This window comes from Oceanobacillus jeddahensis, from assembly GCF_000750635.1.
In the GTDB taxonomy this organism is placed as follows: domain Bacteria; phylum Bacillota; class Bacilli; order Bacillales; family Amphibacillaceae; genus Oceanobacillus; species Oceanobacillus jeddahense.
In genome coordinates this window covers 115,343-173,013 of the sequence record NZ_CCDM010000007.1, presented here as the reverse complement: position 1 = coordinate 173,013, position 57,671 = coordinate 115,343, and the positions used below count along the sequence as shown (strand labels likewise).

Annotated in this window: 51 protein-coding genes and 1 riboswitch (1 of these 52 cut by a window edge); of the genes, 46 read left to right on the top strand and 5 right to left on the bottom strand. The window is 38.7% G+C overall.

Annotation, left to right across the window (positions count from 1 at the left end; all coding sequences use genetic code 11):
- Positions 1-430 precede the first annotated feature (430 nt).
- From BN986_RS23490 to purD, 13 genes are all read left to right on the top strand, one after another.
- Entirely contained in the window at positions 431-1,033 is a 603-nt protein-coding gene (locus tag BN986_RS23490; protein ID WP_040984822.1) for a DUF2179 domain-containing protein, read from the top strand.
- 80 nt (positions 1,034-1,113) lie between these two features.
- Positions 1,114-1,215: riboswitch (purine riboswitch) on the top strand.
- 332 nt (positions 1,216-1,547) lie between these two features.
- Entirely contained in the window at positions 1,548-2,039 is a 492-nt protein-coding gene (gene purE / locus BN986_RS23480) for a 5-(carboxyamino)imidazole ribonucleotide mutase (RefSeq protein WP_040984818.1), read from the top strand.
- Positions 2,026-3,159: a 5-(carboxyamino)imidazole ribonucleotide synthase gene (purK, locus tag BN986_RS23475; protein ID WP_040984816.1), complete on the top strand. Its 1,134-nt coding sequence runs from the start codon at positions 2,026-2,028 to the stop codon at positions 3,157-3,159. The genes purE and purK overlap by 14 nt, the downstream gene beginning before the upstream one ends.
- A complete protein-coding gene (gene purB / locus BN986_RS23470; RefSeq protein WP_040984813.1) occupies positions 3,156-4,451 on the top strand; it encodes an adenylosuccinate lyase in 1,296 nt (431 codons plus the stop codon). Before purK ends, purB begins: the two co-directional genes overlap by 4 nt.
- Positions 4,452-4,464: 13 nt before the next feature.
- Complete coding sequence (gene purC / locus BN986_RS23465) at positions 4,465-5,178, top strand: phosphoribosylaminoimidazolesuccinocarboxamide synthase (RefSeq protein WP_040984812.1); 714 nt, start codon at positions 4,465-4,467, stop codon at positions 5,176-5,178.
- Positions 5,175-5,420 (top strand): phosphoribosylformylglycinamidine synthase subunit PurS, encoded by a 246-nt coding sequence (gene purS / locus BN986_RS23460; RefSeq protein WP_040984807.1) that lies wholly within the window; start codon positions 5,175-5,177, stop codon positions 5,418-5,420. Before purC ends, purS begins: the two co-directional genes overlap by 4 nt.
- 2 nt (positions 5,421-5,422) lie before the next feature.
- Positions 5,423-6,109: a phosphoribosylformylglycinamidine synthase subunit PurQ gene (gene purQ / locus BN986_RS23455; RefSeq protein ID WP_040984805.1), complete on the top strand. Its 687-nt coding sequence runs from the start codon at positions 5,423-5,425 to the stop codon at positions 6,107-6,109.
- Positions 6,093-8,321, top strand: a complete 2,229-nt coding sequence (purL, locus tag BN986_RS23450; RefSeq protein ID WP_040984803.1) for a phosphoribosylformylglycinamidine synthase subunit PurL — start codon at positions 6,093-6,095, stop codon at positions 8,319-8,321. Before purQ ends, purL begins: the two co-directional genes overlap by 17 nt.
- On the top strand, positions 8,297-9,703 hold the full coding sequence (gene purF, locus BN986_RS23445) for an amidophosphoribosyltransferase (RefSeq protein WP_040984801.1): 1,407 nt from the start codon (positions 8,297-8,299) through the stop codon (positions 9,701-9,703). The genes purL and purF overlap by 25 nt, the downstream gene beginning before the upstream one ends.
- A 58-nt stretch (positions 9,704-9,761) precedes the next feature.
- Positions 9,762-10,781 carry a phosphoribosylformylglycinamidine cyclo-ligase gene (gene purM, locus BN986_RS23440; protein ID WP_040984799.1) on the top strand — a complete coding sequence of 340 codons (1,020 nt, stop codon included), beginning with the start codon at positions 9,762-9,764 and terminating at the stop codon, positions 10,779-10,781.
- Positions 10,778-11,356, top strand: a complete 579-nt coding sequence (gene purN / locus BN986_RS23435; protein ID WP_040984798.1) for a phosphoribosylglycinamide formyltransferase — start codon at positions 10,778-10,780, stop codon at positions 11,354-11,356. Before purM ends, purN begins: the two co-directional genes overlap by 4 nt.
- Complete coding sequence (gene purH / locus BN986_RS23430; RefSeq protein ID WP_040984796.1) at positions 11,353-12,885, top strand: bifunctional phosphoribosylaminoimidazolecarboxamide formyltransferase/IMP cyclohydrolase; 1,533 nt, start codon at positions 11,353-11,355, stop codon at positions 12,883-12,885. The genes purN and purH overlap by 4 nt, the downstream gene beginning before the upstream one ends.
- A 211-nt stretch (positions 12,886-13,096) precedes the next feature.
- Positions 13,097-14,341 (top strand): phosphoribosylamine--glycine ligase, encoded by a 1,245-nt coding sequence (gene purD / locus BN986_RS23425; RefSeq protein ID WP_040984869.1) that lies wholly within the window; start codon positions 13,097-13,099, stop codon positions 14,339-14,341.
- Between the two features lie 58 nt (positions 14,342-14,399).
- On the opposite strand, the gene BN986_RS23420 is transcribed toward purD, so the two are convergent.
- Together BN986_RS23420 and BN986_RS23415 are read right to left on the bottom strand one after the other, a co-directional pair.
- On the bottom strand, positions 14,400-14,897 hold the full coding sequence (locus BN986_RS23420; protein ID WP_040984794.1) for a DUF3278 domain-containing protein: 498 nt from the start codon (positions 14,895-14,897) through the stop codon (positions 14,400-14,402).
- A complete protein-coding gene (locus tag BN986_RS23415) occupies positions 14,887-15,090 on the bottom strand; it encodes a helix-turn-helix transcriptional regulator (RefSeq protein WP_040984792.1) in 204 nt (67 codons plus the stop codon). Before BN986_RS23415 ends, BN986_RS23420 begins: the two co-directional genes overlap by 11 nt.
- 349 nt (positions 15,091-15,439) lie before the next feature.
- Between BN986_RS23415 and BN986_RS23410 the strand changes: the two genes are divergently transcribed.
- From BN986_RS23410 to BN986_RS23280, 28 genes are all read left to right on the top strand, one after another.
- Entirely contained in the window at positions 15,440-16,534 is a 1,095-nt protein-coding gene (locus BN986_RS23410; protein WP_040984790.1) for a glycerol dehydrogenase, read from the top strand.
- A 371-nt stretch (positions 16,535-16,905) separates the two neighbouring features.
- On the top strand, positions 16,906-18,633 hold the full coding sequence (locus BN986_RS23405; protein ID WP_040984788.1) for an adenine deaminase C-terminal domain-containing protein: 1,728 nt from the start codon (positions 16,906-16,908) through the stop codon (positions 18,631-18,633).
- 92 nt (positions 18,634-18,725) lie between these two features.
- Complete coding sequence (locus BN986_RS23400) at positions 18,726-19,019, top strand: YerC/YecD family TrpR-related protein (RefSeq protein WP_040984786.1); 294 nt, start codon at positions 18,726-18,728, stop codon at positions 19,017-19,019.
- A gap of 549 nt (positions 19,020-19,568) precedes the next feature.
- Positions 19,569-20,258 carry a heptaprenylglyceryl phosphate synthase gene (gene pcrB / locus BN986_RS23395; protein ID WP_040984784.1) on the top strand — a complete coding sequence of 230 codons (690 nt, stop codon included), beginning with the start codon at positions 19,569-19,571 and terminating at the stop codon, positions 20,256-20,258.
- 25 nt (positions 20,259-20,283) lie between these two features.
- Positions 20,284-22,527, top strand: coding sequence for a DNA helicase PcrA (pcrA, locus tag BN986_RS23390; RefSeq protein WP_040984783.1), 2,244 nt, complete (start codon positions 20,284-20,286; stop codon positions 22,525-22,527).
- Positions 22,528-22,533: 6 nt separating this feature from the next.
- Entirely contained in the window at positions 22,534-24,543 is a 2,010-nt protein-coding gene (ligA, locus tag BN986_RS23385; protein ID WP_040984781.1) for an NAD-dependent DNA ligase LigA, read from the top strand.
- A 6-nt stretch (positions 24,544-24,549) separates the two neighbouring features.
- On the top strand, positions 24,550-25,662 hold the full coding sequence (locus tag BN986_RS23380) for a CamS family sex pheromone protein (protein WP_040984779.1): 1,113 nt from the start codon (positions 24,550-24,552) through the stop codon (positions 25,660-25,662).
- 344 nt (positions 25,663-26,006) lie between these two features.
- Complete coding sequence (locus BN986_RS23375) at positions 26,007-27,287, top strand: helix-turn-helix transcriptional regulator (protein WP_244445080.1); 1,281 nt, start codon at positions 26,007-26,009, stop codon at positions 27,285-27,287.
- Between the two features lie 499 nt (positions 27,288-27,786).
- Positions 27,787-28,023 carry a hypothetical protein gene (locus BN986_RS27505; RefSeq protein ID WP_211198907.1) on the top strand — a complete coding sequence of 79 codons (237 nt, stop codon included), beginning with the start codon at positions 27,787-27,789 and terminating at the stop codon, positions 28,021-28,023.
- A gap of 259 nt (positions 28,024-28,282) precedes the next feature.
- Complete coding sequence (gene gatC, locus BN986_RS23370; RefSeq protein ID WP_040984776.1) at positions 28,283-28,573, top strand: Asp-tRNA(Asn)/Glu-tRNA(Gln) amidotransferase subunit GatC; 291 nt, start codon at positions 28,283-28,285, stop codon at positions 28,571-28,573.
- A gap of 17 nt (positions 28,574-28,590) precedes the next feature.
- Positions 28,591-30,057 carry an Asp-tRNA(Asn)/Glu-tRNA(Gln) amidotransferase subunit GatA gene (gene gatA / locus BN986_RS23365; RefSeq protein WP_040984774.1) on the top strand — a complete coding sequence of 489 codons (1,467 nt, stop codon included), beginning with the start codon at positions 28,591-28,593 and terminating at the stop codon, positions 30,055-30,057.
- Positions 30,057-31,487 (top strand): Asp-tRNA(Asn)/Glu-tRNA(Gln) amidotransferase subunit GatB, encoded by a 1,431-nt coding sequence (gene gatB, locus BN986_RS23360; protein ID WP_040984772.1) that lies wholly within the window; start codon positions 30,057-30,059, stop codon positions 31,485-31,487. Before gatA ends, gatB begins: the two co-directional genes overlap by 1 nt.
- Before the next feature lie 409 nt (positions 31,488-31,896).
- A complete protein-coding gene (locus BN986_RS23355; RefSeq protein WP_040984770.1) occupies positions 31,897-32,811 on the top strand; it encodes a diacylglycerol kinase in 915 nt (304 codons plus the stop codon).
- A gap of 222 nt (positions 32,812-33,033) precedes the next feature.
- Positions 33,034-34,413 (top strand): 23S rRNA (uracil(1939)-C(5))-methyltransferase RlmD, encoded by a 1,380-nt coding sequence (gene rlmD / locus BN986_RS23350; protein ID WP_040984768.1) that lies wholly within the window; start codon positions 33,034-33,036, stop codon positions 34,411-34,413.
- Positions 34,414-34,861: 448 nt separating this feature from the next.
- A complete protein-coding gene (locus BN986_RS23345) occupies positions 34,862-35,296 on the top strand; it encodes a VOC family protein (protein ID WP_040984766.1) in 435 nt (144 codons plus the stop codon).
- 10 nt (positions 35,297-35,306) lie between these two features.
- A complete protein-coding gene (locus BN986_RS23340) occupies positions 35,307-35,813 on the top strand; it encodes an O-acetyl-ADP-ribose deacetylase (protein ID WP_052401123.1) in 507 nt (168 codons plus the stop codon).
- A 330-nt stretch (positions 35,814-36,143) separates the two neighbouring features.
- Positions 36,144-37,367, top strand: a complete 1,224-nt coding sequence (locus BN986_RS23335; protein WP_040984764.1) for an MFS transporter — start codon at positions 36,144-36,146, stop codon at positions 37,365-37,367.
- Positions 37,368-37,401: 34 nt separating this feature from the next.
- Entirely contained in the window at positions 37,402-38,088 is a 687-nt protein-coding gene (locus BN986_RS23330) for a PadR family transcriptional regulator (RefSeq protein ID WP_040984762.1), read from the top strand.
- A 603-nt stretch (positions 38,089-38,691) separates the two neighbouring features.
- Complete coding sequence (locus tag BN986_RS23325) at positions 38,692-39,027, top strand: metal-sensing transcriptional repressor (RefSeq protein WP_040984760.1); 336 nt, start codon at positions 38,692-38,694, stop codon at positions 39,025-39,027.
- Between the two features lie 71 nt (positions 39,028-39,098).
- Positions 39,099-39,305 carry a copper chaperone CopZ gene (gene copZ, locus BN986_RS23320; RefSeq protein WP_040984758.1) on the top strand — a complete coding sequence of 69 codons (207 nt, stop codon included), beginning with the start codon at positions 39,099-39,101 and terminating at the stop codon, positions 39,303-39,305.
- 81 nt (positions 39,306-39,386) lie between these two features.
- Positions 39,387-41,813, top strand: a complete 2,427-nt coding sequence (locus BN986_RS23315; protein ID WP_040984756.1) for a heavy metal translocating P-type ATPase — start codon at positions 39,387-39,389, stop codon at positions 41,811-41,813.
- 7 nt (positions 41,814-41,820) lie between these two features.
- Positions 41,821-42,408, top strand: coding sequence for a YdhK family protein (locus BN986_RS23310; protein WP_081922319.1), 588 nt, complete (start codon positions 41,821-41,823; stop codon positions 42,406-42,408).
- Between the two features lie 99 nt (positions 42,409-42,507).
- Positions 42,508-43,182, top strand: coding sequence for a hypothetical protein (locus BN986_RS23305; RefSeq protein ID WP_040984752.1), 675 nt, complete (start codon positions 42,508-42,510; stop codon positions 43,180-43,182).
- Positions 43,183-43,218: 36 nt separating this feature from the next.
- Positions 43,219-43,497 carry a glutaredoxin family protein gene (locus tag BN986_RS23300; RefSeq protein ID WP_040984750.1) on the top strand — a complete coding sequence of 93 codons (279 nt, stop codon included), beginning with the start codon at positions 43,219-43,221 and terminating at the stop codon, positions 43,495-43,497.
- 293 nt (positions 43,498-43,790) lie between these two features.
- Entirely contained in the window at positions 43,791-44,411 is a 621-nt protein-coding gene (locus BN986_RS23295) for a nitrite reductase (protein WP_040984748.1), read from the top strand.
- Positions 44,412-44,511: 100 nt separating this feature from the next.
- A complete protein-coding gene (locus tag BN986_RS23290; protein ID WP_040984747.1) occupies positions 44,512-45,930 on the top strand; it encodes an MFS transporter in 1,419 nt (472 codons plus the stop codon).
- A 369-nt stretch (positions 45,931-46,299) separates the two neighbouring features.
- Entirely contained in the window at positions 46,300-47,946 is a 1,647-nt protein-coding gene (locus tag BN986_RS23285; protein WP_040984745.1) for an SWIM zinc finger family protein, read from the top strand.
- 104 nt (positions 47,947-48,050) lie between these two features.
- Positions 48,051-48,437: a hypothetical protein gene (locus BN986_RS23280; protein ID WP_040984743.1), complete on the top strand. Its 387-nt coding sequence runs from the start codon at positions 48,051-48,053 to the stop codon at positions 48,435-48,437.
- A gap of 55 nt (positions 48,438-48,492) precedes the next feature.
- Here the strand turns inward: BN986_RS23280 and ucpA are convergent, their stop codons facing one another.
- Positions 48,493-49,290: an SDR family oxidoreductase UcpA gene (gene ucpA, locus BN986_RS23275; RefSeq protein ID WP_040984742.1), complete on the bottom strand. Its 798-nt coding sequence runs from the start codon at positions 49,288-49,290 to the stop codon at positions 48,493-48,495.
- A 409-nt stretch (positions 49,291-49,699) separates the two neighbouring features.
- On the opposite strand from ucpA, the gene BN986_RS23270 reads away from it, so the two are divergent.
- Positions 49,700-50,269: a GNAT family N-acetyltransferase gene (locus tag BN986_RS23270; protein WP_040984739.1), complete on the top strand. Its 570-nt coding sequence runs from the start codon at positions 49,700-49,702 to the stop codon at positions 50,267-50,269.
- Between the two features lie 90 nt (positions 50,270-50,359).
- On the top strand, positions 50,360-51,697 hold the full coding sequence (locus BN986_RS23265) for a D-serine ammonia-lyase (RefSeq protein WP_040984738.1): 1,338 nt from the start codon (positions 50,360-50,362) through the stop codon (positions 51,695-51,697).
- 210 nt (positions 51,698-51,907) lie between these two features.
- Here BN986_RS23265 and BN986_RS23260 read toward each other — a convergent pair whose 3' ends face one another.
- Positions 51,908-53,917, bottom strand: a complete 2,010-nt coding sequence (locus tag BN986_RS23260) for a copper-translocating P-type ATPase (RefSeq protein WP_040984735.1) — start codon at positions 53,915-53,917, stop codon at positions 51,908-51,910.
- Positions 53,918-54,246: 329 nt separating this feature from the next.
- Between BN986_RS23260 and BN986_RS23255 the strand changes: the two genes are divergently transcribed.
- Positions 54,247-54,744: a class I SAM-dependent methyltransferase gene (locus BN986_RS23255; protein WP_052401121.1), complete on the top strand. Its 498-nt coding sequence runs from the start codon at positions 54,247-54,249 to the stop codon at positions 54,742-54,744.
- Between the two features lie 179 nt (positions 54,745-54,923).
- Positions 54,924-55,157 carry a hypothetical protein gene (locus BN986_RS23250; RefSeq protein ID WP_040984733.1) on the top strand — a complete coding sequence of 78 codons (234 nt, stop codon included), beginning with the start codon at positions 54,924-54,926 and terminating at the stop codon, positions 55,155-55,157.
- A gap of 216 nt (positions 55,158-55,373) precedes the next feature.
- On the opposite strand, the gene BN986_RS26820 is transcribed toward BN986_RS23250, so the two are convergent.
- Positions 55,374-55,496 (bottom strand): helix-turn-helix transcriptional regulator, encoded by a 123-nt coding sequence (locus BN986_RS26820; RefSeq protein ID WP_262362494.1) that lies wholly within the window; start codon positions 55,494-55,496, stop codon positions 55,374-55,376.
- A 506-nt stretch (positions 55,497-56,002) separates the two neighbouring features.
- On the opposite strand from BN986_RS26820, the gene BN986_RS23245 reads away from it, so the two are divergent.
- A protein-coding gene (locus BN986_RS23245; protein ID WP_040984731.1) for an endonuclease MutS2 crosses the window boundary here: on the top strand, positions 56,003-57,671 show its 5' portion. Its footprint extends 233 nt past the window's final position; 1,669 of the gene's 1,902 nt are visible here — the first part of the coding sequence; its start codon is at positions 56,003-56,005; its stop codon lies beyond the right edge, outside the window.

The following is a 57,671-nucleotide window of genomic DNA, read 5'->3' as shown; positions in this document are numbered from 1 at the left end:
ATTTCCTCACTTCCCTTGCTTGGAGATTGCGGAATGAACTATATCTAAATATACAGAAAGAAACTTTTGAAATAAAGAATGAACCTGGTCTACGTACTTATGAAAAATCATAATATGAGTAGAAGCTTCTACAAAAAATTATATAGCGTTGTTTATTATAAATATGGTAAATTAAAGGAACCTTGTTTCACTTAAAATCAACGTGTTTTATTTTAGGAAATAAAGGGAAATATTCACATGGTCTGTTATTTGTTTTGATGCGTTTTCTTCTGTTTGTGATGATATTTTACCACAATGTAACTTGCTATAGGTCACAAAGAGATTACGAGAAGGAAGCCGAGGACATAATCATTTTTCCTTATTTAGCAAGGGATATACACGACTTTCACTGAATAAATTTTCACTTAATAGAGGTAAAGGGGGAATCAATATGTTAGAGAATGCACTCATTATGGTAGCCATTATATTTATAGTGAATGTGTTATACGTATCCATTATGACGGTTCGTATGATTTTAACACTAAAGGGCAGAACCTATATTGCCGCATTTGTAAGTGTATTTGAAATGGTGATGTATGTTGTTGGGCTGATGCTCGTACTAGATAACCTCAACCAATTTCAAAATGTGATTGCTTATGCGGTAGGTTTCGCAACAGGTTTGATCATTGGTTCCAAAATTGAAGAAAAGCTTGCCCTCGGTTACATTACCGTAAATGTCGTATCTGCTAATCCGGATTTAAATTTTACACAACGTCTTCGTGAAAAGGGATATGGTGTAACAAGCTGGTCTTCCTATGGAATGGATGGAGACAGACTTTCTGTTCAAATTTTAACACCAAGAAAATATGAATTGAGATTATACGAAACTATTCACGAAATTGACCCCAAAGCATTTATTATCTCCTATGAACCAAAACGAATTCACGGCGGGTTCTGGGTAAAACAGGTTCGTAAAGGAAAATTAATGCGTAAAGAGAACAATAATAATAAAGAACAGAAACAAAATGAAAGTCAGGAAAAAGAACAATCCTAAAAAACCGAACATTAATTTCATGTAAAGCTAAAATTGTTCGACATTATCTTGCATTTTTCTATTTTATTTGGTATGCTAAACTCAACAATTGAAAAATGCCTCATATATACTTGAGAATAAGGCTCAGGAAGTTTCTACCCGGCACCGTAAATGACCGGACTATGAGGGAGGATGAGCCGTTGTTTGAAGAACAGCGGATGTTGAATGATGCTTATATTAAGGATGTTCAAAAGTCCCGATCACTACGCTTTGAACAACTTTTACCAAGTCTATTCATCTTCCCTTATGGAAGGTGAATGGACTTTTTTAATGTTTTCAATTTTATTTTTTGATGTAGTAAGAGTTTGGGGATGTAAAGGCATAGCTGTCGACGGTTTCTGGTGGAACGAATAATCGTGCAATGTTGTCAGCTGTAACCCGATATTTCATTTATTCAATCAAAAACCGAACATTATCTTAAAAACTATCTTTTAAAATTCGTAAAAAAAACAACAAAAAAAGAAAGAGGGATTCGATGGCTCAAGTTGGTGTCATTATGGGAAGTATCTCCGATTGGGAAACCATGCAGCATACCTGTAAAGAACTTGAAACGCTAGATATCAGCTATGAAAAAGAAGTTATTTCCGCTCACCGTACGCCAGATGATATGTTTACTTATGCTCAGGAAGCACGGGAAAAAGGACTGAAAGTTATTATTGCTGGAGCTGGTGGAGCAGCACATCTGCCTGGAATGGTTGCTTCACAGACAACGTTGCCGGTTATTGGCGTGCCTGTTGAAAGCAAAGCACTTCAAGGAGTCGATTCACTCTTATCGATTGTTCAAATGCCTGGCGGTGTACCGACTGCAACAGTTGCTATTGGTAAAGCGGGCGCAAAGAATGCTGCTATTTTAGCAACACAGATCATCAGCACATTTGATGAAAAGGCAGAAAAGGCGTTAAATGAATACCGTACAGCAATGAAAGACGCTGTTCAGGAAATGAGGGATCAGCTTGCAACCTATTAAACAAATCTTGCCTCCTCAGACGATTGGAATTATTGGCGGCGGTCAGCTTGGCAGAATGATGGCGATTGCTGCCAGATACATGGGATACCGCATTGTTGTTTTAGATCCAACACCGAATTGCCCGACTGCACAGGTTGCTGATGAACAGATTGTTGCAGACTATAAAGAAATGACGGCTGTAAAAGAATTAATTGAAAAAGCCGATGTCATTACATATGAATTTGAAAATGTGGATCTGGATGCTGCAGAGCTTATCCAGAATGCAGGAAAGCTTCCACAAGGTGCATTGGCTTTAGAGGTTACCCAGAACCGTGAAAAAGAAAAGCTGCTGATGGATGAGTTGGAGCTTTCCGTACCAGCATTTCGCATCGTAAAAACAAAGGAAGCCTGTCAAGAAGCATTATCCGTTATTCCGCTGCCGGCAGTCATTAAAACCTGTCGGGGAGGGTATGATGGAAAAGGACAGCTAAAACTCACAACAGAAGAAGATAAAAAGGAAGCTTTAGCATTTTTCCGAGAGCATGGCTATTGTATAATAGAGCGATGGGTTCCTTTTGATAAAGAAATTTCGGTTGTCTTTACAAGATCGCAGCAAGGAGATATTACCTTCTTTCCCATCGCGGAGAATGAACACCGTGACCATATTCTTTACAAAACAACGTCTCCAGCAGATATAGACGCGGTGCTTGAAGAAAAAGCGTATGCGATGACGGCGAAAATCGCGGAACGTATGGAGATTGTTGGTACTTTTGCGATCGAAATGTTTGTTGGCGAGGGTACGATTTATATGAATGAAATGGCGCCGAGACCGCATAATTCCGGGCATTATACGATAGAAGGGTGTACTGTATCGCAATTCACGCAGCATATCCGGGCAATTTGCGGACTGCCGCTAATTCCTATCGATTTGCATCAGCCAACCGCGATGATCAATATCTTAGGAGAATCCCTTCTGGAAGCAATCGAATTTACTGCGAAGCATGATTTCGGTTTTCTTCATCTGTATGGAAAAGAAGAACCGAAAGAAAAACGTAAAATGGGTCATATTACATTTACAGCAGAAACGTCAGAGGCTTTACGGAAACAATTGCATACTTTTGAGGAGGCAACAAACCAATGATTGAACGTTATACAAGAGAAGAAATGGGCAATATCTGGACGGAGGAAAATAAATTCAAAGCTTGGCTGGAAGTGGAAATTTTAGCTTGTGAAGCATGGAGCGAGCTTGGATTTATTCCGGAAGAAGACGTTAAAAAACTGCGTAAGAATGCTTCCTTTGATATCAACCGTATCTATGAAATCGAGCAGGAAACGCGTCATGATGTAGTTGCATTCACCCGCGCTGTATCGGAAACATTAGGCGAGGAAAAAAAATGGGTCCATTATGGTTTGACTTCTACCGATGTGGTGGATACAGCTCTTTCTTATATATTGAAACAAGCAAATGACATTTTAAGAAATGGATTGAATCGCTTTGTTCGTATTTTAGAAGAAAAAGCGAAAGAACATAAGCATACTGTCATGATGGGACGCACCCATGGCGTGCATGCAGAGCCGACGACTTTTGGCTTGAAAATGGCCTTATGGTATGAAGAAATGAAGCGTAATGTAGAGCGTTTTGAGCTTGCTGCAAAGAATGTAGAGTTTGGAAAGATGTCTGGAGCGGTTGGAACCTATGCCAATATCGACCCGTTTGTAGAACAATATGTCTGCGAAAAGCTGGGAACATCGCCGGCACCGGTATCCACACAAACCTTACAGCGTGACCGTCATGCAGCTTATTTATCAACGTTAGCATTGATTGCTACATCGATTGAAAAGTTTGCAACGGAGATACGCGGCCTGCAAAAAACTGAAACAAGAGAAGTAGAAGAGCGTTTTGCAAAAGGTCAAAAAGGATCTTCTGCGATGCCGCATAAACGTAACCCGATTGGCTCCGAAAATATGACAGGGATGGCACGGGTGATCCGTGGTTATATGGTAACGGCTTATGAAAATGTTGCTTTGTGGCATGAACGTGATATCTCGCATTCCTCTGCAGAGCGTGTCATTTTACCGGATGCGACGATTGCACTCGACTATATGCTGCACCGCTTCGGCAATATTGTAGAGAACTTAACAGTATTTCCTGAAAATATGAAACGTAACATTGATCGTACCCACGGGGTTATTTTCTCACAACGTGTATTGTTAACGCTGATCGATAACGGAATGGCGCGGGAGGAAGCTTATGATATTGTGCAACCTAAAGCCATGGAAGCCTGGGAAACAGCAACTTCCTTTAAGGAATTGGTAGAGCAGGATGAGCGGATTACCAGTAAATTAACACAGGAAGAAATCGATGACTGCTTTGATTATACCTATCATTTGAAGAATGTTGATCAAATCTTTACAAAAATTGGACTTGCCTAGGAGGTATTCCTATATGGAACTTGAGCTTTTGTATGAAGGAAAAGCAAAGAAAGTTTATCAATCAGACACGAATGAAAATCACTTGATTCTCTCGTATAAGAATGATGCAACAGCTTTTAATGGAGAGAAGAAAGCTCAATTTACCGGGAAGGGGAGACTCAATAATGAGATCTCTTCCCTCCTGTTCCAAGCATTAGAAAATAAAGGAATCCCGTCGCATTTTATCGAGCGGCTGGATCCTACTACCCAAATAGTTCAGAAAACAGATATTATTCCGTTAGAAGTGGTAATTCGGAATATTGCGACAGGCAGCATTACCAAGCGTCTCGGGATCGAGGAGAAAACGCCTTTTGAGCCTGCGCTGGCAGAACTATTTTATAAGGATGATAGTTTAGGAGACCCGTTGATTAATGATGAGCATGCGCTTTTTCTGACGGATGTCACAGCAGAAGAACTAGCAGATATTAAAGAGAAGGCAAGAAAAGTGAACAAGGCATTAACAGAAATTTTTGCAGCTATTGGTGTCCGTTTGGTCGATTTTAAATTGGAATTTGGTAGAAACAAAGATGGTGAGATTCTGCTCTCTGATGAGGTGTCTCCCGATACGTGCAGATTATGGGATATCGAAACGAATGAAAGATTAGATAAAGATGTTTTTCGTCAAGGCACAGGAGATTTAATTACCGTATATGAAGAAATACTAAATCGCTTGGAGGCGCAGCTATGAAAAAAGTGCAGGTATACATTACATTAAAACAAGGTGTATTAGATCCACAGGGAAAGGCAATTCAAACGTCGCTTCATTCTTTGGATTATCCAGAGGTGGAAGATGTTCGTGTCGGAAAATATATTGAACTTCAAGTAGAGGAAGGGCCTGAATTAGAGAAAAGAGTAACTCAGATGTGTGAGCAATTATTGGCGAATCCGGTTATTGAAGATTATCGGATCGAGCTAGAGGAGGCACGATAATTGTGAAGGTAGCTGTGATTGTTTTTCCAGGTTCTAATTGTGACAGGGACATGTACCATGCAGCTGGAGAGGTTGCAGGTGCTGAAGCAAGCCTTGTCTGGTATACAGATACGCATTTGTTAGATGAAGTGGATGGCATTCTTATTCCAGGCGGTTTTTCTTATGGAGATTATTTACGGTCTGGTTCGATGGCATCTACATCGGATATTATGAACAAGATTCGAGAGCATGCGGAAAAAGGCAAGCCTGTACTGGGGATTTGCAATGGATTTCAGATATTGACGGAAGCAGGACTCCTGCCAGGAGCATTAATGCGCAATAAAAACCTTTCGTTTATGTGTCATCAGGAGGAATTGGTTACCAAGGATAATGAGACGGTTTTTACAACGTTGTATGATAAAGACGAGGTTGTCCGTTTTCCAATCGCCCATGGGGAAGGCAACTATTTCTGTGATGAGGAAACGTTACGGGAATTAAAGGACAATAATCAAATCGTATTCACCTATAAAAACAATCCAAATGGTTCCGTAGAGGATATTGCCGGTATCCGTAATAAAGCCGGTAATGTGTTGGGGATGATGCCGCATCCGGAACGGGCAGTGGAAGCTTTATTAGGAAGTGAAGACGGCTTAAGGCTATTTCAATCTATGATCGCGAATTGGAGGAGCAGCAATGCAGTTAACGCATAATATGGATCCAGAGAAAATTGAACAAGATCGAATGTATCAGGATATGGGTTTAAATGATGAGGAGTTTGAGAAAATCAAAACAATTCTTGGCCGTCGTCCGAATTTTACGGAGACAGGCATCTTTTCTGTTATGTGGTCAGAGCATTGCAGCTATAAAACATCCAAGCCTCTTCTGAAAAAGTTCCCGACAGAAGGCCCAAATGTTTTGCAGGGACCTGGAGAAGGTGCAGGAGTCATTGATATTGGCGACGAGCAGGCAGTTGTTTTCAAGGTGGAAAGTCATAATCATCCCTCCGCTGTTGAGCCGTATCAGGGAGCAGCAACAGGCGTCGGCGGTATTATCCGTGATGTGTTCTCCATGGGAGCACGTCCGATTGCGTTAATGAACTCTTTGCGCTTTGGTCCGTTAACCACGAACCGTACCAAGTATCTATTTTCCGAGGTTGTTGCCGGGATTGCCGGTTATGGCAACTGTGTCGGTGTTCCAACTGTCGGCGGAGAGGTGCAATTTGATGACAGCTATGAGGATAATCCGCTTGTCAATGCTATGTGTGTGGGACTGATCAATCATGATGACGTACAAAAAGGAATTGCTGCGGGAATCGGCAATACGATTTTGTATGCAGGACCGCCAACAGGGAGAGACGGCATTCATGGCGCGACCTTTGCCTCGGATGATTTAGCAGAAGATTCCAACAAAGACCGCCCTGCTGTACAAGTTGGAGATCCGTTTATGGAAAAATTGCTGATTGAAGCCTGTATGGAGGTCATTCATTCTGACGCCCTTGTCGGCATGCAGGATATGGGAGCTGCCGGCTTAACCTCTTCTGCCAGCGAAATGGCGAGTAAAGCAGGTACCGGGCTGGAAATGAACTTAGATCTTGTGCCGCAGCGTGAGCAAAATATGACTGCTTATGAAATGATGCTGTCTGAATCACAGGAACGAATGCTGCTTTGCGTGAAAGCTGGCCGTGAACAAGAAATCATCGCTATTTTTGAAAAGTACGGTTTGAAATCTGTTCCAGTCGGAAAGGTTATCGAGGAAAAAGTCTTCCGTATCAAGCATCACGATGAGGTCGTGGCAGATATTCCGGTCGATTCTTTAGCGGATGACGCTCCGGTATATCATATGCCATCGAAGGAAGCAGCTTACTATCAAGCTTTTCAGAAAATCGATGTTCAAACACCAGCGGTAGATCATCATGGAGAAACGTTAAAGCAATTACTGCAGCGCCCGACGATTGCCAGTAAAGAGTGGGTCTATGACCAATATGATTCTATGGTGCAGACCAATACGGTTGTGACACCTGGTTCTGACGCAGCAGTCGTTCGTATCAAGGGTACGGATAAAGCATTGGCAATTACAACCGACTGTAATTCCCGCTACATTTATTTAGACCCGGAAGAAGGCGGAAAGATTGCTGTTGCAGAAGCAGCCCGCAATATTGTCTGCTCCGGAGCAAAGCCATTAGGTCTTACAGATGGATTGAATTTCGGTAATCCGACAAACCCGGAAATTTTCTGGCAAATGGAAAAAAGCGTGGAAGGGATGAGTGCTGCCTGTAAAGCATTGCAAACGCCGGTTATCAGCGGAAATGTTTCCTTATATAATCAGTCTAAAGGGAAATCGATTTATCCGACACCGGTTGTCGGAATGGTTGGACTGCATGAATCTACGGCACATATTACGCCAAGCTTTTTCCAAAAAGCCGGCGACAGTATTTATCTTATCGGGGAAACGAAAAATGAATTTGGCGGCAGTGAATTGCAATTTATCCAGGATGGAAAATATGAAGGAAAAGCACCGCATCTGGATTTAACTGTCGAAGCGGAACGTCAAGAAAAACTGCTCTCTTTAATCAGACAGGGTAAAATCCAATCTGCGCATGACCTTGCAGAGGGCGGATTAGGAGTTGCTTTAGCGGAATCGTTATTCTCCAGTGAAGCGCTGGGTGCAGAAGTAACACTTGCAGGAGATGCAACGATTGCGTTATTCAGTGAAACCCAATCACGTTTTCTTATTACTGTGAAGCCGGAGCATCAGGCCGCTTTGGAAGATGTATTTGCGGATGCAGTTAAACTCGGTGAGGTAACAGCAGATAATCAGCTAACTATCATGGCAAATAACGAGAAGATGGTACAGGAAGATGCAGCAGCGTTAAAAGCACTTTGGAAAGGAGCTATTCCATGCTTGCTGAAATCAAAGGCATAAACGAGGAATGCGGCGTATTCGGAATTTGGGGACATGAGAAAGCAGCAGAATTAACCTATTATGGATTACATTCGATGCAGCACCGCGGGCAGGAAGGTGCCGGGGTTGTTGTCAGCAAAGATAAGGAGTTAACCGGCTATAAACAGCTTGGACTGGTTAATGACGTTTTTAAACAAGTGAAATTTGATGATTTAAGCGGGAAAATTGCTTTAGGGCATGTAAGGTATGCCACACAGGGCGGAAAAGGGCTGGAAAATGTACAGCCCCTTCTTTTTCAGTCGCTTACGAGCGGCATGGCGTTAGCACATAATGGGAATTTAATGAACGCTACCGCATTACGGGAAGAGCTTGAAAAAGAGGGAAGTATTTTTCAGACGACTTCAGATACAGAAGTGCTGGCTCATTTGATGAAACGGAGCGGAGAGATAAATGAAACAACCATCTCAGAAGCGCTCAACCGTGTTAAGGGTGCTTATGCCTATCTTATTTTAGAGGATGACACCCTATATGCTGCACTGGACCCAACCGGAATCAGACCACTTTCTATTGGCAGAATAGGAGAAGCGTATGTCGTTGCATCGGAAACATGTGCTTTTGATCAAATCGGTGCAACCTTTGAAAGAGAAATATTGCCGGGGGAGTTAATTAAAATCAATCAAGATGGTCTTACTTCCTTCCGCTTTGCTCCGCGTGGCAAGAGACAAATGTGTGCGATGGAATATGTCTATCTTTCCAGACCGGATAGTGATTTAAATTATGTCAATGTCCATGCATCACGAAAGCGGATGGGAAAAGAACTGGCTAAGGAAGCCCCGGTTGATGCAGATTTAGTGATAGGTGTGCCCGATTCCAGTATTTCAGCTGCCATTGGCTATGCAGAGGAAAGTAAGCTGCCTTATGAAATGGGAATTATCAAAAATCGTTACGTTGGAAGAACATTTATCCAGCCCTCCCAGGAGCTGAGAGAGCTTGGTGTTAAGATGAAGCTATCTCCAGTCCGCGGAATCGTAGAAGGAAAACGTGTTATTATGATCGACGATTCGATTGTTCGCGGAACAACCAGCAGAAGAATTGTAAAGATGTTAAAAGAAGCTGGTGCAAGTGAGGTCCATGTACGCATAGCTTCCCCGCCGATCACAGATCCTTGTTATTATGGAATCGATATGTCTACGAAGGAAGAGCTGATCGGGGCAAACAATAGTATTGAGGAAATTGGGGAAATCATTGGGGCAGACAGTATTGCTTACCTATCTGAACAAGGCTTGGAAAATGCCATCGTCAAAGATAAAACGATCAATCAAGGTGTCTGCATGGCTTGCATGACAGGGTTGTATCCAGTTGCTCCTGCTGATGAGAAGGAAATGGACATATCAAACTGCTAGAAGAGGATGTTCTATTTGAATACACACTAGAATCAAAACCATGTTGGAGGGCGAAAAGATGTCAGATGTTTATAAAAAAGCTGGTGTAGATGTTGAAAAGGGCTACGAAGCTGTAGAACGAATGAAAAAACATATTCAAAAAACACATCGTAAAGAGGTGCTGGGCTCTTTAGGTTCCTTTGCAGGAGCATTTGATTTATCCTCCTTTTCTTATCAAGAACCTGTTCTGCTTTCTGGGACAGATGGCGTCGGTACCAAATTAAAGCTTGCAATCGAATTGGACAAGCATGATACAGTAGGAATTGATTTAGTAGCGATGTGTGTGAATGATATTGTTGCCCAAGGGGGAGACCCGCTTTTCTTTTTAGATTATATTGCATGCGGAGAAAATGACCCGGCGCGAATCGAAGCAATTGTATCCGGTGTTGCTGCAGGGTGTCAGGAAGCTGGTGCTGCATTAATCGGCGGTGAGACAGCAGAGATGCCGGGGATGTATGATGCAGATGAATATGATTTAGCTGGTTTTGTGGTAGGTATCGTCGAGAAAGCAGAGATTATTACAGGAAATACAATTGCAGAGGGAGATACGCTGATTGGCTTAGCTTCGAGCGGAATTCATTCCAATGGCTACTCGCTTGTCCGCAAGCTGATTGAAGGCCTGGATTTTGAAGAAACTCCTGATGGATTATCAAAACCTCTAAGTGAAGCCGTGATGGAACCGACGAAGATTTATGCAAAAGCGGTTCAAGCTATAAAAGAAGAGGTACATATTAAAGGAATTGCACATATTACCGGCGGTGGGTTTGATGAAAACATCCCGCGTATGCTGCCAGAAAGTCTTGGAGCAGTAGTACAAGAGGGGGCATGGAATGTTCCTGAGATTTTTTCATTCTTGCAAAAACGAGGAGAAATCGATGCACGTGAGATGTACTGTGTTTTCAATATGGGCATCGGCATGGTCGTCGCTGTATCCAATGAAGAAGCGCAGAAAGTCTGTGATATTTTGCAGGAGAACAAGGTCGAAGCAGCAGTTATTGGAGAGGTCATTGCAGGTGAAGGGGTGCAGATTTCTTCATGAAACAGCGGGCTAGTGTGTTTGCATCAGGCACAGGAAGTAATTTTGATGCCATGATGCAGGATGAAAAAATTGCAAGTTCCATCGTGCTGCTTGTCTGTGATAAGCCGGGAGCAGTGGTTATCAAAAAGGCTCAAGATATTGGTGTCGAGACGCTTGTATTAGAACCAAAAAAGTACGCTTCCAAGCAGGAATATGAAAAAGTGATTGCTGAAAAATTGCAAGCTTTAGAAGTCGAATGGATTTTCTTAGCCGGTTATATGCGGCTTATCGGGGAGACCTTACTTTCGCAATATGAGGGCAGGATTGTTAATATACATCCCTCTCTTTTACCGGACTTCCCTGGGAAAGACGCGATTGGCCAAGCCTATAGAGCCGGCGTTTCCAAGACAGGAGTAACGATTCACTATGTAGATGAAGGGATGGATACCGGTCCAATCATTGCACAAGAAGAAATAGAAAGGCTGCCTGAGGAAACGGAAGAGCAGCTCAAAACGAGAATCCAAGCGGTGGAGCATCGCTTATATCCGAATATAATCAATCAACTTATGCAGAATGTAACGGAGGAATTATCATGAAAAAACGTGCGCTTATTAGTGTATCTGATAAAACAGGAGTCGTAGAATTTGCAAAAGGGCTCGAAGAAAAAGGATTTGAAATCTTATCAACAGGAGGAACGATCCGTTTACTAAAAGAGTCTGGTGTACAGGCTATTCCTGTAGAAGAAGTAACAAATTTTCCGGAAATGCTTGATGGACGTGTGAAAACATTGCATCCAATGATTCATGGCGGTCTTTTAGGAAAACGTACCAATGAAGATCATCGTGCGCAAATGGAGGAGCATCATATTGCTCCAATCGATCTTGTTGCAGTTAATCTTTATCCGTTTAAAGAAACAGTCCAAAAATCAGGAGTAAGCCATGAGGAAATTATAGAGAACATTGATATTGGCGGACCTTCTATGCTTCGTTCGGCAGCGAAAAACTTTGCAGATGTATTTGTTGTAGCCGACCCGTCTGATTATCCATCTGTTCTGGCAGCTCTGGAAACGGAAGAGGACAGCTATGCTTTTCGGCAGCAATTAGCAGCGAAAGTATTCCGTCATACAGCACATTATGACGCGATGATTGCTGCTTATTTCCAAACACAGACAGAAGAAGTATTTCCAGAAACATATACCGTGACTTATGAAAAAGTGCAGGATTTACGTTATGGAGAGAATCCGCATCAGCAGGCAGCTTTTTACAAAGCACCTGTTCAACATACAGCAACCTTGGCAACTGCCAACCAACTGCATGGCAAGGAGCTTTCTTATAATAATATCCAGGATACCAATGCAGCATTAGAAATTTTGCGGGACTATAGTGAACCTGCTGCAGTTGCGGTCAAGCATATGAATCCATGCGGCATCGGAATTGGGGAAACATTGGCAGAAGCGTTTGGACGTACGTATGAAGCGGATCCTGTTTCTATTTTTGGGGGTATTGTAGCCTGTAACCGTCCGGTGGATAGACAGACAGCGGAACAGCTTTCTTCTATCTTCCTAGAAATCGTCGTTGCGCCTTCTTTTGAGGCAGATGCACTTGCTTTATTAACGGAGAAGAAAAATATCCGTCTCTTGGAATTAGATGTTTCGACTCAGCAGGGAGACCAAAAACGAATGACTACCGTTGATGGTGGAGTGCTTATTCAAGATTTAGATGTTAAAGAAGTAACAGCAGAGGACTTAGAAGTGGTAACAGAAAAACAGCCGACCGAAGCAGAAATAGCTGATTTACTATTCGCTTGGAAAGCTGTAAAACATGTGAAATCAAATGCAATCGTACTTGCAAAGGATGCGCAGACCATTGGAGTAGGTGCTGGGCAGATGAACCGGATCGGAGCAGCAGAAATTGCCATCAAGCAGGCAGGAGACAAAGCAAAAGGAGCTGTGCTTGCATCAGATGCCTTCTTCCCAATGCCGGATACTGTAGAAGCAGCAGCTAAAGCCGGTGTTACAGCGATTATTCAGCCGGGCGGTTCCAAACGCGATCAAGATTCGATTGATGTATGTAATCACTACGGGATTGCGATGGTGACTACAGCTGTTCGTCATTTTAAACATTAATTATTTGTGGAAGCTCCTGTATTTTTTCATTTGTTTATACAGGAGCTTCTTGATTAAAGCACTTAGTTGAGTTGATTCAGGGAGTTAGCGTCCGTTATCTCCCGCCTAAATAAATTTATTTTTACGCTTTATTTGGAGGCAGGAGTTTTACGGACATTCTTCGTGATAAAAAATCATTTTGTCTGAAAAACCTGAAAACGGAGGGGAAGCTATGAAAATATTAGTTGTAGGACGCGGCGGCAGAGAGCATAGTATCATCAAAAAGTTAAAGGAAAACCCGCAGTTAGACAAGATTTATGTCGCCCCGGGAAATGCCGGCATGGAAGAAGAAGCAGAGTGTGTTCCCATTGATGAAATGAACATAGAAGAACTGGCAGCTTTTGCGAAAGAAACAGCAATTGATTTAACGGTTGTTGGCCCTGAGAATCCGTTAAATGCCGGAATCACCAATCGGTTTCAACAGGAAAATCTCGCTGTTTTTGCACCCACACAAGAAGCGGCATGGCTTGAAGGAAGTAAAAGTTTTGCAAAGGATTTTATGAAAAAATATGAGATTCCTACTGCTTCTTACGGTGTTTTTCAGGATGCAGAGGAAGCTAAAAAAAGAATTGCTGAAACAGGAGCTCCTATTGTCATTAAAGCAGATGGTTTAGCAGCCGGAAAAGGTGTTATTGTTGCGATGACAGAGAAGGAAGCTATTCAGGCAATTGATGATATGCTTGTGGATAAAACATTTGATCAGGCCGGCTCCACCGTTGTTATTGAAGAGTATTTAGAGGGGCCAGAATTCTCTTTAATGGCGTTTGTCCATGAGGATAAAGTCTATCCAATGATGGCAGCAAGGGATCATAAACGGGCTTTTGATAATGATGAAGGTCCCAATACAGGAGGCATGGGAGCATTTGCGCCGATTCCGGATTTAACAGCAGCAGATTATCAGTTCTCTGTAGAACAAATTTTGGAGAAAACAGCAGCGGGCATGATGGAAGAAGGCAGAGCCTTTACCGGAATTCTTTATGCAGGATTAATGATGACAAAGAATGGACCCAAAGTCATTGAGTTTAATACCCGCTTTGGTGATCCGGAAACGCAGGTTGTACTTCCTTTACTAAAGAATGATTTAGTCCAGGTCCTGCAGGATGTATTGGCGATAAAGGATCCGCATTTAGAATGGCATAAGGAAGCTTGCGTCGGTGTCGTGCTTGCATCGGAAGGATATCCAGGAGCGTATAAGAAGGGAAATGAGCTTCCACGATTTGAAGATACAGAAGACACCTATATTATCCATGCCGGAACAAAAAAGACAGATGGAAAACTTGTCAATGACGGGGGCAGAGTACTTCTGGTCGGCGCACGTGCCGAAACGCTGCCTCAGGCTGCTGAAAAAGTGTATCAGCAGCTGGATAAAGCAGAACTGAATGGCAATTTCTTTTACCGGAGTGATATAGCTAAATAAAGATTTAAAAATGCAAAGGGTGATATAAAATGGACCCTTTGCATTTTTATTACATCTTTTAAGAATGAATCTGTAGCTTTGATTTGGAAAAACGGTATACAATCGTACCAAATAATATTCCTGCAGCTCCCCATATCAATAGATGTTGCCAGCCAGCATCTATTTCGCCGGTGGATAGATAAGGAAATACATATTGCATCAAAATCAGCATAAAAAATCCCCAGAAAACGCCAGCAAATGCCGATGATTTTTTCAACTGTTGCTTCTTTTTTTGATATTCTTCCAACGAAGCGCAATCTGTGCTATCCAGCTGTTTTTTTCTAAGCCTGGAAGTTAGCATAACTGCATAAATCATATTAAGTATAAGAAGTGCAGATGTAGAAAAGGAAAATGTATTATGTATTGTATCAATGATAAGACTTACGAGCATTATGAGCATCGACAAATACCATAAAAGTATTCCGGAAAAAGCTAATTCTTTATAGATTTCTTGCTGCTGGTATTCATCCCGATCATCTATTGCACCAATAAATGACGTCAGTAATTTATTTTTCATTAATGGATTCCTCCCAAAATAAACTATTCAGATCTGTTCCGAGTTCCTTTGCTAAAGAGATACATAAGGATAGAGATGGATTATATTTATTGTTTTCAATTAAGTTGATAGTTTGTCTTGCTACACCGACTTTTCTGGCTAAATCCATCTGTGTTAAATTCATTTTTAACCTGTATGCTTTAATTTTGTTCAAGACAATGCTCCCTTTAAAATATGATAAGTATATTATAAATGACATTTTCATGCAGTGTCAAATATATATGACATTTTAAATCTCTTTTTAGCAGGTATGATTTATTATTACAAAGAAGAACGTATAAAAACCCGTTATTTTTTAGTATGTATAAAGCACTTCATGGAGAAGATAATATCATCTATATTGATTTTACATCTGAGCAAAATAGCATGGAAAAATGGATAAAATTATAGCATAATCCAGCAAGTGAGAACGTTTTAAGATGAAAGTGTTTATTTGTGAAATATTTCACAATACCTAAATTTTATGTTATAATAAAGACAAATCTTAGAAATGGAGTGATTAGATGTCAACTATTATTTTTACTTCACCGGGAAAATATATCCAAGGAAAAAATGCTTTAAATGACCTTGGTAAACACATTAAGAGTATTGGCAAGAAATCGTTAGTTCTATCTGATGATGTTGTGTGGGACATCACTGGAGAAATCATTGAAAATAGTCTAAGCTCCGAGGAATTGCTTTTCCATTATGTTCCTTTTAATGGTGAGGCTTCATTAAATGAAGTGAAGCGTATTGCGGATGAAGGAAAACAAGAAGAGGTTGACTTTGTCATAGGTGTCGGAGGAGGAAAAACACTCGATACCGCCAAAGCTGTTGCAGACGAATTAGAAAGAAGTATTGTGATTGTTCCTTCTACTGCATCAACAGATGCGCCGACAAGTGCTTTATCTGTTATTTATAGTGATGAAGGTGTGTTTGAATCTTATAAATTCTATAATAAAAATCCAGAATTAGTTCTCGTAGATACTAAAATAATTGCCGGTGCGCCGCCTCGTTTATTTGCTTCAGGAATTGCTGATGCGATGGCTACATGGGTGGAGGCAAGAGCAACAATTAAAAGTAATGGAGATGCAATGGCTGGGGGAAAAACAAGTATTGCTGCACAGGCTATTGCAAAAGTGTGTGAAGAAACCTTATTTGCTTATGCGAAACCAGCTTATCAAGCAGTAGAAAAAGGTCTGGTGACTAAGCAGGTAGAAGCAGTAGTGGAAGCAAATACGCTTTTATCCGGACTTGGTTTCGAGAGTGGCGGGCTGGCCGCTGCTCATGCTATTCATAATGGATTTACAGTACTTGATGGAGATATTCATCATTTGACTCACGGGGAAAAGGTGGCATATGGAACATTAACACAACTTGTGCTGGAATTGCATCCAGAAGAAGAAATTCAAAAATATATTTCATTCTATCGTTCTCTTGGCTTACCAACAACCTTAAAAGAAATGCATTTAGATGAAGTATCCTATGAAGATTTACGAAAAGTAGGAGAAGCAGCCACCCAAGAAGGGGAAACAATGGACAACCTTTCCAGTGAAATTACAGCAGATGATGTTGCTAACGCAATTCTAGCAGTGGATCAGTTAAGTAAAAATAAATAAATCGGCATTCGTTAAAGGGATTCTAAGAAAGCATGTTTTGCTTTTTTAGAATCCCTTTATACTCTCAAATGTAACCTTTTTAAAAATACCTTAGTGGGGAATCGGATTATCATTGATGTCAGATTAAAGGAGTATCCCCTTGCAATTTCCATGATAGGAAAGCATAAGAAAAAAGATAAAGCTAAAGAAACTTCGGTCAGACTCCCCACTTCCCCATAGGAACTTTAACCACAGCAGATTTTTATACAAGTAAAGAGCAAGCTGATGCAATTTTTCTACTTGCATTCCCATTAAAATAATCAACTTTACTATTTTAAAGTATTACATTGTGATAAAATAAAAATAAATGACAAATAGTGGAGAGTTGCTTAATGACATTATGGAGAAATCGGGAATTACGACAACATATTAATGTAATTGATGGGACGGTTGCCCCTAGTATTGTCTTAACCAATGCAACCTATTTAAATGTATATACAAATCAATGGCTGGAAGCAAACATTTGGATTTATGAGAACCGAATTGTATATGTTGGTGAAAATTTGCCTGACGAGACAACAGGAACAAATTTTTATGATTGTCAGGGGAAATTTGTTGTGCCGGGATATATTGAACCACATTCTCATCCTTTTCAAGCTGCTAATCCGGAAGAAACAATGATGTATGCTGCAAAAACAGGAACAACGACCTTTGTAAATGATAATTTAACTTGGCATTTGTTGTTAAATAAAAAGAAAACGTTCTCTATGATAAACGCTTTTTCTAAATTACCTGTAAATATATTTTGGTGGAATCGGTTTGATAGTCAAACCATGTTGAAGGATAATCGTATTTTTAATACAAGAGATATATTAGATTGGGCGGAGCATCCCATGGTCATTCAAGGCGGGGAACTTACGAGCTGGCCAAGTTTGTTAACCGGAGGAGATCGTCTGTTATACTGGATTCAGGAGATGAAAAAGCTGGGCAAACCGATTGAAGGCCACCTGCCTGGAGCTTCCTCCCGGACATTAACGAAAATGAAGCTTTTCGGTATTTCGAGTGACCACGAATCGATGTCTGCAGAAGATGTCTTAAAAAGGCTGGAGCTAGGTTATCGTGTCAGCCTTCGTTATTCACCAATCCGTCCAGATTTACCGGAAATTATCAAAGGGCTTCTTGATAAAGGGGTCTCACAATTTGATAATATGAGTTTTACTATGGACGGCCCTACGCCTGCTTTTATGGAAGATGGCATCATTAATATTTGTATCGAAAAAGCAATTGAAAATGGACTGCCTTTAGAAACTGCTTATCGCATGGCAAGCTATCACCCTGCCAGACATTTTAATATGGAAGAGGAGTATGGCAGTATTGCCCCAGGACGAGTGGCGAATCTAAACATCCTTAGTGATAAACAAAATCCCCACCCTGAGAGCGTGATAAGTAAAGGAGAATGGATTAAGAAAAATAGCAAAGATATTGCTTATCCTGCCTATATTAATTGGGAAGAATATGATATTTCTCCGTTAGAGCTTGACTGGGACTTAACAAGTGAAGATTTACAGTTTTCCAGCCCAATAGGGATGGACGTAGTAAACGATGTTATTATTCAGCCTTATACAATTGTGTCAGATGTTAGTGCGGATAAAATTCCATCGAGTAAAAAAGAACAATTTATCGCATTAATTGACAAGCATGGAGGATGGCGAGTGAATACAATTATTCGAGGTTTTGCCCCAGAGCTAGGTGCGATCGTCAGCAGTTTTTCGGCTACGGGAGATATTATTCATATCGGTAACTCTAAAAAAGATTTACGTATTGCCTTTGAGCGTATGAAAGAGCTTGGAGGAGCTATTGTATTAGTAAATCAAGGGGAGATTTTAGCTGAAATGCCTCTTCCGCTTGGGGGAGTTATGCCAAAGAACCCAATGAAAGAACAGATTCGAATGAATAAAGAAATAAAGCAGGTATTAAAAGAGCATGGATATGCTTATGAGGATCCCATCTACAGCTTATTATTTCTATCTGCTATCCATCTGCCTTTCTTCCGCATTACCCAACAAGGTTTAATTGATGTAAAACAGCGGGAAATTGTTATTCCGGCAACGATGCGGTAATATCTTGGCATAGCTTTATTATGATCAAATACAAACCCTATTCCTTTTAGACGCTGGTTGAAAGAGGATAGGAAGAATAAGGGGGAAATGAAGTGCAAATTGATAAATTACGAGGAGAGCAGCTTGATCAGTTATTTGATGCCATATTATCATTAGAGACTCGTGAAGAGTGTTATCAATTTTTTGATGATATTGCAACGATGTCGGAGATTCAATCCTTATCACAACGGTTACAAGTTGCAAAAATGCTGACAGAAGGAAAAACATACAGCGCGATCGAACAGGAAACCAAAGCATCTACCGCCACTATCTCCCGTGTAAGACGCTGTATTAACTATGGAAGTGATGGGTATAACCTTGTATTAGAAAGACTGAATGTAAAATAGAAATTTGTAAAATGGATATATAACCACCTCAACTTTCGCATCTAAGAATAAGCATATAAATCTTGTTATTTCAATTTCAGGATGAACATGATCTTTATTATTGTGCTTTCTTTTGGTTAAATCAGCTTTTTTTGAACGAATGATAGTGTATAAATCCCGCTCCGTCCAACCACTCCACTTGTGCGTCCTAGGACTGCGGTTACTCGCCCCATCAAAAACCGTTGTACGTTGGAAAGCAAAACGGTCCGCCGCAGCGGTATTTTACACTACACCTCCTATTCTTTTTATTGAAGGAGCAACCCACTCCTGTTTCTATGGAAATGAAGTTACTTTTTAAGATGCGAAAGTTGAGTAACCGCTTAAAGAATAAGTATTCACATAATATAACAGTGAATGCTTATTTTTATGCATTTTAGGAAGTATAAAGTTACCTTTTGTGGTCTATAGAATTTAAAAAGGAGCATAAAAATCTTTGCCTTATTCGTTCTAAACTTATGCCGATTTTTGTTATAATAAAGGAATGAATGTAATAATGGAGGATCAGTACTAATTATGAATATAAATGAATGGAAACATATGTTTAAGTTAGATCCGGCAAAGGAAATTTCGGATGAGGATTTAGATAAAGTTTGTGAGTCAGGAACCGACGCAATCATTGTAGGTGGTACAGACAATATTACATTAGACAATGTTTTAGATTTATTATCACGAATTCGCAGAGCACATATGGTACCAGTTGTTTTGGAAATTTCTAATGAGGAAGCATTAACTCCGGGGTTTGATACTTATTTCGTTCCGATGGTGTTGAATTCCAAAGAGAAAAAGTATGTCATGGATATTCAGCAAAAAGCGATTAAGGAATATATCGACATGATGGAGTATAGTGAGGTATACTTTGAAGGTTATTGCATTTTAAATCCAGAAGCAAAAGCTTTCCAGTATACAAATTGTAAGCTTCCAGAAACAGAAGATGTGAAAGCATATGCTTATATGGCAGAGCACGTTTTTCATCTGCCCATTTTTTATGTGGAATACAGCGGCACTTATGGTGATCCGGAGGTTGTTCGTGAGATAAAGGAAGAGCTTCATGAGACAAAGCTTTTCTACGGCGGTGGCATTGAGACATCGGAGCAGGCCAAAGAGATGAAAAAGCATGCGGATGCAATTATTGTTGGAAACAGCATCTATACGAATTTAAAACAAGCGCTCAACACAGTAGCAGCTGTTAAAGGAGAATAAGCTCATTTAGGAAGGAAGATGTAAGATGGAGCAAACGCTTGAAGCAATGATAAATACATTAAACCCGGAGCAGCAAAAAGCTGTACGACATACAGAAGGCCCGCTTTTAATTATGGCAGGGGCAGGCAGCGGGAAAACGCGTGTATTAACACATCGGATTGCTTATCTGATGGGAGAGAAGGAAGTATCTCCACGTAATATTTTAGCGATTACCTTTACGAATAAAGCAGCAAGAGAAATGAAAGAGCGTGTAGCAAAATTAGTTGGCCCTCAAGGTCAGTATATGTGGGTTTCTACATTCCACTCCATGTGTGTCCGGATTTTACGTCGAGATATTGACCGGATTGGATATTCCTCGAACTTTTCCATTTTAGACAGTGGTGATCAGTTATCGGTTGTAAAGCAAGTACTTAAAAATTTAAATATTGATCCAAAGAAATTTGATCCCCGTGCGATGCTGGGACAAATCAGTGCGGCAAAAAATGAATTGATTACCGAGGAAGAATTTGCGAAAAATGCTGGTAACTTTTATGACCGTCAAGTAGCACAGGTTTATGAAGGATATCAGAAGGTCCTGCGAAAAAATCAATCCTTAGATTTCGATGATTTGATTATGCAAACTATCCATTTATTTGATCGTGTACCGGAAGTATTGGAATATTATCAAAGACGATTTCAATATATTCACGTCGATGAGTACCAGGATACGAACCATGCACAATACTTTTTGGTGAAGCAGCTTGCCAAAAGATACCAAAACTTATGTGTAGTCGGCGATTCAGACCAGTCTATTTACCGTTGGCGAGGGGCTGATATTACGAATATCTTGTCTTTTGAAAAAGATTATCCTTCGACAAAGACGGTGTTATTAGAACAAAATTATCGTTCTTCCAAGTCTATTCTACAGGCAGCGAACAAAGTGATTGGAAATAACTCAGGACGGAAGCCGAAAAATCTTTGGACGGATAATGATGATGGTAAAAAGATATCCTATTATAAAGGAGCAACAGAGCAAGAAGAGGCATTGTATATTGCTGATACCATTCAGCAATTAACCCGGGGCGGCAAATATCAGCCTGGTGACATTGCGATTTTATATCGTACCAATGCGCAATCGCGTGCCATTGAGGATACATTTGTGAAGTCCGCTATCAGCTATCAAATGATTGGCGGTACCCGTTTCTACGACCGCAAAGAAATCAAAGATATGATTGCTTATTTACGATTAATCACGAACCCGGATGATGATATCAGCTTTCAGCGTGTAGTGAATGAACCGAAAAGAGGAATAGGAAAAACATCGATTGAACGTTTACAGGCATACGCTGCAGAGCATGATATTTCCCTCTATGAAGCTGTGAAGGAAGTTGATTTCACAGGTGTTTCCAAAAAAGCCGCAAATGCACTGGCTGGGTTCCAAAATCTTATTCGTACACTTACGCAGCAGCAGGAATTTTTAACTGCGACAGATATGGTGGAAGCTGTATTGGAACGGACAGGTTATGAAGAAATGCTGAATAATGAACGCTCGATTGAAGCACAGTCGCGATTGGAGAACTTAGAAGAGTTTAAAACAGTTACCCAGGAATTTGAAAAAGCAAATGAAGATAAAACATTAATTGCCTTTTTAACGGATTTGGCACTGATTGCGGGTATTGACCGTGTTGATGAAGAAGATCCTGACCAAACCCAAAAAATCACTTTAATGACACTGCATGCAGCAAAAGGATTGGAGTTTCCTGTTGTTTTCCTGATTGGAATGGAAGAGAATGTCTTTCCGCACAGCCGTTCCATGTTTGACGAGGAAGAGATGGAAGAAGAACGGCGTCTTGCCTATGTAGGCATCACAAGAGCAGAGCAGGAACTTTATTTGACTCATGCACAAATGCGTACATTATATGGGCGTACCAATATGAATCCAATCAGCCGCTTTATCAATGAAATTCCTGAAGAATTAATGGATGGCATGGAAACGACTCAAAAAATTCCATTTGGCAAAGCTGATAATATGCGAAATAGTTTTGGGGCACGTCAGAAGCAGGAAACACCTCCGAAAAGACGTGCTGAAAAGATGCAAGGACCTGCATCTAGTGGTGCAGAATCAGAAGGATGGTCCGTCGGTGATAAAGCAGCCCATAAAAAATGGGGAACGGGTACGGTTGTAAGAGTGCAGGGAGAAGGAGATAAGCTGGAATTAGATGTTGCATTTCCTGCTCCAACCGGTATCAAACGTCTTCTTGCAAAATTTGCCCCAATAACAAAGGAGTAAAGTGGCATGAACAAACAAGAAATCAAAGAACGTATGGACTCTTTAGTAGAAGTCCTGAATCAATATGGTTATTCCTATTATGTATTGGACAACCCGGTTGTGCCTGATTCCGAATATGATCAGAAGTTACGGGAGCTGGAAAATTTAGAAGAGGAAAATCCTGAATTCGCCAGAGAGGATTCTCCTACACAGCGTATTGGCGGTGAACCACTTGATGCTTTCCGCAAGGTTGCTCATGAAACGCCAATGATGAGTCTTGGGAATGCGTTTAATGAACAAGATTTAAGAGACTTTGCCAGACGGGCATCAGAGGGTGTTTCCGGCGAAGTTACGTTTGTATGTGAACTGAAAATAGATGGGTTAGCAATTTCCCTAAAATATCAGGACGGTAAATTTGTTCTGGGCTCAACGCGTGGTGACGGAAGAATTGGTGAAGATATTACATCTAATTTACGCACCATACGCAGTATCCCGTTAAGCATCAAAGAAGCCGGTACTTTAGAAGTGCGTGGGGAAGCCTTTATGCCGCATAAGTCCTTTTTAGCCCTAAATGAAGAGCGGGAAGAAAAAGAAGAAGAACCTTTTGCCAATCCAAGAAATGCAGCCGCTGGTTCATTACGACAGCTTGATCCAAGAATAGCAGCAAAACGTAATTTAGATATTTTTCTATATGGCGTCGGGGAATGGGATAATCGTGAGATAACCAGCCATAGTGAGCGTTTAGAAGCTTTGCATCATCTGGGTTTTAAAACAAATAAAGAATGGAAAAAGTGTCAAAGCATTGAAGAAGTGCTGGACTTTGTTGCCTACTGGACCGAACATCGCAAGGATTTAAATTATGAAATAGATGGTATTGTAGTCAAAGTAGATAGCCTTGATCACCAGGATGAGCTAGGTTTTACGGCGAAAAGTCCACGTTGGGCAATTGCTTATAAATTTCCGGCAGAAGAAGTGGTAACGACATTAACGGACATTGAATTAAGCATTGGTAGAACAGGGGTAGTAACACCTACAGCCATGCTTGAACCCGTTCGAATAGCTGGATCTACCGTGAAGCGGGCCTCTCTGCATAATGAAGATTTAATTCGGGAGCAGGATATACGGATTGGTGATCAGGTAGTTATTAAGAAAGCTGGAGATATTATTCCAAAGGTTGTTCGCTCACTGATTGAACAGCGGACTGGAGAAGAGAAAGAATTCCATATGCCTAAGGAGTGTCCGGACTGTGGCAATGAATTAGTCCGTTTAGAGGGAGAGGTAGCTTTACGCTGTATTAACCCAAGTTGTCCAGCCCAATTGATGGAGGGTTTAATTCATTTTGTGTCCAGGAATGCGATGAATATTGACGGTTTAGGAGAAAAAGTCATTATTCAGCTTTTCCGTGAAGACTTGGTTCATACGATTGCTGATTTATATCGATTACAAAAAGAAGACCTCTTGAATTTAGAACGGATGGGTGAGAAGTCTGTTACTAACCTTTTAAATGCAATAGAAACTTCTAAAGAAAATTCATTGGAACGATTGTTATTTGGACTTGGCATCCGTTTTATTGGATCAAAAGCAGCACAAACGTTAGCAATGGAATTTGAAACAATGGAACAGCTTCAAAATGCCAACTTCGATGAAATCGTCGCTATTGAAGAAATTGGGGAGAAAATGGCAGATTCCATTGTCCGATACTTTGAAGAAGAGAAAGTGACACAGCTATTAAAGGAATTAAAAGCGTTAGGTGTCAATATGAGCTACACTGGTCAGAAGAAATCAGAAATGACAACAGATAGCTTATTCTCTGGAAAAACAATTGTACTGACTGGTAAAATGGAGCAGTATACGAGAAAAGAAGCGAAAGAACTAATTGAATCGTTAGGTGGAACAGTGACTGGCAGTGTAAGTAAAAAAACTGATATCGTTATTGCCGGGGCAGATGCTGGTTCAAAGCTGGAAAAAGCAGAAAAACTGGATATAGAAGTATGGAGCGAAACAGAGTTGAAAGAAGCGACCGAGAGAGAGGAGTGATTCGCTTTGAAAAAATGGATAGTATCCATTACTGTAATAGCACTGTTTTTAAGTGGATGTGTACAACAGTCATCTAATGAAGACGAAGTTGTTCAGGATGAAACCGGTCAGGCGGAGACATCCATTGTGCCAAGCAATAAACTTTCTGAGGAAAATTATCGGATGATTTTACCGTATCAGCCAAGTGAAGCAAGAGGCGTTATTACAAATCAGGTAGCTAACCGTGTTGATATTGACGAAATGGAAGAAGGACTACGTCGCTTGTCAAAGGATGTATACGACCCGGAAGATTATTATTTCCAAGAAGGACAATATTTCGATAGTGATCGTATCTATAATTGGATTAGTGAATTAAATCCAGAAGTAGATATGGGCGCAGATGAAGAAACATTCCGTGAGAATCCACGCTATTTAACACATGTACTGGAACAAAATTATTTAACACAGACGGAAGATGGAAATGTTCATTTAGAAGGTATATCTATAGGTTTGGCAATGAAATCTGTATATCAATTCCAAACGGATGTTGGGGAGCCTTATCTATATGAAGAAATTTCAGAAAGCGATATGATGGAACAAGCAACAGAGATTGCGGAGGATATTGTCAGTGATATTCGTGAAAATGATGAAGAATTAAGTGATGTTCCTATTATGATTGGTATTTATCGGGAAGAAGAGCAATCTTCACCAGTACCAGGGAATTTTGTGGCCCAAACGAATGTAGCTGGCGGAAGCAGTTCTATTGATGGCTGGGAAGATGTAGAGGAAGAAAATATCCTTTTCCCTTCTGATGAAGGACAGGAAAAATATTATGATGATCAAGAGCTTGTAACAAACTTCGCAAACGAAATAAGTGACTTTTTCCCTAACTATGTTGGGATGGTAGGAGAAGGCTTCTATATTGATGAGGAACTTCAAAAATTACGTATTGATATTCCGATAGAATTTTACGGCAAAGGAGAAGTTATCGGTTTTACCCAGTACGTTTACGGGCTAATTGAGGATATGTTTCCTAACTATTACGATATAGAGGTTAATATTACTTCTAGTCAAAAAAATGAAAGCCTGCTTTACCGAAATGCAGGGGAAGATGAAATTCAAGTTCATATCTATGATTAAAAAATTAGAAAATTTACTGTTACTAGCTGTATTATCAGTTATTGGCAGTGGGTTTTCTTTTTTTGAGAAAATTTTTCGGAAGTAAGAGCGATCATCAGCATTTTTTCTAATTATTTTCCCAAATTGGAGTAAAGTAGAGTATGGTACAATGAGGATATAGAATTTATACTAGCAGGGGAAGTAAAAAAACAAGTAATTTGGAAATACTTTTCAAGAACTTTCGAACCAATTTTCTTTCTATATGAAAAGTTTATAAGTAAGACAAGCTAAAAAGAAAATTCTTTATTTTTGGATAGAAGGTTTGTGGAAAGGTATTCCATGATAAAAGTTTAAAAAAGTGCGGGGTGAAAGATAATATGATAGCGATTGGGACATATATTAAAATTCAACGAACGAAGCAAAAAATGACTCTAGGGGAGCTATCGGAGGGTATTGTTTCTTTATCCTATCTATCTAAGATTGAGAACCAAAAAACAGAGCCGAATGAAGATATTATTAAAAAGTTGTGTGACAGACTCTGTATTACGACGGACCAGAGCCAGGATGAAAAAATTGGTGAGCTGTGCAGGAACTGGTATGAAATATTAGATGAGAGCAGTAATGAGCAAGAAATGGAAGCCGCATATAGAGACATCCAGGTAATGATGGATAAAAACTATTCGAATCATCTTATTATGTTTGAAATTCATAAGATTAAATATTTTTTATTAATTGATAGAAAAGATTTAGCCTCCAATAAAATTAAGCAGTTAAAAGAAGCAGTGAATACATTCAGCATAGAAGAGCAGTATTACTGGTATCTATATAATGGGCGATATAGCTTTTTGGTAAAGAATTATTATCATTCCATGTATCTATATAAGAGGGCAGAAAAAATTACAGAAAGCTACCGCTTAAATGAAAAAATAGAGGCAGATTTAAAATACTTTATTTCTATGACGTATTCTAAATTAAGAAATTCCCTGGAGGCAATCGAATATGCAAGTGAAGCTCTGGAGATGTATATGAAACAGTACAGTTTCTTACGCTGTGCACGTGCTCATAATGTTTTAGGAATTTGTTATTGCCATATTAAACTTTATGACAAAGCAATTAAGAATTTCAAACTGGGCTTGCAGCTTGCAGAAACAATCAATAATAAGATTGTGATTCAAACAATTCATCAAAACCTTGGTTATCTGTATGCCTCCAAAGGAGATTCAACAAAAGCTATTGAATACTATAAAAAGGTTTTAAACAATTCAGACGTGACTGCTCATATTAAGGTAGAAGTAGCGGCATTACTTGTACGCGAATATTACCATTCGAATTATTATGATGAGGCAGAAGAGTATATTGATTATGGGTTAAGTAAATTTTATGATTTGAAAGATAAGCAGCCCTATATTGTATATAAATATATTTTACGAAGCTATAGTTATTTGTTAGAGGAACGGTTCAATTATTTTGAACAACTATTAATTAATGATTTGTTACCACTATTAAAACAACAAAAAGATTACGGAAATTATATTCTCTATTCGGAATTATTGGCAAAGCATTATGAAAGCAATAGCAATTACAAAGATGCTACTCAATATTATAGAGAAGCAAGTCAGATGTATAAACATATCGCTCAGCTTTAAAATTTTTTCGTGTCTAAAACCAAGTTATTCTATAATGTTAATTGAAAATTATAGAATAACTTGGTTTTTTTGTATGTAAAATGTTATAAATTCAACTTACGCGTATTAAAAAGAAACTTTATTTCTATAGAAATAAGAGTTGGTAGTTCCTTTAAAAAAGAAGAGAAGGAGAAGTGTAAGGCACCGCTGCGGCGGCCCGTTTTGCTTTCCTAGGGGCACGCTCTTCAGCTAACTTTTGCCAAGAAGAGCACTTGGCAAAAGTGGATCTTCAGATGGTGCTGATCCCACAGGAGTCAAAACGTTCCGCCTCCGCTAGTTAAGGTATTCTATACGTGAAATAGCTGAACAAATAAAAGGTAAATCAGACAGAAGAGAATTTTGTAGTGGATGGTAAAAATGTTCAGCAATGATTTCATTTTGTGCATGAAAGTTATTCCTGATGTTAACTATCCATGCTGTTTTGATTCGAACTGCTAAACTAATCATTTGAAATAAAGGAATGATCGTGTTATCAAGCGGTAGAGATACTATTTCATCCAAATCAACAGGATGTTATTTCTTTCATTTGCTTGAGAATCCTATCAGAGCGGAGTGGTTGGCTGGAGTGGGAGCTATACGCTGTCATTCGTTCAAAAAAGCTGATTTAATTAAAAGCAAGGATGGTAATGAAGAACATGCTCATCCTGGAATGACAAGATATATATGCTTATTATTAAGTGCGAAAATGGAGTTATAAACTTGCCTTGTGTAAGTTTATTTTGCTATTATCATAAGTGCAGCGATATTAATAGGTCGAGTAATCGGAGCCACAGCCCAGACCAATCTCCAATTGCTAGCAAAAATGCTAGCAATAATAATATCAAACATATCTCAAAAATGGTATAATATTATTTTGATGAATGTAAAAAATGAAAGATAAACTTATGCTGGAATATATGTGCTATCGCGGTAGCATATTATAAAATATAAATGCTGAAATTTTGGAGGTTAAACGAATGGCAGAGATTTCAAAAGAGCAAGTAAAACATGTAGCTAATCTTGCACGCTTAGAATTTGATGATGAATCTGTTGAACAAATGGCAACGGAGCTGAGTGCAATCATTGAATATGCTGAGCAGCTGAATGAATTAGATACAGAGAACGTAAAGCCAACAACACATGTGTTAGACTTAAAAAATGTGATGCGTAAAGATGAGCCTAAAAAATGGATTACGCAAGAGGAAGCATTAAAGAATGCTCCAGATCAAAAAGATGGACAAATTCGCGTGCCATCCATTTTAGAATAAAGGAGGGAATAAGATTCATGTCTTTATTTGACTATACAATAAAAGAATTAGAAGCAAAATTACATAATCAAGAGATTACTGTAGAAGATTTAGTAAAAGAATCTTATGAGCAAATTAAAAAAGTGGATGGGGATGTACATGCATTCTTAACACTCGATGAAGAAAAAGCATTAGAAAAAGCAAGAGAACTGGATAAGCAGGAAGATAAATCCGGGATCTTGTTTGGTATTCCTGCAGGCATTAAAGATAATATCGTCACAAAAGGACTTCGTACAACATGTGCAAGTCAGCTTCTGGATAACTTTAATGATCCTTTATATGATGCAACGGTTGTTGAAAAGTTGAACGCTGAAAAACCGGTAGCTGTTGGTAAATTAAATATGGATGAATTTGCAATGGGCTCTTCCAATGAAAATTCCGGCTATGAGCCTACGCGTAATCCTTGGAATACAACGCACGTTCCCGGTGGTTCCAGCGGCGGCTCTGCAGCAGCAGTAGCAGCCGGTGAAGTATTATTCTCACTTGGTTCGGATACAGGCGGGTCGATTCGTCAGCCTGCAGCGTTTTGTGGCGTTGTTGGTATGAAGCCAACTTATGGCCGTGTATCTCGTTTTGGTCTGGTTGCCTTCGCATCTTCCTTAGACCAAATTGGTCCAATAACGCGTACAGTAGAGGATAATGCACGGGTACTGGAAGTAATTGCCGGGCATGATAAAATGGATTCTACAAGTGCTGACGTAGAAGTTCCTGCATATACCGAGGCATTAACAGGCGATGTGAAAGGTTTAAAAATCGCTGTTCCTAAAGAATACTTGGCAGAAGGCGTTTCGGAAGAAGTAAAAAACGCTGTTTTAGAAGCACTAAAAGTCTATGAAACGCTTGGTGCAACGTGGGAAGAAGTATCCTTGCCACATTCTAAATATGCTCTTTCAACCTATTACTTATTATCATCCTCTGAAGCTTCAGCGAACTTAGCACGTTTTGACGGAGTTCGCTATGGTGTCCGTTCAGAGAATGCAGAAAATATGTTGGATATGTTCGTGAAATCTCGTAGTGAAGGTTTCGGTGATGAAGTAAAACGTCGTATTATGCTTGGAACTTTTGCATTAAGTTCTGGCTACTATGATGCTTATTATAAGAAAGCACAAAAAGTGCGTACACTTATTAAAAATGATTTTGATAAAATTCTAAAAGAATATGACGTGATTGTTGGACCGACAACGCCAACACCTGCATTTAAAATTGGAGAAAAAACAAGTGATCCTTTAACAATGTATGTGAATGATATTTTAACCATTCCAGTTAACTTAGCAGGCGTCCCTGGCATTTCTATTCCTTGCGGCTTCTCGGAAGAAGGGCTGCCAATCGGTTTGCAGGTTATCGGAAATTACTTTGATGAGAGCACAGTTTATCGTGCAGCTCATGCATTTGAACAAGCAACAGAACATCATACAAAACGACCTCAACTGGGAGGTGCCAAGTAATGAATTTTGAAACAATTATTGGACTTGAGGTACACGTAGAGTTAAAAACACAATCAAAAATCTTTAGCCCGAGTACAAATGAATTTGGTTCTGCGCCAAATTCCAATGTCAATCCTATTGATCTGGGCTATCCGGGAACATTACCTGTCTTAAACGAAGACGCAGTAAACTTTGCAATGAAAGCGGCAATGGCATTGAATTGCGAAATTGCAACAGATACTAAATTTGACCGTAAAAACTATTTCTATCCAGATAATCCGAAAGCTTACCAAATCTCACAATTTGATCAGCCGATCGGGGAGCATGGCTGGATTGAAATTGAAGTGAACGGCAAGAAGAAAAAAATCGGTATTACCCGTTTGCATCTGGAAGAAGATGCTGGAAAACTGACACATGGGGAAGATGGCTATTCCTATGTCGATTACAATCGTCAAGGAACACCATTAATTGAAATTGTGTCTGAACCAGATATGCGCTCTCCTGAAGAAGCTTATGCATACTTAGAGAAGTTGAAAAATATTATTCAATATACAGGTGTATCGGATGTGAAAATGCAGGAAGGGTCCCTGCGTTGTGATGCTAATATTTCGCTTCGTCCAATCGGTCAAGAAGAATTTGGAACAAAAGCGGAATTGAAAAATTTAAACTCTTTCTCCTTTGTGCAAAAAGGATTAGAATTTGAGGAAAAACGACAAGAAAAAGTATTATTAACCGGTGGAGAGATTCTACAGGAAACACGCCGCTATGATGAAAAAACAAAAGAAACGATTCTAATGCGTGTTAAAGAAGGTTCGGATGACTATCGTTATTTCCCAGAACCTGATCTTGTACCGCTATATATTGACGAGGCTTGGAAGGAACGTATCCGTAGTGAAATTCCTGAGCTTCCAGATGCAAGAAGAGCACGTTACGTGAGCGAATTAGGTTTATCTGAATATGACGCGAATGTTTTAACAGCATCCAAGCAGATGTCTGATTTCTTTGAAGAAGCAGTAGGCCATGGAGCAGATATTAAACAAGTATCTAACTGGTTAATGGGAGAAGTCTCTGCCTACATGAATAAGCATTATAAAGAAATTGAAGAGCTGGCAATCACACCAGATGCACTGGCGAAGATGGTTAAATTGATTGAAGATGGAACGATTTCATCTAAAATTGCGAAAAAGGTATTTGCGGAGCTGGTTGAAAATGGTGGTAACCCAGAAAAAATTGTAGAAGAAAAAGGTTTAGTTCAAATTTCTGATCCGGAGCAATTGAAGTCGATTGTGAATGAAATTCTTGATCAAAATGAACAATCTATTATTGACTTCAAAGATGGCAAGAAAAAGGCAAAAGGTTTCCTTGTCGGGCAAATTATGAAAGCAACAAAAGGTCAGGCTAATCCGCCGCTTGTGAATGAAATTCTTGCAGCAGAGCTTGAAAAGAGATAAGCGCAAAAAATAAAGAACAAAAGAATAGGTAGAGTTTAATAGAAAGGCTGTCGCAGAAACAATTGTGGCAGCCTATCCAATGTAAAATAGCTCAAAAAAATTTTGATGATCCTTGTCGAAAAAGGTAACATTTAATGGAAGCCTGTTATTTTTTGTTCATTTTGCTTTTCAAACATATCAAAAAAGTCTATGATATGGATTAGACGAGTTTATTTCGTAGGAAAAGTTTCACTTGATATTTATAAGTGAGGATTTCCGATATAAATGTTTTTATAAAATGTATTTTATTTGAGTTTCAATGTATGCGGTAAAGCAAAAACCTCTCAATAATCGAGGTTCATTTTAATTTATACGTGTCTTATAAAGAATAGTTTGCAATATGGACTGGACCGTATGGGGAGGAAAGAACATGAAAAAGGCCCGAATTATTTATAACCCAACTTCGGGACGTGAAGCAGTCAAAAAGGAATTACCAAATATTTTAGAAAAGCTGGAAACAGCCGGTTATGAAACATCAGCACATGCGACCACATGTGAAGGTGATGCGATCGAAGCAACAAGAACTGCTGTAGAAAGAGGCTATGACTTAATTGTTGCGGCTGGCGGCGATGGTACGATTAATGAAGTCGTTCATGGCGTGGCCGAAAAGGAATATCGGCCCAAATTAGCTATATTACCTGCTGGAACAACAAATGATTTTGCCAGAGCACTTCAAATTCCACGAGATATTAGTAAAGCTGTAGATGTTATCTTAGAAGGTAACTCAATGAAATTAGATATTGGAAAAGCTAATGAGCATTACTTTATTAATATTGCTGGCGGAGGAAAACTGACAGAATTAACATATGATGTCCCAAGCAAATTAAAAACAATGTTAGGTCAGTTAGCATACTATATGAAAGGCATTGAAATGCTTCCATCTTTAAAACCGGCTCATGTTAAAATCGAGTATGATGAACATGTTCTGGAAGAAGATATTATGCTTTTTCTAATCTCTAATACGAATTCCGTCGGCGGTTTTGAAAAACTTGCTCCCGATGCACGTTTAAATGATGGGTACTTTGATGTTCTCATTTTAAAGAAAACAAATCTTGCAGAATTTATTCAAATTGCGTCCCTTGCCCTTCGAGGGGAGCATTTAAAAAGTAAAAATATTATCTATACACAGGCAAAACGTATTAAAGTGACTAATGAAGATAAAATGCAGCTGAATATTGATGGGGAATATGGCGGGATGTTGCCGGGTGAATTTCTCAATCTTCAGGAACATATTGAATTTATGGTTCCAGCTGATTTTATCGATCACCAAGAAGACTTAGAATAATTATAAAAGCCTCCAAACATTATATGGTTTGGAGGCTTTTATGATGGGGATAAAATATCCTTGACTGTCTTATAAAAGATCCCGCTGTTCCGGAATAAACGATATAAACCTTGACCGAATAGGCGTGAAAATATCCACCAACCAAGAACAGTTGTTGTTTTTCAAACCCCTATGATAAAATAAGGGAAATAAAAGCGATTATGAAAATAGAGGAAGATGACAATGGCAAAATCAACAGGTAGTACCCCTGTTCAGAAAAATGAACAATTAACCATCATGATTGAAGATATCACTCATGAAGGAAGTGGTGTAGGGAAAGTAGATGGCTATCCCTTATTTATCTCTAAGACATTACCAGGAGAAGAAGCGGTTATAAAAGTAGTCAAAGTAAATAAAAACTATGGCTTCGGAAAGCTGTTAGAATTAACGAAAACCAGTCCTGAACGTGTAGATCCAACCTGTCATGTCTATTGCGGAGGATGTCAGCTGCAGCATATGAGCTATGCTCTTCAATTACAGATGAAACAAAACCAAGTCCATAATGTGATGAAAAAAATAGCTCATCTGGAGCATGTTCCTGTACATCCAATCATCGGTATGGAAGACCCATCTCATTATCGAAATAAGATTCAAATTCCGGTTGATGAAAAAAATGGCGAATTAATAACAGGCTACTACCAAAAAAGAAGTCACCGTATTTTACAGAATCAAGATACGTGTTACGTCCACAATCATGCTATGAATGAAGTGCTTCCATTTATTCGTCATTTAATGAACAAACATGGCGTTCAAGCTTATGATGAAAAAACACATCGAGGTGAGCTGCGTCATATTATGATTCGAACTGGTCATTTTACAGGAGAGATGATGGTTGTATTGGTAACCCGTACAGCTAAGCTTCCGGGCAAAGAACGAATGATAGAGGAGCTGAGGGAGAAGTTTCCATTTATCAAGTCCATTGTGCAGAATATCAATGATCAGCGTACAAATGTGATCTTAGGGAAGAAGACAAAAGTTTTATGGGGAGCATCTTATATCCACGATACCATCGGCGACCTTACCTTTGCGATTTCACCAAAGTCATTTTATCAAGTAAATCCTGTTCAGACAAAAGTGCTTTATGATAAAGCTTTGGAGTATGCTGCTATTGATGAAAATGATGTAGTAGTTGATGCATACTGTGGTATCGGTACAATTTCTCTGTTCCTTGCTCAAAAAGCGAAAAAAGTGTATGGGATCGAAGTCGTTCCAGAAGCCATTGAAGATGCGAAGAAAAACGCAGAGCGTAATGGAATAAATAATGTGACGTTTACAGTAGGACAGGCTGAGAAAGTGATGCCGACATGGAAAAAAGAAGGCTTAGATCCAGATGTCATAGTTGTCGATCCTCCAAGAAAAGGCTGTGACCAGGAATTCCTGGATGCAATGATGGCCATGAAACCGAAGCGGATTGTTTATGTTTCTTGTAATCCTTCGACGCTGGCACGGGATTTGCGTATTTTGGAAGATGGCGGTTATGAGGCGAAGGAAGTACAGCCGGTGGATTTATTTCCAAATACTGGACATTGTGAAGTGGTTACAGTGCTTGAGAGAAAAATGTAATCTGTCTGTTTTACATCGAAGTCGAGGGAGTTATAGAAATGAACGAAAATGCGTTCAAATTCTAATTTCATAAAATGCATCTCGCAAATTGGTATTTTTGGTAGTTGTCGCATTTCTATTTTACTTTATTTTGTTTTAGGTGCATTTTTATTATAATAGCATCATGATTATGGAGATGATACTTATAAGGAATTTAATGGGGAATCCAGCAGGACTATTAATATTATTATTTATGATAATGATAGCGTATATCATCACTTGGTGGATAGAAAATCAATAATGTCGGCAGCTCTCCAAAATGTGATAATCTTTGATTTTTTGGATAAATTATAATTGGAATAAATGCCCTCAAATGAATAAAGGGATATAGTAAACCCTAAGATTGATTGGTTTCAACTAAGTGACATAATATAGGGAATGATAAATATATGGAAAGGGAGTTTATTGAATGTTACAAGGAGTAGAATTTGATTTTGTAGTAAAAGACAGTAAAGCAGCGCTGGAGCAGTACAAGTCTATTTTTGATGTAGAAGTAGTAGAAGCAACAAATTTTAAAACCGGGAATAACGAAGCGGTATTCACTATTTATGATACACGTTTTCACATGCTTGATGAGAATCCGGAATATCAATTATTTGCACCGAAAGAAGGCCAACCGCAATCCTTTTGGTTTAATGTAACGGTTCCAGATATCCAAGAAACATATGATAAAGCAATGGCTGCTAATGCAACAGAGATTCAGCCTGTCACAAAAATAGAAGAGATGGGCATTTCCAATGCGATGTTTTTAGATAGTTTTGGATATGTGTGGATGTTACATGAAGTACACCGCGAGGTATCTTTTGAAGAGCGTGTAGATATTTTGAGTAAAGACTTTGAATAGAGGTGCTCTTATGCCATTTCAAATCACTCATAATGATATAACAAAAGTCCATACAGATGCTATTGTGAACCCTGCCAACTCCACATTGCTTGGAGGAGGCGGGGCCGATGGAGCCATTCACCGTGCAGCAGGACCTAAATTATATGAAGAATGCCGTACTCTCGACGGTTGTGAAACAGGGCAGGCGAAAATAACAAAAGGTTATCAATTACCAGCTAAATATGTTATTCACACCGTTGGACCAGTTTGGCATGGCGGAAAAGAGAATGAAGAGAAATTGTTAGCAGATTGCTATAAAAATTCGCTTTATTTAGCGAAGGAATATCAATTGGAGAGTATTGCTTTTCCGCTTATCTCTACGGGTGTTTATGGGTATCCAAAAGAACAGGCGTTTAAAATTGCAGTTTCGGTAATTCGTGATTTTTTGTTACGAAATGAGATGATGGTCTATCTTGTTGCATATGATCAGGAAACAGTTGCCTTGTTGAAAAATCTGGATACGTCCATTAAGGAATAGAACGATAAGAATATAAAAGAAAGCATTTCTAACTAGATCAAAAATGATTTATCAAAGGAAAAAATACTTTGAATGAATGGTTTTTTGCATGTATATAAAAAATCAAAAAATGGAATCAAAGGACAAGATATAGTGCTCTTCACTGCCTTATTTCTGTCTCTCAAATATATTGAACATGAACTGATAAAAATTCTGAGAACCCTTAAAAAATATAGGGTTCTTTTTTAGTTTAGTTTTATTATATATAAATATTTATATATAATACTTTACATATAAATATTTTCGTATTAGACTTTATCTAACAAATAAAAGTTAGAAAGGTCGGAGTAAATGCTGCTGAGAAAAAATCATGCTTTCCGTCATTTATTTATCGTCAGGATCCTTAGTATTTTTGCTAATTCCGTTATGTTTTTTTCTTTATTAAAATGGTTGGAAATACAAACAGGATCCAGTGATGTCTTTACCTTTTTTTATGTTGCTTTTTATCTGCCGGTCACCTTGTTTGCGTTGCCAATAGGTACGTGGATTAATGATAAAACATTACAAAAAGTGATGACATATGCAAATTTATTGCAAGTCGTCATGCTGCTGGTTTTCTTGTGCTTCAGTCCTTATTTGGCATATCAGTGGATATATCCTCTATTAGTCATTATCAGTGTCTTAGGGCTATTCTTTGTCCCTGCCAATCAATCATTGCTCCCCCATATTGTTGAAGTAGAGGCACGTCCAAAAGCAAACAGTCTGCTGCAATTAGGTTATACTGGCGTGAAAGTATCAGGACAAATTTTTACTGCATTTATGATTAAATTATCCTTTGCCCCGCTTGCATTATTAGCTGTGTCAGCGATTCTCCTGTTGCTATCCATTCTTTTTATAAGAAAAATTAAACCTGTTATTAAAAATGAGCAAATTGTGAAACAAAATCAATGGAAAATGATGAAGGATGGAATAAGTTATATTATCACTAATGCTGTGTTAAAAACTTTATTTTTATTCTTGGCTTTAGCAATGTTTTTTGTATCATCCGTTGAGCTTATATTAATTTCTTTTTTAAATGATATACTGAATGCAGGTGTTGAAAACTTAAGTTTTATTGGAACGGCTTCTCTTTGCGGGATCGCAGTGGGCGCAGCCATTGCTCCGTACGTATATCACCGTATGGAGAGGAAGGGATTGATTGTATCTCCCTTATTTGCTTTAAGTATCAGTATCGGGACGCTCTTTTTTGTTACTAATTGGCTGCTGATTTTGCCTGTTTTCTTTCTGCAGGGAATTGCGTTAGGCTGTTTTAATATTACTTTTGTCACGTATTTACAGAATGTCATTTCCAGTGAAAACTATACGAGAACATTTAGCCTATATAATATGATCATGAGTTCGATGGCATTGCCGGGGATTATAGTGACTGGGTTATTTTTAGAGGTGATTGGTGTTTTATACACGGTTCTTGTTCAAGGAGGGATTTTATTCTGCATCGGGATTTTAGGAATATTCATTATTCCAAAGCTGGGAAGGCATGAGGATAATAATAAAAAGCGTACAAATGCTGTTTGATGCGAAACGAGATAAGAGAAAAGGGTGAGGAGATATGTCTTTACGATTTGGAATATTGGGGTTACTCAGTAAATGGGAAGCGAGTGGTTATGATATAAAAAAGGAATTTGATGATGTGTTGAGTGTTGTCTGGCATTCTCACTTATCACAAATTTATCCAGAGTTAAACAAGCTTGAGAAAGAAGGCATGATAAAAAGCAAAGTTATTCCGCAAGCAGGAAAGCCGGATAAAAAAGTCTATGCGATCACGGACAATGGAGTAGAAGCTTTGCAGAACTGGCTGCTTACACCACCGGAACCTCCAAAAATAAAGGATACATTTCTGATGCAGACTTTTTTTATGGATAATATTCCTGCAGATGAGGTACTTCTGCAGCTTCGTATCTATAAAAAAGAACGCGAACAAAGATTAAGCAGAATGAAAAAAAACGTTCTTGAAAGATTAAAAAGTATTCAGGAAAGAAATGTAATGAAATCAAGAATATTAATGGCTTTTGCAGTTTTAAGACGTGGGTTGGAACAAGAAAAACAATACATCAAATGGTGTGAGGATACGATTAAATTTGTGGAGTCCTGTAAATATCTTTGGGATAAACAAGAGGAGGAAGAAATTGATCCTGCAAGTAATGTTCTCCAGAATGATAACAGCGAAATAGCTTCTTTTAAGGAAGTAGAGGACATCTTTCTTGATTATTTTGCCGGCTTGATAGAGGAAGAATGAAAAAACTGAAATACGAAGAAACAGGAAATCTGTATATGCCATTTGTAAACTGCTTCCATACTCGATTATCATCCGTACAGAAGCAGTTTTACTTGAATTAACTATTAAGAAAAGAAGTGTAAAATAACAACGAAACATCCTGTATATGCTAATATAAATCATGGAGACTGCTGTGTTAACTAAATAAACTTGAATGACAGTGTCTGTATTTTCTCTTTCGAAAGATAAATGATCCAATGGAATGTAAAAATACAGTGCGCTTTTTTATATCAGAGAAAAGATAATTAAACCACGAGGGCCAACATGGAACAGAATAAACATTCTTTAGTTCCTCTGACTAGTCGCTTCAAAATAATTCTTCATTCCTGTATTAGATTTTAAGGAAGCCGAGCTTTGGATCGCTTCCGTTTGGGACCTGACACTTTAGATGAAAGCTTTCTTCGAACCGAAGAAGCAAAACAACTTATAGATTTTGCAAGAGCTCTCTTGTATGAAAGTAATAAAGTGTTTTAAATTCCGTAATTTGACATACCTTAATGGGGTATAGTATGATGTGGGTAAGAACAAATTAGCCTTAATCCTTAATACGGGGGAGGAATATATATGCAAAAAATAGATGAGCAACCTATTGAGCAGAAGAAAATGTGTTGTGTGGAAGAAGAAGTCAGTACACATATGACAGATGATCTTCAAAAGCAGCTAATGAACCGAATGAACCGCATTGAAGGTCAAGTGAAAGGCGTCAAGCGAATGATTGGAAAAAATGAATATTGTGATGATATATTAACTCAAATGTCTGCTGTTCAATCTGCATTACATTCGGTGTCGCGCTTGCTCTTAGAAAGTCATATTAATACGTGTGTGATAGATAAATTGGAGAAAAAAGATCCAGAAATCATTTCAGAATTTATGACGACGATATCAAAAATAATGAAATAATTTTTTACTTGACAATACCTATCCAGGGTATGGTAATATAAAAGTGTAATCAAAATTAGGAGGTAATGAAAATGACAAATAAAACATTAAATGTACAGGGTATGTCTTGCAATCACTGTGTAAATTCTATCGAGAGAAGTGTTGGAGAGCTAAACGGTGTAAAATCCGTAAAGGTTCATTTGCAAGAAGCTAAGGTAGATATTGCTTTTGATGAGGAAAAGGTAGATTTAAAAGAAATTACAGAAGTGATTGAGGAACAGGGCTACGATGTTGCTTAAGATGGATAATCGTGCTTTCAGCAGCACGATTTCCTTTTTGAAATTTTAATACCCATACAGGGTATGTGAGAGGTGGAAAAGATGGGAGCACAAAAAGAAGTCAGTTTACAAATTCAAGGTATGACTTGTGCAGCATGTGCCAATAAAATTGAAAAAGGACTTAATAAGATAGACGGTGTGGAAGAGGCAAATGTCAACTTTGCAATTGAAAAGACTAAGGTTGTTTATGACCCGGAAAAGACAGGTATACAGGATTTTGAAGAGAAAGTCGAAAAACTTGGTTACCAAGTCGTACATGATAAACAAACCTTTGATATATCTGGTATGACCTGTGCGGCATGTGCCAATAGAGTTGAAAAAGGACTTCAAAAAATGGATGGCGTGTCCCAAGCAACCGTTAATTTTGCTATGGAAAATGCGACGGTAGAATATGACCAAGGTCAGGTAACGGTTAACGATATGATAGAAAAAGTGAAGAAGTTAGGGTACACGTTGCAAGTCCAAGCATCCAAAGAAGAAGCAGCAAATAATAAAGATGAAGAAATTCGGCATCAGACAGGGAAATTTATTTTCTCAGCCATTCTTACCCTTCCGTTATTATGGACGATGGTAACACACTTTGAATTTACGTCGTTTATCTATTCACCGGATATGTTAATGAATCCGTGGGTACAGCTAGCATTAGCGGCACCCGTACAATTTATTGTTGGTGCACAATTTTATAAATCTGCGTATAACGCATTGAAAAATGGCAGTGCGAATATGGATGTTCTTGTTGCATTGGGAACAACGGTTGCTTTCGTTTATAGTATTTTCCTCGGCTACGAATGGCAAGTACAAGGTCAGGTGGGTATGCCAGAGCTTTATTTTGAAGCCGCAGCAGTTATTATTACATTAATCCTGCTTGGTAAACTATTCGAAGTTCGTGCCAAGGGGAGAACTGGTCAAGCGATACAAAAATTGCTTGGCATGCAGGCGAAAACTGCCCGCGTTATCAGAAATGGAGAAGAACAAGAAATTGCAATTGAAGAAGTAATCGTTGGTGATATGGTTATGGTACGTCCTGGTGAAAAAATCCCAGTGGATGGTCAAATCGTAAAAGGTGAATCAGCAGTTGATGAATCGATGATTACTGGAGAAAGTATTCCTGTTGATAAGAAGACAGGAGATGTAGCTATTGGTTCAACCATTAATAAAAATGGGTTGTTAACGATGGAAGCTACCAAGGTTGGTAAGGATACAGCTCTATCTCAAATTGTTAAGGTTGTGGAAGAAGCACAAGGAAGCAAAGCCGACATTCAGCGTGTTGCTGACAAAGTGTCTGGCGTATTTGTTCCCATTGTTGTAGGGATAGCGCTTGTAACAGGACTTGTATGGTATTTCTTTGTCGCACCTGGAGATTTACGTTCTGCTTTAGTTCCTGCAATTACAGTATTGGTCATTGCCTGCCCTTGTGCACTTGGTTTGGCTACTCCAACATCTGTGATGGCTGGATCAGGAAGAGCAGCAGAGTTAGGCGTATTATTTAAGGGCGGAGAATATTTAGAGAACACACGTAATCTAAACACGATTGTTTTAGATAAAACAGGAACAGTAACCAAAGGAGAACCTGAATTAACAGATGTTCTGCCTGAGCAAGGATTTACAGAAGAAGAAGTGCTCGCTTTTGTGGCTTCCGCTGAAAATAATTCTGAACACCCACTTGCAGAAGCAATTGTAAAAGGTGCAAAAGCAGAAGGCGTTCAGATTCAAGAAACCGATTCTTTTGAAGCAATACCGGGCTATGGTATTCAAGCTTCTGTAGATGGGAAAATGATTTTTGTAGGTACAAGAAAGCTAATGAAACGAGAGAATATTGATGTCTCTTCTGTAGAAGATAATATGGCGAACCTTGAATCAGATGGAAAAACAGCGATGTTAATTGGTCTGAAAAATCAATTAGCGGGTGTTATTGCGGTGGCAGATACCGTAAAAGAGACTTCTAAAACGGCTATCCAAAGAATGCACGAGCAAGGATTAGAAGTCATCATGCTGACTGGAGATAATCAGCGGACTGCTGATGCAATCGGAAAACAGGTAGGAATTGACCGTGTGATCGCAGAAGTCATTCCCGAGCAAAAAGCAGATGAAGTTAGAAAACTTCAGCAGGAAGGCAAAAAAGTAGCCATGGTTGGTGACGGTGTCAATGACGCACCAGCGTTAGCCGTAGCAGATATTGGCATGGCAATTGGTACTGGTACAGATGTAGCGATTGAAGCAGCAGATATTACACTGATGCGCGGCGATTTAAATAGCGTGGCAGACAGTGTACAAATTAGTGCAAAAACAATGCGTAATATCAAACAGAACCTGTTCTTTGCATTTTTCTATAACTCAGCTTCCATTCCAGTCGCAGCAATTGGACTGCTCGCTCCATGGGTTGCTGGAGCAGCGATGGCGTTCAGTTCAGTATCCGTTGTACTAAATGCTTTACGATTACAACGCTTGAAGTTAAAAGGAGGCCAATAATATGTCCATTAAGAAGTGGGTTTCCTTAGGGATTATCTATGTAGTAGCTGTTTTCGCAGCGTTTGCCATTATTACCGGGCAAAATCCAATGGCTAGCGGAGAAATGGAACATGCTGAACACGCAGATGAACATGAGCATGAAGGGATGGATCATTCAGCTGAAGAAATGTCTAGTTCTGGAGACATCCCTGCAGGTCTTCAAGAAGCAACGGCCCCGACATTTGAAATCGGCAGTGAGGCAATAATCCGTGCTGATCATATGCCAGGAATGGATGGTGCTGTTGCGGAAATCTCCGGTGCATTTGATACGACTGTTTATACCGTATCTTATACGACAGATGATGGACAGGAAATTGAAAATCATAAGTGGGTCATCCATGAAGAATTGGAAAATCCTGATGCTGCCCCACTAGAGCCTGGTACGGAGGTTGTATTGAATGCGGACCATATGGAAGGAATGGACGGTGCTCATGCGGAAATCGATTCGGCAGACAAAACCACTGTCTACATGGTTGATTTTGAAACCACAGATACTGGAGAAGAAGTTCAATACCATAAATGGGTAACAGAGGGAGAGTTAGCACCGGCAGATTAAGAGTTATCCTCTTGTAAAAAAGTTCTTCTCATAGAATCTGTCGAAGTAAACGGGAATGCAGTGAATTATCATATGAAGAAATCAAAGGAGGAAGTAAAAATGGATCATAGTCATCACCATCACCACCATCATCATTCAGGTGAATCAGAGGTAAAAGTAAATGTAACGTATAAGGACGGAAAAATATCTATCGCCTTAGAGGATAATACCGGAAAAGCGCCGGAACTGGCTTTAGCACATGAAAAAGAAATGCATTTTATAATGGTATCGAATGATTTGGAGCAGTATTATCATTTGCATCCGGAAAAAGAGCAGGAAGGACTTTATACGATTAACCAGCCTTTAAAGGATGGTACCTACAAAGCCTTTGTTGATATTACACCAAAGGAAAAAGCATATCAGGCAACTCCCAATCCTGTTCAGGTCGGAACGAAGGAAACAGGTGAAGCTGTCTTAAAGCCTGACGATGATTGGACCAAAAAAGTAGATGGTAAAACTGTTACGTTGGAGGACGTCAAAGCAGAGACCGGAAAAGCAGTACCTTTAGACTTTAAAATGCATGGAGAAACTCCTGAACCGCATTTAGGTGCTTTAGGGCATGTAGTCATTGTAGATGAAGCAGCAGAACAATATATCCATGTTCATCCAGATTCTGACGACACAACGACATTCCATGCTCAATTTCCAAAGCAAGGAATGTATAAAATTTGGGCAGAATTTGAATTTGATAATAAGGTATACACTTATTCATTCAATATTGAAGTAAGTAAATAAAGAATGTCATGATACCTGGAGGAGGTAAGTTAACAAATGGCTGCATATCAATTGGAAATCTATACAAGACCAACTTGTTCAGATTGCCAGGACTTGAAAAACTTCTTGGAAAAACATCAAATCCCGCATCAACAATATGACTTAGCAAAACAGCCAGAAAAAGAGGAAGCGTTGAAAAAGATTACAGGAAATAGAATCGTTCCCGGCATCATTTTTTCTCAATCTTCTATGCTGGGTTTAAGAAAAAAAGCGAAAAGTATGACTGGATTTGAGCAAAATAAAGAAGAAATCAAAAAGCTGTTAGAAGTCAGCTAAGAGAAAGAAATGGATTCCATAAAACGAAACTTCACTCCGTGGGAGTTTTTGTTTTTTTCCACTAAGTGTTAGTTGAGTGATTCAGGGAGCTAGCGTCCGTTAGCTCCCACCTAAATAAATTTATTTTTATGCTTAATTTTAAGGTGGGAGTTTTACGGACGGTTCTCCGTGATAAAGAGGTTTTATTTCTTTATGGAATCTATTTTGTAGTAACGAATTGTTTTTATCATTTTAAATACCTTACTGACGTATTGTATAAAGTGGTAAAAAATAAAAAAGAGGGGAGAATCTATATGGAGAGCGATGAAAAAAAGATTAAAATCGCTGTCAATGGAGGTATCGGATTTGGATCAAAACTAAATGCCAAACAACTACTGCTCATCTCCAAATATATGAATGAAGACGAGGAGCTAGAATTAACCACTTTTCAACAGCTTTATATCGAAATACCCGAAAACAAAAAAGAAGAAATAATACAGGAGTTTGAAAATGTTGGATTGGCTTGTTATCCAGTAGGAAATTATGTGAAGAGCTTAAGAACCTGTAATTTCTGTAAAGGGGAAGAGCGGGAAGGGATGCCTGTTGCTAAAGAGTTAAATAAACGATTTGCCGGCAAACAAGTTCCTTTTACCTTAAAGATGGCTTATACAGGCTGTCCGATTGGCTGTGGAGAACCAATGGTCAGCGATATAGGCGTTATGAAATTTAAGGATCAGTATAATTTATACGTAGGGGGAAAGGGCAAGGGTTTCGATGCAGAAGTGGGAATGCTTCTCAAAGAGAATCTGGAGCCGGAAGAGTTATACGATTTAATAGCGGAGATTATTGACAGCTATGCAAAACTTGGCAAGAAAAGAGAGACTTTCTTTAAATTCTGGAGAAGAATTGGGAAAGATCAATTGATAAATGTATAAAACGAAATTTCACTTAAATAGTAATTTTACGGATGCTATTACGTAATAAATAACATCTTTATGATGATCAGATACATGTACTATTGGAGGTAATACAACGATGTCTACACATACAAATACAATCGCACAACCAGACCCTAAACGGTGGAAGGCACTGTTTTTATTATGTTTTGCGAACTTCCTTGTCATAATGGATGCATCTATTATTCAAATTGCCCTGCCGTCCATTCAGAAGTCACTCGGTTATACGCAAGAAAGTTTGCAATGGGTGATGAGCGCATTTCTGCTCATATTTGGGGGCTTCCTGTTATTAGGAGGGAAATTAGCTGATTTATATGGCAACCGCCGGATTTTTAATATTGGTGTTTTTATTTTGGCAGTTTCATCTTTATTTGCAGGTTTATCCTGGAGTGAAATAAGTTTAAATATATTCCGTGGAATGCAAGGATTGGGTTCTGCTTTAATTGCTCCTTCAGCTCTATCTATGGTCATGCGGCTGTTTAATTTCAGCTCGTCTGAAAAAGCAAAGGCACTTGCTTTTTGGGGCTTGTCTGGTGCAGCAGGAGGCGCATTTGGAATTGTATTTGGCGGACTTTTAACTGGATCACTCGGCTGGCGTTGGACATTGTTCATCTATGTACCGTTAAGTATTATAGTTTTGATTTTCAGCCCTAAGCTATTACAAAAATCCGGACAAAGAATGAAAGGACGTATTGATTATGTTGGTGCTGTTTTAGTCACAGCATCTCTGATGTTACTTGTTTATGGTATTGTATCAGCGGAACACAGCGGCTGGACATCAAGTAATGTTATGATTTCACTGATTGCAGGTGTTGTTCTGTTTCTGATTTTCCTTCTTGTAGAATCCAAGATGAAAGAAGCGCTATTACCACTTCATATTTTTAAAACACCTAATTTAGGTATTGGTAATATCGGTGTCTTTTTAACACAGGCCGCATGGTTCCCATTAATTTATATGTTGATCCTTTATTTGCAGCAAGTGTTACAGTACTCTCCGACAGCCGGCGCAATGGCAGTATTGCCTGTGCCTTTATTTATGGCATTCTTCATGATCGTCGTAGCTGAAAAGGTATTAGCAAAATTGGGTATAAAAATGACGATGGTTGCAGGCTTTGTGATTCTCGGCTTGGGTAATATTCTCTTTTCACAATTTGCAACAGTAGATGGCACTTATTTTATCAGCGTATTATTCCCTTCATTCGTAGCAGCGTTAGGTAATGCACTTGCTTATTTGGCGGCTACAACAGCATCAGTGTCAGAAGTAGAACCGAAAAAAACAGGGCTTGCATCTGGTTTATACAACACGAATTTTCAAATCGGCTCTGCCATTGGTCTATCCGTTATGGTTGCAATTGCCGGTGCGGCAACAAGTGCGAGTGACGCTACTGATTCAGTTGTTGCTTTAAATGAAGGTTTCCAACAAGGCTTCTTTTGGGCAGGTATGTTTGCTTTCGTTGGAGCGGTGTTAGCTGTATTGTTTGTACGTTCAAGCAAATAATAAGATTTTTTCAATTAATACTATTTCTTTGTCAAATACAGCACATTATTAAAATAATTTGAAGCAGCTCATATCAATTTTTAATTTGATATGAGCTGCTTCATTTGTTTTATCGTAGTGTAACTGGCTGGGGATGGGACTGCGATAACTCGTCCCATCGAAAACCATTGCGATAACTCGCCCCATCGTAAAAAGCTGTGCGTCGAAAACTCCCGTTGAGTAAAATTTCGTTTTATAAATAGATCAGATTGGTCCTATTCATTATAATAAGAGTTAAACACGCTTATTAAAGATAAATATTTAAAAGAGTTCTTCCTTTTCCAAGCATATTTAAAACTATAAAATAAAGGTGAAAGGGAGGCGAAGCGCATGACCTGGCAGCAACAATTTATGGAACACATTCTGGACAGGGGATTCGATTATTATCATCGTGATCTAGTACAAGATATATCAATTCAAGAAGATGTTATTGAAGCAACAGTGTATGGAACAGAAATATATGATGTAGAAGTGGAACTGGCAGACGGAGAAGTGACTCTGCTAAGTTGTGATTGCCCATTTGCTTTAGATGGGAATCATTGCAAGCATATGGCAGCAGTCTTGTTTTATGTCGATAATGTCGATTCTATTAAAAAAGAGTATCCAGACAAAAGTAAGGAAAATATTTCCGAATTCGTAAAAGAAGCAGATGAGAAACTTATCCGTGATTTTCTAACAAGTATTCTGGAAGATGATGAAAAACTGCTGAATCGTTTTAAAAGTATTATGAAGTATTCGCTTTCGCCGGAAGATATGAAAAGATATAAGAATCAAATAAATAACATATTATATAGACATGCAGGAGGACATGACTTTATTGATTACTATAGTGCAAGTAATTTTGCAGCTGAATTAGAAGAGTTTCTTGATAATGATATACGAGGTATGATAGAAAACGGCTTCTATCAGGAAGCGTTTGTGTTAACGAATGATCTATTCATCAAGCTGGGAAACCAGGATATAGACGATTCAGGTGGAGAAACCGGGATACTTTCCCAAATGTGTATGGAAATTTGGCAGGAAATATTGGAATATAGTGATGCACCATTAAAGAAAAAGATGTTTCGCTGGTTTATGGAGAGTTTAGATGGGTCAGTTATTGATTATATGGAAGATTATTTAGAAGAAATGCTGTTTGAAAATTTTCAAGAGGATGTATTTATTGCAGAGAAACTTGTATTTTCAGATCAGCAGGTGCAAAAATTCAAAAAAGAAGAGGATTCCTGGTCGAGAGGGTATGCTGCTGGGAAATGGGCTATTAGACATATAGAAATGCTGGAAGAACAAAATGCAGCTGAATCTGAAATGGATGCCTATTGTGAAAAACATCTGGAATTTAATCGAGTCAGGAAATACTATATTGAACACTGCATCAACAGAAAAGCGTATGATAAAGCAATTCATTTACTTGAAGACGGGAAAAATGCAGATAAAGGTCTTTCGGGACTTGTAAGAGATTACAGCCTGCAATTGAAAAATATCTATAAACAGATGGGGAACAATCGGGCTTATGAGCAGGAATTATGGTCTTTAGTGCTGGAATATCAGAAGGGCAATTTAGATATTTTTAATGAATTGAAGCTGCTTTACCCGGAGGAAGAATGGAAGGTACAAAGAGAGGTCATTTTTAATGCGGTTTCTCCCGGTAGAGAAATTGCTGATTTGTATGAATCTGAAAAGTTATATGACCGTCTGCTGCAAGTGGTGTTAGATTCCCCATCACTCCATACGTTGCAAGCATATGAAAAAAGTTTAATGAAGTTATATCCTCATCAACTTTTAAATAAATATGAAATGATTGTACAAAATATGGCAAGACCTACAACAGACCGCAGACGATATCAGGAGATTGTTGCTCTATTAAGAAACATGAAAAAATATCCAGAAGGAGAACAGAAGGTAAAAGAAATTGTGAGGGAATGGCAGTCTCTTTATAAAAACCGGCGGGCAATGATGGATGAATTAAGCAGGTTATGATGCTGCATAAGTATGTTTTTAATCAGAATTTATCGTGTGTAGAAACGACGGGGAACAAAACGCTATAAATTTTCCAATAATTAATATAGAGAAAGGAGCCCGTTATGAGAGAAGCAATTATGCTAATTGTAGATTTAATCAATGATATTCATGATATTATCGCCAGTACATTTGGTTCGAATATGACAGATAAAGAATTGCATTTCTGGATTTTCGGTATTCTGGGTATTGTTACATTCTTCTTTGTCTATATTTTATTTAAGCTTCTATCTAAATTAAAGTGGAGTATTGCTATTTTAGCATTTATTTATACATTTACTATGATGATTGTCCTTGTATTTGCCGTGGAAATTCAGCAGGCATATACGCAGCGCGGGAACATGGAATTCGCAGATGCAGTCATGGGCTTATGGGGATTTATTGTCTTCTTTGCTGTTTATGCTGTGATCGGTATTATTGGTTACTTTATCTATAAAGCAATGAAAAAATAAATTAGGCACCTTGTTAAATTAGATAAATAACAAGGTGCCTTTACTATGCTTTCACTTATTCAATTCCTACTGAAACAGATTCCGGCAGGGTGCTGCCTCCGTCAATGACATATTGACCGCCTGTCATGTAGCTAGATTCATCACTTCCTAAAAATGCTGCAAGCTCTCCAACCTCTTTAGGTAAGCCAAGACGTCGCATTGGAATAGCGGTTGCCATCTCTGTAAGTACAGATTCGGGATCATCCGGGTTGGATGTTCTCGCAATGCTTTCAGCCATCGGTGTTCGAGCATACCCCAGCTGCATGGCGTTGACACGGATATTTTTAGCGGCGTACTCTACAGCTAGTGATTTAGTAAAACCGATTAATGCTGCTTTGGAAAGTGCATAAGCTACTTCACCCGGGTCAGCAACAATATCTCCAGTTACCGAAGACATCACAACAATATTGCCGCCGCCATTTTCAAGCATGTATGGTAAGACTGCTTTGGTCGTATTCCATACGCCTTTAATATTTACATCAATATGGAAATTAAGGTCATCGTCACTCATTTCCAGGAAATCTCCTAATTTACATACACCTGCAATTGCTGCCAATACATCAATTTGACCAAATCGGCTCACGGCTTCCTTTGCAGCTGCTTTACAGGAATCTACATCGGTAACATCTACAATTTGTGTTTCAACCTTTACATCATATGTTTTTGAAATTTCTTTTGCTACCTCTTCTACTTTAGGATTAATATCGACAATCATTAACTGCGCACCATGCTTGGCATAAACATGTGCAATTCCTTCTCCAAGTCCCATTGCTGCACCAGTAATAAATGCAGTTTTTCCCTCTAACTTTTTCATGAAATCGCCTCCAATTTAGTAATAGTACGTGTTCAAAAAGTTCGATAAATAGGATCAAGTCGGTTAAGAACGCGACGTCCTGTCGCAGCACCGACACTAGCACGTCCTGTTCGTCGGAAGTTTAAGGCGACGTGTTATTTCCGAACGGAGCGTATGCTTTATAATACGTGAGTATCGGAAATAACACGTCAACGCAGAAATTCGCCGTGTCATTTTTATTGGACTTTTTGAACATCCTCTAATAATAGATTTATCATCTTTATTATAACGTACAATATTTGTGTATATATTATAATTTAATAAATATCGAAATTTTGTAAAATATAAATGGTAGAATGAAAAGAAATGACTTTATTGTGGCATTGCGATCATTGGCGTGTATGTTAATAAAAAAGGGGGGAGGGATAAAATGATAGATTTAGGTGATAAACCTCTATTGAAAGGTGAAAAGGTAATGCTCAGGTCTTTTAAAGAAGAAGATTTTCCTTTTATCAAAGAATGTTTAACAGATTATGAAGTTTTAAAATTAACCGGCAGCGATATGGATTTTGATTTTGCTGAGGAAGAGGAAACCATTGTTGATTGGTATCGTACAAGAGAGTTACAGACCGATCGTTTGGATCTCGCCATCGTCGATCTTTCTCAAGGCATATTAGTAGGTGAAGTAGTCATTAATTTATATGATGAAGCCAAGCATAGTATGAATTTTAGAGTACTTATTGGTCCAAAGGGAAGGGATCGTGGTTTGGGAACAGAAGCAACACAGCTTATAATTGATTATATATTTAAAAACACGACACTTAACCAGTTGACTTTAAGTGTTCTGGAATTTAATCCAAGAGCAAGGCATGTTTATGAAAAAGTGGGCTTTATGGAAGAAAGTGTCGATAAAAATGAATTAGAGTTTGAAGGGGAATGGATTGATTCTATTAATATGAAATTAACACGAGAAAATTGGCTGAATAGAGACAACACGTGATTGGATACCTGTCATGAAGTTATTTGTTTTCATTAAATCATGTTATAATCATACGTAATATAACCATTTCAAAGAAGAGGTGACAAGCTAATGACAACGGTAAAAGGGAGACCGATTGAGGAATGGATTAGCGAATTTCCAGACCTCGGCCCTATCATCCATTGCGCACCATTTTATTGGAGCAATCCTTATGCAGTGGAAAGCAAAAAAGCATTACAAGGACAGCCGCTTCAGCTGGAGGATATACAAGATGCAGAAGCACGCTTAAAGCGATTTGCGCCTTTTATATCAAAAGCCTATCCTGAAACAGCGAATGCAGGAGGAATTATTGAATCACCATTAAAAAAAGGGGATCACATCAAAGCCCGATTAGAAACCATTACAGGTCAAAAGATCCCAGGTGCGTTTTATATAAAGCTGGACAGTCATTTACCTATTTCCGGGTCCATTAAAGCAAGAGGCGGTATATATGAAGTACTTAAACATGCAGAAACGTTATTGCAGGAGCATCATCTGTTGTCAGAAAAAGATGACTACAGCAAACTTACAGAAGAAACGTATCGGAAGTTTTTTTCGCAATATACCATTCTGGTAGGTTCTACAGGTAATTTAGGATTAAGTATCGGTGTCATCAGCGCTAAGCTCGGTTTTCATGTGATTGTCCATATGTCTGCAGATGCAAAACAGTGGAAAAAGGATTTACTAAGAGAGCGCGGCGTGCAGGTGGTGGAGCATCCATCCGACTATAGTAAGGCTGTGGAACAGGGGAGAAAAGAAGCGGAAAATGATCCGAAGAGCTATTTTGTAGATGATGAAAATTCCACAGATCTATTTTTGGGATATACGGTGGCAGCGATTCGTTTGAAAAAACAATTAGAAGAACAGGCAATTCAAGTAAGCCCGGAAAAGCCGCTCCATGTTTATTTACCATGTGGTGTTGGTGGAGGACCAGGCGGTGTTGCCTTTGGCTTAAAAGTAATCTTTGGCGATGCAGTAAAATGTTACTTTGCTGAACCAACCCATTCTCCATGTATGCTAATAGGGATGATGACAAGGCTGCATAATGAAGTTTCGGTCCATGATTTTGGATTAGATAATCAAACAGCAGCAGACGGCTTAGCTGTAGGTAGAGCCTCTGGTTTTGTTGGAAAAGTGATGGAACCGCTGCTGGAAGGAATCTATACAGTAAGTGATGAGCAAATGTTTCGCTTCGTTGCAGAGATGGTTGACGCAGAGGGTATTCACCTTGAACCTTCTGCCGTAACAGGGTTAATGGGGCCTTCCTATGTGGTCCAAAATGATCCGAAAATAACGGAAGAAGATACACATTTAATTTGGGCTACTGGTGGAAGCATGGTTCCAGATGAGATTAAGGAAGCAACGTATCAAAAAGGAGTTCGTTATAAAGCTGATCCGGATAAGGGATAAATTTGTTTTTGCAGTTGACCTGAACATATAAGCACGACTCGTTCCATGAAGCGTATTTTTAATAGAATGAGGGATCTAAAAGTTTATTCCGCCCGCTTAAAGATTGGAAAATCTGAAGAAATATAATTTCACATGATGTAAAAGGAAAACGCAAATCAAATATTGTTTTTGATTTGCGTTTCCTGCTTTCTATCAAAATTTTTCTTAAGCTTAAGCATCTTTCGTTTTCAATAATCTGGCATTGAAAGCTACAATAATGGTACTGAGTGACATTAATATGGCACCAACAGCAGGGTCTAAAACAATACCCCAAGGAGCTAAAATTCCTGCAGCTAATGGAATAGCAATAATATTGTAGCCAGCTGCCCACCAAAGATTTTGAATCATTTTCCGATAGGTTAGGCGAGATAGCTCTATAATGGAAACAACATCTACCGGGTTACTATTAACTAATACAATATCTGCTGTTTCCATTGCTACATCTGTTCCGGCGCCAACTGCCACACCTAAGTCCGCAGTAGCTAAAGCAGGAGAGTCATTAATTCCATCCCCAGTCATGGCTGTTCTTTTCTTATTTGTTCGCAGTTGTTTAATTTGATCTGCTTTTTGATCTGGGAGCACCTCTGCAATCACATGATCAATACCGATTTCTTTAGCAACCCCATCAGCCACGGTTTGGTTATCCCCAGTCAGCATTTGTGCTTCAATACCAAGCTCATGCAAACGGCTGACAGCTTCTTTAGAAGAATCTTTGATTTGGTCGGCAAGTGCAATCATACCAATAAATTGTTCTTCCTCTAAAACGAAAATAACAGTTTTACCGGCATCCGATAACTTTTTAAACGTATCTGTATCATAAGAAATATTGTTTTTATTCATATATCCAGGACTTACTGCTAAAAGCCAGCTATCCTCTAATTTTGCTTTTACGCCAGCGCCTGTTATCGAATCAAAGGTCTTAGGGGCCGTTAAACGTAAATTCTCTTGTTTAGCTGAAGCAACAATTCCGGCGGCTATCGGATGTTCAGACTGTGATTCAATAGAAGCTGCTTTTTGCAAGAGCTCTTTTTCTGTTATCCCCTCATTTGGAATAATATCTGTTACAGCAAATTCCCCTTTGGTTAACGTTCCCGTTTTATCAAATACAACCGTGTCAATTTTTCTTGCATCTTCAAAGCTGGCACGATTTCGGATAAACAATCCGTTTTGTGCGGATAAATAAGTAGAACGGGCAACTACCAATGGAATAGCTAATCCCAGTGCGTGCGGACAAGAAATAACCAGGACGGTAACCATTCGTGTCATTGCTTCCTCTAAACCATAGCCAAGAGAAAGCCAAACAATAAATGTGATGATTCCTGCAGCTACAGCAACATAAAACAATAGTTTTGCTGCACGATCGGATAGTTGCTGTGTTTTTGACTTACTTTCCTGAGCTTCTTTGACAAGCTGGATAACTTGGGAAAGATAACCCTCTTCACTTGTTTTCGATACTTCAATTGTAAATGATCCCGATGTATTAATAGAACCCCCAATGGCTTCATCTTTGATTTCCTTCTCTACAGGGACGGATTCACCTGTAAGCATGGATTCATCGACAGAGGATTTTCCATCCAAGATAATACCATCAACCGGTATCTTTTCACCGGGTTTAATAAGCACATGGTCGCCTTTTTGAAGCTCTGAAACTTGGACAGTTTCGGTATTTCCTTCTTTATCAATTTTTGTTGCTTCTTGTGGCATCAGCTCCACTAAAGATTCCATAGAATCAGAGGCTTTGCTGACCGATTTCATTTCCACCCAATGTCCCAGCAGCATAATGACAATTAATGTTGCTAATTCCCAGAATAAATCGTGACCTTCCAGTCCGAGTACGGTTGCGGCGCTATAAACATAAGCTACGGTAATCGCAAAACCGATTAAGGTCATCATTCCAGGAGACTTTTGTTTTAATTCATCAATAGCGCCTGTTAAGAAAGGCCAGCCGCCATAAAAGAAAATAATGGACGCCAGAATCAGTTCGATCCAATGGTCCCCTGAAAAGGATAATGAATAATTAAAGAAAGACTGGATCATATCTGAAAGCAGAATAATTGGCAGGGCTAGTACCAGTGAAATGTAGAACCGCTTTTTAAAATCTGCAATCATATGTTCATGGTGATGTTGATGAGAATGTGAACTGTGTTCATCATGATGGTTGTGATGATGTTGTTCATGCATTTTAACCAACTCCTTTCTTCTCTCTACAAATATTATACCCCTGCAAGGTATTTAAGAAACATGAAATGTACCATTTTTGTCTATTTGATTGGATGCTAGTAAGTGAGAAAAGTGATATAGTGGGAAAACGAAAATGATTGAAAAGAGTAATGAAAGAGAAAAAATAAGTTCATGAAATATGTATGCGAAAAGTTATCGTAAGGAAATAGCTATCCTATTTTAGTAAATAATTCATTAATAATTGTAAAAATTCCTAATGTAAATTATAATGAACCTGCAAAATTTTAGCAGAGTTGAGATAGTAGAGTTTAGAAAAGGAGAGCTGAGAGATGAGTGAAACGAAATATTATGAACAAACAGGTGTTGCAATGACATGCCGTTCATTCAATGAGTATAAGGAAATGTTTATGCTCGATGACCTATTATTAAACAAAGGGAAAATTCTTGATGTTGCTTCAGGTGCTTCTTCATTTGTGGCTGAATTAAGTAAACGAGGTTATGATGCAGTAGCTGTTGATCCGCTTTATAGCCTATCGTTGGAGGGAATGAATGATTTTGGTAGTAGAGAAATCCAAATAGCAACTGAAAAGATAGATAAAATCAAGGATTTCTTTGTATGGGATTCCTATGAAAGCATTGAATCTCATAATCAGATTAGAATAAATTCTTTCGAACAGTTTTTAGAAAGCTATGCTGAAGAAGAGAAGTATTTTTCAGCAGCATTGCCATCACTGCCATTTGAAGATGAAACATTTTCTTTAATTGTATGTAACCACTTTTTATTTTTATCACGGAGAACCGCCCATAAAACTCCCGCCACAAAATAAAGAGCGAAAATAAATTTATATAGGCGGGAGATAACGGGCGCTACCTCCCTGAATCACTTAGGCTAATTCAGTGGGAGAATTAAGGAAGCAGACTAAGTTCGCGACGTCCTGTCGCAACGTCTGCACTAGCACATCCTGTGCGTCGAAAAACTCCCACTGAATGAAGTTTCGTTTTATATTTGGAACAGTTTGATTATGACTTCCATTTAAAAGCAATTAACGAACTGATTCGAATTGCTAAAAAAGATGGAGTTATTCGAATTTATCCGCTGACAGGTTTTAAAAATGAGCCCTATCCATATTTGGATGAATTAATAAAAACATTAAGCAGCAATAATGTTGAAATGGAATTAAAAAGTACCAATTTTCGATTTGTACCTTCAGCAACGCATTTTTTAAATATAAGAAAATAGGTACTGCAAAGTCAGGTGATTTTTTGATCCTGGCTTTTTGCATGTAAAAGTTGGATTCCCTATCCATTATTATGAGGTGAATGGAATAAATTTATTTCGTTATTCAGACATAGTGGATAGGGTGGCAGGGGTGGAAATAACCCCCTATAAATTCAAACAAACTGACACTATTAAAAATCATTCAATATAACGATATATAATAATAACCTTCTTTTGCTAAGACGAAAGATCAAATAAATTATTTTTTAAAGTGAATTCTACAAGCTCACTTTTTTTATGAATATTCAGCTTCTGAAAAATCCTAGTTTTATGCGTGTCAACGGTTTTAATAATGATAATCAGTTTCGAAGCATTGTTTAATTTAGAGATTAGTCAGTCTATTTACAGATCTGGCAAACTTATGTATACTATCTGTACATAAGATAGATTTCAATGCTATTTAAATAAATAAGGAGTGTGCTGTGTGAGTATTGTAGTAGGTTCTAAATAGGATAATTTAAAACGAAATAAATATGGAAATAATTAGGGTGGATAGACCCTTTATTTGTAATGTATTTATTTCAACCTATGAAGATACCTGCTGAACTTATAAGCACCTCATCATAATAGTCTTGTCCTGTTGTATTGCCTGCTTTTTTGAAACAGATGAATATAACAGGGGGATGATTATGGTCAAAATGCTGCGGTATCCCTGCGGCTTTTTTTATTGATATAAAATTCATTCTCAAAATGGATGAGAAGATACACATTGAAATCTAATGGGCAGGTATCTTCATTCATATGCTCTCTTTTAAACAGGAGAGGAATTTGATTACTTCAACGCATAACGTAAAGGAGAACAAAAAATGAATGAGATAACCTTTGAGAAACTGCAATATAACGAATTAAAACAAATTATCAGATCCTATTGTGTCAGCGGGCTGGGAAAGCAATTAATGGATACATTAAAACCCAGTTCCAATATCAATATTGTAAAAAGTCGATTGAATGAAACGACAGAAGCGGTGGCTGTATTGAATACGAACAGCCGTGTTCCTTTCCTGGGCGTTTCCAACATTGAAAACATTATGCAAAATCTGGAGAAGGGAATCGTCTTACAGCCGGATGATTTAGTAAATGTATCTGATTTCCTCCGGGGCTGCCGGAAAATCAAAAAATATATGCTCGATAAAGCATTTTTTGCACCTGTTTTAGCTTCTTATGCAAATTCAATGGCTGTATTTCAAAGTATAGAAGAAGAGCTTGACTTTTCGGTCAAAGGGAATCGAATTGATTCTGCAGCCAGTAAAGAATTAAAACGAATTCGAAACAACATCCAAGCTGTTGAAGCAAAGATGGAAGAACGTTTAAACCGATTTTTGAAAAGCAGCGCGAATAAAAAATATATCCAGGAAGCTTTTATCAGTAAAAAAGATGAGCGTTACACGATTCCAATCAAAGCTGCTTATAAGCATCATGTCGATGGCATAATTGTAGATACATCTTCCAAAGGTTCTACAGTTTTTATTGAACCTGCTGCAGTCAGTAAATTAAATAATGAACTTGCTGTACTAAAAGCAGAGGAGCAGATGGAAGAATATCAAATTTTAGCAACCTTATCAGGAATGATTTTAGAGAATATCAGCGAGTTGAAAATAAATATGGAATTGATTGGTCAATATGATATGGTGTTTGCTAAAGCAAAATTTAGTAAGCAGACGGATGGCCTGGAGCCGAAGTTGAATGATCATGGGTATTTGAAGCTGATTGATTGTAAACATCCGCTGTTAACAGGCGAAGCAGTGCCATTGAATTTTGAGATAGGTGAAGACTTCAGGAGTTTGATTATCACCGGTCCCAATGCCGGCGGGAAAACCGTTGTGTTAAAAACGATTGGCCTACTTACATTATCTGTGATGTCAGGGTTTCATATAACGGCCAATAAGGAAACGGAAATCAGTTTATTTGAAAACATTTTTGTAGATATTGGCGATAATCAAAGTATGGAAAATGCACTAAGTACATTCTCCTCCCATATGCAAAATATAGCTGAGATTATGCAGCAGGCAAATCATCGTTCTATCGTACTCTTTGATGAGATTGGCAGTGGAACAGAGCCTAATGAGGGAGCAGCTCTTGCTATATCTATTTTAGAAGAATTTTATCAGATGGGCTGTATTACGGTAGCTACCACCCATTACGGTGAAATCAAGCGTTTTTCAGAAATGCATCCGGACTTCATGAATGCTGCGATGCAATTTAATAGTGAAACACTGGAGCCGCTGTATAAATTGATTATGGGAAGATCGGGGGAAAGCAATGCGCTGTGGATCTCCAGAAAAATGAAGATGAAAGAACAAGTTCTTCAAAAAGCGAAGGATTATATGAATAATAAAGAATATCATTTCGAGCCTGTCAACAAAAATAAGATTCGTAAGCCGAAGACAGTGAAACAGGAATCAACTGTATTTACCGGGTATGAAAAAGGAGATCGGGTAAAGCTGTTGGAATATGATGATTTTGGGATTATCTATG

Excerpts from the sequence above, each read along its gene's own strand:
- BN986_RS23300 (WP_040984750.1), top strand. The coding sequence starts at position 43,219 with ATGGCTGCATATCAATTGGAAATCTATACAAGACCAACTTGTTCAGAT.
- BN986_RS23260 (WP_040984735.1), bottom strand. The coding sequence starts at position 53,917 with ATGCATGAACAACATCATCACAACCATCATGATGAACACAGTTCACAT.
- BN986_RS23290 (WP_040984747.1), top strand. The coding sequence starts at position 44,512 with ATGTCTACACATACAAATACAATCGCACAACCAGACCCTAAACGGTGG.
- purF (WP_040984801.1), top strand. The coding sequence starts at position 8,297 with ATGCTTGCTGAAATCAAAGGCATAAACGAGGAATGCGGCGTATTCGGA.
- BN986_RS23345 (WP_040984766.1), top strand. The coding sequence starts at position 34,862 with ATGTTACAAGGAGTAGAATTTGATTTTGTAGTAAAAGACAGTAAAGCA.
- BN986_RS23280 (WP_040984743.1), top strand. The coding sequence starts at position 48,051 with ATGAGAGAAGCAATTATGCTAATTGTAGATTTAATCAATGATATTCAT.
- gatA (WP_040984774.1), top strand. The coding sequence starts at position 28,591 with ATGTCTTTATTTGACTATACAATAAAAGAATTAGAAGCAAAATTACAT.
- BN986_RS23340 (WP_052401123.1), top strand. The coding sequence starts at position 35,307 with ATGCCATTTCAAATCACTCATAATGATATAACAAAAGTCCATACAGAT.
- BN986_RS23315 (WP_040984756.1), top strand. The coding sequence starts at position 39,387 with ATGGGAGCACAAAAAGAAGTCAGTTTACAAATTCAAGGTATGACTTGT.
- purE (WP_040984818.1), top strand. The coding sequence starts at position 1,548 with ATGGCTCAAGTTGGTGTCATTATGGGAAGTATCTCCGATTGGGAAACC.
- ligA (WP_040984781.1), top strand. The coding sequence starts at position 22,534 with ATGAACAAACAAGAAATCAAAGAACGTATGGACTCTTTAGTAGAAGTC.
- BN986_RS23410 (WP_040984790.1), top strand. The coding sequence starts at position 15,440 with ATGTCAACTATTATTTTTACTTCACCGGGAAAATATATCCAAGGAAAA.
- rlmD (WP_040984768.1), top strand. The coding sequence starts at position 33,034 with ATGGCAAAATCAACAGGTAGTACCCCTGTTCAGAAAAATGAACAATTA.
- purC (WP_040984812.1), top strand. The coding sequence starts at position 4,465 with ATGGAACTTGAGCTTTTGTATGAAGGAAAAGCAAAGAAAGTTTATCAA.
- purD (WP_040984869.1), top strand. The coding sequence starts at position 13,097 with ATGAAAATATTAGTTGTAGGACGCGGCGGCAGAGAGCATAGTATCATC.
- copZ (WP_040984758.1), top strand. The coding sequence starts at position 39,099 with ATGACAAATAAAACATTAAATGTACAGGGTATGTCTTGCAATCACTGT.
- BN986_RS23285 (WP_040984745.1), top strand. The coding sequence starts at position 46,300 with ATGACCTGGCAGCAACAATTTATGGAACACATTCTGGACAGGGGATTC.
- BN986_RS23335 (WP_040984764.1), top strand. The coding sequence starts at position 36,144 with ATGCTGCTGAGAAAAAATCATGCTTTCCGTCATTTATTTATCGTCAGG.
- BN986_RS23255 (WP_052401121.1), top strand. The coding sequence starts at position 54,247 with ATGAGTGAAACGAAATATTATGAACAAACAGGTGTTGCAATGACATGC.
- BN986_RS23405 (WP_040984788.1), top strand. The coding sequence starts at position 16,906 with ATGACATTATGGAGAAATCGGGAATTACGACAACATATTAATGTAATT.
- BN986_RS23330 (WP_040984762.1), top strand. The coding sequence starts at position 37,402 with ATGTCTTTACGATTTGGAATATTGGGGTTACTCAGTAAATGGGAAGCG.
- BN986_RS23420 (WP_040984794.1), bottom strand. The coding sequence starts at position 14,897 with ATGAAAAATAAATTACTGACGTCATTTATTGGTGCAATAGATGATCGG.
- gatC (WP_040984776.1), top strand. The coding sequence starts at position 28,283 with ATGGCAGAGATTTCAAAAGAGCAAGTAAAACATGTAGCTAATCTTGCA.
- purB (WP_040984813.1), top strand. The coding sequence starts at position 3,156 with ATGATTGAACGTTATACAAGAGAAGAAATGGGCAATATCTGGACGGAG.
- gatB (WP_040984772.1), top strand. The coding sequence starts at position 30,057 with ATGAATTTTGAAACAATTATTGGACTTGAGGTACACGTAGAGTTAAAA.
- BN986_RS23490 (WP_040984822.1), top strand. The coding sequence starts at position 431 with ATGTTAGAGAATGCACTCATTATGGTAGCCATTATATTTATAGTGAAT.
- purL (WP_040984803.1), top strand. The coding sequence starts at position 6,093 with ATGCAGTTAACGCATAATATGGATCCAGAGAAAATTGAACAAGATCGA.
- purH (WP_040984796.1), top strand. The coding sequence starts at position 11,353 with ATGAAAAAACGTGCGCTTATTAGTGTATCTGATAAAACAGGAGTCGTA.
- BN986_RS23305 (WP_040984752.1), top strand. The coding sequence starts at position 42,508 with ATGGATCATAGTCATCACCATCACCACCATCATCATTCAGGTGAATCA.
- ucpA (WP_040984742.1), bottom strand. The coding sequence starts at position 49,290 with ATGAAAAAGTTAGAGGGAAAAACTGCATTTATTACTGGTGCAGCAATG.
- BN986_RS23295 (WP_040984748.1), top strand. The coding sequence starts at position 43,791 with ATGGAGAGCGATGAAAAAAAGATTAAAATCGCTGTCAATGGAGGTATC.
- purN (WP_040984798.1), top strand. The coding sequence starts at position 10,778 with ATGAAACAGCGGGCTAGTGTGTTTGCATCAGGCACAGGAAGTAATTTT.
- purS (WP_040984807.1), top strand. The coding sequence starts at position 5,175 with ATGAAAAAAGTGCAGGTATACATTACATTAAAACAAGGTGTATTAGAT.
- pcrA (WP_040984783.1), top strand. The coding sequence starts at position 20,284 with ATGGAGCAAACGCTTGAAGCAATGATAAATACATTAAACCCGGAGCAG.
- BN986_RS23325 (WP_040984760.1), top strand. The coding sequence starts at position 38,692 with ATGCAAAAAATAGATGAGCAACCTATTGAGCAGAAGAAAATGTGTTGT.
- BN986_RS23270 (WP_040984739.1), top strand. The coding sequence starts at position 49,700 with ATGATAGATTTAGGTGATAAACCTCTATTGAAAGGTGAAAAGGTAATG.
- BN986_RS23355 (WP_040984770.1), top strand. The coding sequence starts at position 31,897 with ATGAAAAAGGCCCGAATTATTTATAACCCAACTTCGGGACGTGAAGCA.
- BN986_RS27505 (WP_211198907.1), top strand. The coding sequence starts at position 27,787 with ATGATCGTGTTATCAAGCGGTAGAGATACTATTTCATCCAAATCAACA.
- purM (WP_040984799.1), top strand. The coding sequence starts at position 9,762 with ATGTCAGATGTTTATAAAAAAGCTGGTGTAGATGTTGAAAAGGGCTAC.
- BN986_RS23265 (WP_040984738.1), top strand. The coding sequence starts at position 50,360 with ATGACAACGGTAAAAGGGAGACCGATTGAGGAATGGATTAGCGAATTT.